Annotated in this window: 53 protein-coding genes (2 of these 53 running past the window's edge); 30 read left to right on the top strand and 23 right to left on the bottom strand. The window is 65.1% G+C overall.

All coding sequences use genetic code 11. The features are described from left to right. On the top strand, window positions 1-414 hold the final stretch of the coding sequence (locus tag EJ069_RS31495; RefSeq protein ID WP_126064438.1) for an NADH-quinone oxidoreductase subunit D. The gene continues 777 nt to the left of window position 1, outside the view; only the last 414 of its 1,191 coding nucleotides appear in the window; its start codon lies beyond the left edge, outside the window; its stop codon occupies window positions 412-414. Window positions 415-496: 82 nt separating this feature from the next. Here EJ069_RS31495 and EJ069_RS31490 read toward each other — a convergent pair whose 3' ends face one another. Then, the gene (locus EJ069_RS31490; RefSeq protein WP_042639475.1) at window positions 497-931 is read right to left on the bottom strand and encodes a hypothetical protein; all 435 of its coding nucleotides are present in this window, start codon (window positions 929-931) and stop codon (window positions 497-499) included. A gap of 301 nt (window positions 932-1,232) precedes the next feature. Here EJ069_RS31490 and EJ069_RS31485 point away from each other — a divergent pair, with 301 nt between their 5' ends. Next, window positions 1,233-1,415 carry a hypothetical protein gene (locus EJ069_RS31485; RefSeq protein ID WP_126064437.1) on the top strand — a complete coding sequence of 61 codons (183 nt, stop codon included), beginning with the start codon at window positions 1,233-1,235 and terminating at the stop codon, window positions 1,413-1,415. 42 nt (window positions 1,416-1,457) lie between these two features. Here EJ069_RS31485 and EJ069_RS31480 read toward each other — a convergent pair whose 3' ends face one another. The 8 genes from EJ069_RS31480 to EJ069_RS31450 are packed head-to-tail and all read right to left on the bottom strand — an operon-like array spanning window position 1,458 to window position 7,748. After that, window positions 1,458-2,249, bottom strand: a complete 792-nt coding sequence (locus EJ069_RS31480) for an SIS domain-containing protein (RefSeq protein ID WP_126064436.1) — start codon at window positions 2,247-2,249, stop codon at window positions 1,458-1,460. A gap of 22 nt (window positions 2,250-2,271) precedes the next feature. Then, window positions 2,272-3,039 (bottom strand): GntR family transcriptional regulator, encoded by a 768-nt coding sequence (locus tag EJ069_RS31475; protein ID WP_126064435.1) that lies wholly within the window; start codon window positions 3,037-3,039, stop codon window positions 2,272-2,274. After that, entirely contained in the window at window positions 3,036-3,908 is an 873-nt protein-coding gene (locus EJ069_RS31470; protein WP_126064434.1) for an ROK family protein, read from the bottom strand. Before EJ069_RS31470 ends, EJ069_RS31475 begins: the two co-directional genes overlap by 4 nt. Next, window positions 3,905-4,645, bottom strand: coding sequence for a PIG-L family deacetylase (locus EJ069_RS31465; RefSeq protein ID WP_126064433.1), 741 nt, complete (start codon window positions 4,643-4,645; stop codon window positions 3,905-3,907). Before EJ069_RS31465 ends, EJ069_RS31470 begins: the two co-directional genes overlap by 4 nt. Continuing rightward, a complete protein-coding gene (locus tag EJ069_RS31460; protein WP_126064432.1) occupies window positions 4,642-5,496 on the bottom strand; it encodes a carbohydrate ABC transporter permease in 855 nt (284 codons plus the stop codon). Before EJ069_RS31460 ends, EJ069_RS31465 begins: the two co-directional genes overlap by 4 nt. Further along, the gene (locus EJ069_RS33595) at window positions 5,493-5,696 is read right to left on the bottom strand and encodes a hypothetical protein (RefSeq protein WP_245456375.1); all 204 of its coding nucleotides are present in this window, start codon (window positions 5,694-5,696) and stop codon (window positions 5,493-5,495) included. Before EJ069_RS33595 ends, EJ069_RS31460 begins: the two co-directional genes overlap by 4 nt. Before the next feature lie 2 nt (window positions 5,697-5,698). After that, a complete protein-coding gene (locus EJ069_RS31455; protein WP_245456374.1) occupies window positions 5,699-6,424 on the bottom strand; it encodes a sugar ABC transporter permease in 726 nt (241 codons plus the stop codon). 52 nt (window positions 6,425-6,476) lie between these two features. Then, window positions 6,477-7,748, bottom strand: a complete 1,272-nt coding sequence (locus tag EJ069_RS31450; protein ID WP_126064431.1) for an extracellular solute-binding protein — start codon at window positions 7,746-7,748, stop codon at window positions 6,477-6,479. Between the two features lie 324 nt (window positions 7,749-8,072). Between EJ069_RS31450 and EJ069_RS31445 the strand changes: the two genes are divergently transcribed. The 3 genes from EJ069_RS31445 to EJ069_RS31435 are packed head-to-tail and all read left to right on the top strand — an operon-like array spanning window position 8,073 to window position 11,141. Next, the gene (locus tag EJ069_RS31445) at window positions 8,073-9,365 is read left to right on the top strand and encodes an extracellular solute-binding protein (RefSeq protein WP_126064430.1); all 1,293 of its coding nucleotides are present in this window, start codon (window positions 8,073-8,075) and stop codon (window positions 9,363-9,365) included. A 28-nt stretch (window positions 9,366-9,393) separates the two neighbouring features. After that, on the top strand, window positions 9,394-10,284 hold the full coding sequence (locus EJ069_RS31440) for a sugar ABC transporter permease (RefSeq protein ID WP_126064429.1): 891 nt from the start codon (window positions 9,394-9,396) through the stop codon (window positions 10,282-10,284). Beyond that, the gene (locus EJ069_RS31435) at window positions 10,281-11,141 is read left to right on the top strand and encodes a carbohydrate ABC transporter permease (protein WP_126064428.1); all 861 of its coding nucleotides are present in this window, start codon (window positions 10,281-10,283) and stop codon (window positions 11,139-11,141) included. Before EJ069_RS31440 ends, EJ069_RS31435 begins: the two co-directional genes overlap by 4 nt. Before the next feature lie 14 nt (window positions 11,142-11,155). Here the strand turns inward: EJ069_RS31435 and EJ069_RS31430 are convergent, their stop codons facing one another. Both EJ069_RS31430 and EJ069_RS31425 read right to left on the bottom strand, forming a co-directional pair. Continuing rightward, the gene (locus EJ069_RS31430; RefSeq protein ID WP_126064427.1) at window positions 11,156-11,746 is read right to left on the bottom strand and encodes a hypothetical protein; all 591 of its coding nucleotides are present in this window, start codon (window positions 11,744-11,746) and stop codon (window positions 11,156-11,158) included. Window positions 11,747-11,829: 83 nt separating this feature from the next. Beyond that, on the bottom strand, window positions 11,830-13,014 hold the full coding sequence (locus EJ069_RS31425; RefSeq protein WP_126064426.1) for a Gfo/Idh/MocA family oxidoreductase: 1,185 nt from the start codon (window positions 13,012-13,014) through the stop codon (window positions 11,830-11,832). 212 nt (window positions 13,015-13,226) lie between these two features. On the opposite strand from EJ069_RS31425, the gene EJ069_RS31420 reads away from it, so the two are divergent. The 8 genes from EJ069_RS31420 to EJ069_RS31385 all read left to right on the top strand — a co-directional run bounded on the left by EJ069_RS31420 (window position 13,227) and on the right by EJ069_RS31385 (window position 22,508). Next, a complete protein-coding gene (locus tag EJ069_RS31420) occupies window positions 13,227-14,120 on the top strand; it encodes a MurR/RpiR family transcriptional regulator (protein ID WP_126064425.1) in 894 nt (297 codons plus the stop codon). Between the two features lie 194 nt (window positions 14,121-14,314). Then, on the top strand, window positions 14,315-15,097 hold the full coding sequence (locus EJ069_RS31415; protein ID WP_126064424.1) for an SDR family oxidoreductase: 783 nt from the start codon (window positions 14,315-14,317) through the stop codon (window positions 15,095-15,097). After that, window positions 15,073-16,620 (top strand): mannitol dehydrogenase family protein, encoded by a 1,548-nt coding sequence (locus EJ069_RS31410; RefSeq protein WP_126064423.1) that lies wholly within the window; start codon window positions 15,073-15,075, stop codon window positions 16,618-16,620. Before EJ069_RS31415 ends, EJ069_RS31410 begins: the two co-directional genes overlap by 25 nt. A gap of 19 nt (window positions 16,621-16,639) precedes the next feature. Next, on the top strand, window positions 16,640-17,551 hold the full coding sequence (locus tag EJ069_RS31405; RefSeq protein WP_126064422.1) for a sugar phosphate isomerase/epimerase: 912 nt from the start codon (window positions 16,640-16,642) through the stop codon (window positions 17,549-17,551). A gap of 84 nt (window positions 17,552-17,635) precedes the next feature. Beyond that, window positions 17,636-18,670 carry an ABC transporter substrate-binding protein gene (locus EJ069_RS31400; protein WP_126064421.1) on the top strand — a complete coding sequence of 345 codons (1,035 nt, stop codon included), beginning with the start codon at window positions 17,636-17,638 and terminating at the stop codon, window positions 18,668-18,670. A gap of 327 nt (window positions 18,671-18,997) precedes the next feature. Continuing rightward, entirely contained in the window at window positions 18,998-20,542 is a 1,545-nt protein-coding gene (locus EJ069_RS31395; RefSeq protein WP_126064933.1) for a sugar ABC transporter ATP-binding protein, read from the top strand. After that, the gene (locus tag EJ069_RS31390; RefSeq protein WP_126064420.1) at window positions 20,539-21,525 is read left to right on the top strand and encodes an ABC transporter permease; all 987 of its coding nucleotides are present in this window, start codon (window positions 20,539-20,541) and stop codon (window positions 21,523-21,525) included. The genes EJ069_RS31395 and EJ069_RS31390 overlap by 4 nt, the downstream gene beginning before the upstream one ends. Next, window positions 21,522-22,508, top strand: coding sequence for an ABC transporter permease (locus tag EJ069_RS31385; protein WP_126064419.1), 987 nt, complete (start codon window positions 21,522-21,524; stop codon window positions 22,506-22,508). Before EJ069_RS31390 ends, EJ069_RS31385 begins: the two co-directional genes overlap by 4 nt. Window positions 22,509-22,621: 113 nt before the next feature. Here EJ069_RS31385 and EJ069_RS31380 read toward each other — a convergent pair whose 3' ends face one another. The 7 genes from EJ069_RS31380 to EJ069_RS31355 all read right to left on the bottom strand — a co-directional run bounded on the left by EJ069_RS31380 (window position 22,622) and on the right by EJ069_RS31355 (window position 31,831). Further along, window positions 22,622-25,291 (bottom strand): nitrate reductase, encoded by a 2,670-nt coding sequence (locus EJ069_RS31380; RefSeq protein WP_126064418.1) that lies wholly within the window; start codon window positions 25,289-25,291, stop codon window positions 22,622-22,624. Between the two features lie 3 nt (window positions 25,292-25,294). Beyond that, window positions 25,295-25,624 (bottom strand): nitrite reductase small subunit NirD, encoded by a 330-nt coding sequence (nirD, locus tag EJ069_RS31375; protein ID WP_126064417.1) that lies wholly within the window; start codon window positions 25,622-25,624, stop codon window positions 25,295-25,297. Window positions 25,625-25,685: 61 nt separating this feature from the next. Continuing rightward, window positions 25,686-28,136: a nitrite reductase large subunit NirB gene (gene nirB / locus EJ069_RS31370; RefSeq protein WP_126064416.1), complete on the bottom strand. Its 2,451-nt coding sequence runs from the start codon at window positions 28,134-28,136 to the stop codon at window positions 25,686-25,688. A 17-nt stretch (window positions 28,137-28,153) separates the two neighbouring features. Then, a complete protein-coding gene (locus tag EJ069_RS31365; RefSeq protein ID WP_126064415.1) occupies window positions 28,154-29,455 on the bottom strand; it encodes a nitrate/nitrite transporter in 1,302 nt (433 codons plus the stop codon). Window positions 29,456-29,517: 62 nt separating this feature from the next. Beyond that, on the bottom strand, window positions 29,518-29,685 hold the full coding sequence (locus EJ069_RS32960) for a hypothetical protein (protein WP_189341465.1): 168 nt from the start codon (window positions 29,683-29,685) through the stop codon (window positions 29,518-29,520). 320 nt (window positions 29,686-30,005) lie between these two features. Further along, window positions 30,006-31,232: a CmpA/NrtA family ABC transporter substrate-binding protein gene (locus EJ069_RS31360; RefSeq protein ID WP_126064414.1), complete on the bottom strand. Its 1,227-nt coding sequence runs from the start codon at window positions 31,230-31,232 to the stop codon at window positions 30,006-30,008. Next, window positions 31,229-31,831, bottom strand: coding sequence for an ANTAR domain-containing response regulator (locus EJ069_RS31355; protein ID WP_042638220.1), 603 nt, complete (start codon window positions 31,829-31,831; stop codon window positions 31,229-31,231). Before EJ069_RS31355 ends, EJ069_RS31360 begins: the two co-directional genes overlap by 4 nt. 143 nt (window positions 31,832-31,974) lie before the next feature. Here EJ069_RS31355 and EJ069_RS31350 point away from each other — a divergent pair, with 143 nt between their 5' ends. Then, window positions 31,975-32,697: a Crp/Fnr family transcriptional regulator gene (locus EJ069_RS31350; RefSeq protein ID WP_348639351.1), complete on the top strand. Its 723-nt coding sequence runs from the start codon at window positions 31,975-31,977 to the stop codon at window positions 32,695-32,697. Window positions 32,698-32,775: 78 nt separating this feature from the next. Here EJ069_RS31350 and EJ069_RS31345 read toward each other — a convergent pair whose 3' ends face one another. Next, a complete protein-coding gene (locus EJ069_RS31345; protein ID WP_245456373.1) occupies window positions 32,776-33,219 on the bottom strand; it encodes a hemerythrin domain-containing protein in 444 nt (147 codons plus the stop codon). A 220-nt stretch (window positions 33,220-33,439) separates the two neighbouring features. On the opposite strand from EJ069_RS31345, the gene EJ069_RS31340 reads away from it, so the two are divergent. Next, entirely contained in the window at window positions 33,440-35,056 is a 1,617-nt protein-coding gene (locus EJ069_RS31340; protein ID WP_126064413.1) for an ATP-binding cassette domain-containing protein, read from the top strand. Next, the gene (locus tag EJ069_RS31335; RefSeq protein ID WP_126064412.1) at window positions 35,053-36,651 is read left to right on the top strand and encodes an ATP-binding cassette domain-containing protein; all 1,599 of its coding nucleotides are present in this window, start codon (window positions 35,053-35,055) and stop codon (window positions 36,649-36,651) included. The genes EJ069_RS31340 and EJ069_RS31335 overlap by 4 nt, the downstream gene beginning before the upstream one ends. Here EJ069_RS31335 and EJ069_RS31330 read toward each other — a convergent pair whose 3' ends face one another. Next, window positions 36,652-38,145 carry an ATP-binding protein gene (locus EJ069_RS31330; protein WP_126064411.1) on the bottom strand — a complete coding sequence of 498 codons (1,494 nt, stop codon included), beginning with the start codon at window positions 38,143-38,145 and terminating at the stop codon, window positions 36,652-36,654. It lies immediately after the preceding gene. A 263-nt stretch (window positions 38,146-38,408) separates the two neighbouring features. On the opposite strand from EJ069_RS31330, the gene EJ069_RS31325 reads away from it, so the two are divergent. After that, entirely contained in the window at window positions 38,409-38,663 is a 255-nt protein-coding gene (locus EJ069_RS31325; protein WP_126064410.1) for a hypothetical protein, read from the top strand. A 121-nt stretch (window positions 38,664-38,784) separates the two neighbouring features. On the opposite strand, the gene EJ069_RS31320 is transcribed toward EJ069_RS31325, so the two are convergent. Continuing rightward, window positions 38,785-39,270: a hypothetical protein gene (locus EJ069_RS31320; RefSeq protein WP_126064409.1), complete on the bottom strand. Its 486-nt coding sequence runs from the start codon at window positions 39,268-39,270 to the stop codon at window positions 38,785-38,787. A 188-nt stretch (window positions 39,271-39,458) separates the two neighbouring features. Here EJ069_RS31320 and EJ069_RS31315 point away from each other — a divergent pair, with 188 nt between their 5' ends. After that, window positions 39,459-39,824, top strand: coding sequence for a RidA family protein (locus EJ069_RS31315; RefSeq protein WP_126064408.1), 366 nt, complete (start codon window positions 39,459-39,461; stop codon window positions 39,822-39,824). 78 nt (window positions 39,825-39,902) lie between these two features. Further along, window positions 39,903-41,129 (top strand): amidohydrolase/deacetylase family metallohydrolase, encoded by a 1,227-nt coding sequence (locus EJ069_RS31310; RefSeq protein ID WP_126064407.1) that lies wholly within the window; start codon window positions 39,903-39,905, stop codon window positions 41,127-41,129. Between the two features lie 154 nt (window positions 41,130-41,283). Here EJ069_RS31310 and EJ069_RS31305 read toward each other — a convergent pair whose 3' ends face one another. Both EJ069_RS31305 and EJ069_RS31300 read right to left on the bottom strand, forming a co-directional pair. Next, window positions 41,284-43,074, bottom strand: a complete 1,791-nt coding sequence (locus EJ069_RS31305; protein WP_126064406.1) for an NAD(P)/FAD-dependent oxidoreductase — start codon at window positions 43,072-43,074, stop codon at window positions 41,284-41,286. Window positions 43,075-43,277: 203 nt separating this feature from the next. After that, window positions 43,278-44,225: a MurR/RpiR family transcriptional regulator gene (locus EJ069_RS31300; RefSeq protein WP_126064405.1), complete on the bottom strand. Its 948-nt coding sequence runs from the start codon at window positions 44,223-44,225 to the stop codon at window positions 43,278-43,280. Window positions 44,226-44,499: 274 nt separating this feature from the next. Between EJ069_RS31300 and EJ069_RS31295 the strand changes: the two genes are divergently transcribed. The 11 genes from EJ069_RS31295 to kdpC all read left to right on the top strand — a co-directional run. Beyond that, the gene (locus EJ069_RS31295) at window positions 44,500-45,333 is read left to right on the top strand and encodes an ABC transporter ATP-binding protein (protein ID WP_126064404.1); all 834 of its coding nucleotides are present in this window, start codon (window positions 44,500-44,502) and stop codon (window positions 45,331-45,333) included. Further along, window positions 45,330-46,181 (top strand): ABC transporter permease, encoded by an 852-nt coding sequence (locus EJ069_RS31290; protein ID WP_126064403.1) that lies wholly within the window; start codon window positions 45,330-45,332, stop codon window positions 46,179-46,181. The genes EJ069_RS31295 and EJ069_RS31290 overlap by 4 nt, the downstream gene beginning before the upstream one ends. Before the next feature lie 82 nt (window positions 46,182-46,263). After that, window positions 46,264-47,436, top strand: coding sequence for an ABC transporter substrate-binding protein (locus EJ069_RS31285; protein WP_126064402.1), 1,173 nt, complete (start codon window positions 46,264-46,266; stop codon window positions 47,434-47,436). Window positions 47,437-47,510: 74 nt separating this feature from the next. Then, on the top strand, window positions 47,511-48,602 hold the full coding sequence (locus tag EJ069_RS31280; protein ID WP_126064401.1) for a Gfo/Idh/MocA family oxidoreductase: 1,092 nt from the start codon (window positions 47,511-47,513) through the stop codon (window positions 48,600-48,602). A 187-nt stretch (window positions 48,603-48,789) separates the two neighbouring features. Then, complete coding sequence (locus tag EJ069_RS31275; RefSeq protein ID WP_126064400.1) at window positions 48,790-50,226, top strand: amidase; 1,437 nt, start codon at window positions 48,790-48,792, stop codon at window positions 50,224-50,226. Between the two features lie 31 nt (window positions 50,227-50,257). Then, window positions 50,258-50,686 carry a hypothetical protein gene (locus EJ069_RS31270; RefSeq protein WP_126064399.1) on the top strand — a complete coding sequence of 143 codons (429 nt, stop codon included), beginning with the start codon at window positions 50,258-50,260 and terminating at the stop codon, window positions 50,684-50,686. A gap of 501 nt (window positions 50,687-51,187) precedes the next feature. Beyond that, window positions 51,188-51,277, top strand: coding sequence for a K(+)-transporting ATPase subunit F (locus tag EJ069_RS31265; protein WP_040990279.1), 90 nt, complete (start codon window positions 51,188-51,190; stop codon window positions 51,275-51,277). 33 nt (window positions 51,278-51,310) lie between these two features. After that, window positions 51,311-53,014 carry a potassium-transporting ATPase subunit KdpA gene (kdpA, locus tag EJ069_RS31260; protein ID WP_126064398.1) on the top strand — a complete coding sequence of 568 codons (1,704 nt, stop codon included), beginning with the start codon at window positions 51,311-51,313 and terminating at the stop codon, window positions 53,012-53,014. Beyond that, a complete protein-coding gene (locus tag EJ069_RS31255; RefSeq protein ID WP_245456372.1) occupies window positions 52,998-53,252 on the top strand; it encodes a hypothetical protein in 255 nt (84 codons plus the stop codon). Before kdpA ends, EJ069_RS31255 begins: the two co-directional genes overlap by 17 nt. Further along, entirely contained in the window at window positions 53,249-55,342 is a 2,094-nt protein-coding gene (gene kdpB / locus EJ069_RS31250) for a potassium-transporting ATPase subunit KdpB (protein WP_126064397.1), read from the top strand. The genes EJ069_RS31255 and kdpB overlap by 4 nt, the downstream gene beginning before the upstream one ends. A 12-nt stretch (window positions 55,343-55,354) precedes the next feature. Next, window positions 55,355-55,519 carry the start of a potassium-transporting ATPase subunit KdpC gene (gene kdpC / locus EJ069_RS31245; RefSeq protein ID WP_126064396.1) on the top strand. 399 nt of this gene lie beyond the right edge of the window, so only the first 165 of its 564 coding nucleotides appear in the window; the start codon lies at window positions 55,355-55,357; its stop codon lies off the right edge, out of view.

The raw sequence follows: 55,519 nt of genomic DNA, 5'->3' as shown, positions 1-55,519 counted from the left end.
CTGGTACGCATGGAAGAGATGCGCCAGTCGGTGCGCATCATGCGGCAGTGCCTGGAGAAGCTGCGCTCAGCCGATGGCCACGGCCCGGTCGCGGTGGCCAATCAGAAGATCACGCCGCCGCCGCGCGCCACCATGAAGCGCTCCATGGAAGCGACCATCCATCATTTCAAGCTTTATACCGAAGGCCACCGCGTGCCGCGTGGCGAGGTCTACGCCGCGGTTGAGGCGCCGAAGGGCGAGTTCGGCGTCTATCTCGTCTCCGACGGCGGCAACATTCCCTACCGCTGCAAGATACGGGCGCCATCCTTCGCCCATCTGCAGGCGATGGATTTCCTGTCGCGCGGGCACATGGTGGCGGATGTCGCGGCGATCATCGGTTCGCTCGACATCGTCTTCGGCGAGATCGACCGCTAACGCAAGGAAGGCGGAGAACTCGCCAGGTCTCCGTTACTCCTATCAAGATCTCGAACCAACGCCCCGGTGCGTAGGTGCACGCCTAGTGCATGAACACAGCTCTCAGCCACGCAAAGATGCCTGCACCCGGAGAGACCGCCGCGCGCACGCGCGACGCCGCCCAGCGCGCCGGCATGTTGGCGCCGACATGGCAATGGCAGACAACCTCATGCAGTTGCCAGTCGCTCATCTCGAAGAAGCGCTTGGCTTCGCCATACGTGTCATCCTGCAGGCCCTGCGCACGGAAGATCGGGTCTTCGAATGCGACGGTGATCGCCGATCCGTCGGTGCGCATTCTTTCACGCACGTCGGGTGGAGCGTATTCGGTGCCCGCCAACGCCGTCAGGCGGCGGCTGGGGCTTTGTTCGAGAAGTTGCGCCCAGCGCTCAAGGCGCTGGCCCCGGTTGGCGATGAGAGCCGGTGCTTCGGCGTGAACGTCGGCAACGGCGTTGATTTGGTCAAGGGTTTGGTGCTTCACGGCCGTCTCCTGTATCGACAGATGATCACCCGCCCACACTGGGAACTAAGGCGCCGCCCAACGCCGGCAAGGGCCGAAACGGACCCGCGAAATCATTTGATCGTCACCTGTCGCCATTTGCCGGCGCGATCGTGTGGGAACCATCCGCCGGCGCGGCCGTTCTGCCAGCTTGCGCCGCCGATCGCTCCTGACGAAACCGTCTGAATACGGCGATCGCCTCTTCATTTTCAGGTCGGGCAGGACATCCCGCTTGTCGGGATCGCGCAGAGCCTGCCAAGGCGCCGAGCGGAAGGAAAAAGCGATGGCCATTCTCCCCAATCCGGACCCGTCTCCAACGCCGGCGCCCACGCCTCCGCCCATCCCGGAACCCAAGCCGATGCGCGAGCCGGATCCGGATCGGCTTCCCGATGAGGCGCCGATCCCCAATCCCGATGAGAATGACGCGCCGCCCAAGCATTCCACGCCCAGCCGGCGCGAGTATTGACACCGTTGCGGGACGCGCGCCGAACGCACCTCCCGAGGATCGTCATTCGCCGCGCATCGTCGCCTGGAAGGTCGGCAGGTGCTTCTTCTGCGCTTCGATCATACGCTCGCGGTAGACGCCGTAGATGACGTCCGTGTCGTGCAGCGTCACGCCCGCGATGGTCGGCGAGGCGAAGACCGGCAGCTCGATGCCGCGCTTCGACAATTGCTCGGCCGTGCGCGCCAAGAGCTCATGCGCCATGATCATCGCCAGCACCGTCGACGATCCCGCCACCGGTCGGGTCCAACCTTCGATCGGCACCACCGCGTCCTCGATCGGCGAGCAGGTGTCGATGACGAGGTCGGCGGCATCCGCCAGCCTTTTGCCGGAGGAATGCGTGGCCGGCTTGTCGAGATTGTTCTTGCTGGTGACGGCAACGACGAAGATGCCGCGCTTCTTGGCATAAAGCGCGGTGTCGATGCCTGACGAATTGCGGCCGCTATGACCGAAGATGATGATGGAATCGCCCTTGTTCAGCGGCTGATGGTCCAAGAACTTCTCGGCATATTTTTCGGTCCGCTCCAGCCACAACAGCTCGCGCACGCCGCCGGCGCCGAGCACGTTGTGCCACATCACCCGAGGGTCGGTCAGCGGATTGAAGCCGACGAAGCTGCCGTAGCGCGGGAACATCTCCTGCGCCGGCAGCACCGAATGGCCCGAGCCGTAGAGATGCACCAGCCCGCCATTTTCCAGCGTGTCGGCGAAACGGCTCGCAGCCTGGCCGAAGGCTTCGGCATTCGCCTTTGAAGCCTGTTCGAGAAGAGCGGTGAGGCGTGGGATATAGAGGTCGGACACTTTGGTACTCCTGTTGATCGTGTCAGCTTCTGGTGTTCGGGAGGCGGCCGGCGCGCAGCGTCGAGCGGATCTCGTAGCGGTCGCCGCGCATGACCGAGACGGTGAATTCGAACGGACCGCGTTCGTCGATGGTGATGCGTTCGACCACGAAGGCTGGACTGCCCACGGGCAAATCGAGCAGCTCGGCATCGGCCGCGCTGACGGCGCCGACGCGGTAGTTCTCGCGCGCCTCGACCGGCACGATGCCGTATTGCCGCTCCAGCGCCTCGTAGAGTGAGCCCTTGAGCAGGCCGGCATCGAGGAAGCCCGGCACGCGCACGGCCGCCAGTTGCGCTGTCTGGATGCCGATCGGCTCGTTGTTGCCGAGCCGCAGCCGCCTGATCCGCACGATGGGATCGCCCTCCTCGATCTCCAGCGCGCCGGCCGCCGCCGCATTGGCCGTCGTCAGGCTGCAGTCGAGCAGGCGCGAGCCGGCGACCACGCCGATATTGCCCATCTCCTGCGTGAAGGAGGTGAGCTCGCGCGTGCCTGCGACCAGCGTGGCCGAGCGCACGAAAGTGCCCCGTCCGTGCTCGCGCCTGAGCAGCCCGCCTTCCTCCAGATTGCGCAGCGCGTGGCGCAGGGTGATGCGGCTGACTCCGAACAGCGCGCAGAGCCGGTCCTCGGCCGGGATCTGGTCGCCGGTCGCCCACTCGCCGCTCTTGACGATGGCGCGGATCGCCTCCTCGACCTGGTACCAGAGCGGCTCCGGCCGCCTGCGGTCCGGCTGCTGAAAGCTCGCTTCGCTCATCGGATCTGCCTCCACCCGTTTCCCGCCTGCCCGGCAAGCGCAGCACCCACCACGCCGGCGCGCGAGCCGAATTTTCCAGGCTTGAGTTCGATGCCGCGCAGATGCGGCGGCAATTGTCGCCGAAGCGCCGCAAGCAATGGCGGCGCAATCACATCCAGCGCATCCGCCAGGCCGCCGGACACCAGGATCACGCCCGGATCGAGCAGCCCCACAGCGCCGGCAAGCGTGACGCCCAGCCGTCGCGCGGTCTCCTCCACGGCGGCAAGCGCGGCGGATTGGCCGGTCCGTGCGGTCTCGATCAGTTGGGCGCCATTCGCGAGCCCAACCTGGCTGGCAAGCGCATCGAGCGCGCGTCCTGAGGCGACGCGCTCCAGCCAACCGCTGCGTTCATCGCCCTGATCCCCGGCATCGGCGCACGCCCAGCCGAAGGAGCAGGCGCCGCCACGCGCGCCGGCGACGATGCGGCCGTTGGCCAGCACCGCCGAACCGATGCCGGTGCCGATGGCCAGCAGGATCGCGTCGGAAACACCCTTGGCCGCACCCTCGGCCGCTTCCGCCAGAAGCGCGACCTGCGCGTCATTGCCGATCGCGACCCGCAAGTCAGGGAACAAGGCCTGAATGTCGACACCATCGAGCCAGGGCAGGTTCGGGATCCAACGGCAGACCGACCCTTCGGTCAGGCCAGGCACCGCAAGCCCGAGCGCTTCGACATCGCCCGCGACGGCAAGTGCGCGAACACGCGCAGCGAACACGTCGAGAGTGCCCGGCGCCGGCTCGCGGACTTGCGGCGCAAGAGCGCCGATATCACCGGTGTGGAGCGCGGCACGCAGATTGGTGCCGCCGAGATCGATGGCGAGGACCCGTGTCATGTCTCGCGGCTCCGATCGGCGGGCGGCGCGAACAAGCCGCTGCCGGCATTCCAGGAATGCGAGGCCGCCGCGAAGGCCTGCGCATGGCGCGTGCCGCGCAGGCAGCCGCGCAGCCTGTAGAGCGCGCTGTAGTAGTCGACATAGGGAAAGCTGCTTAAGCCGCGCGCCAGCTCATACTCCATCACCGCCTCATGCCAGGCGTCGAAGCCGGCGCTGACATCGACGAGATGCTCAGGCCGGAAGCCTTCGTCGTCCTCCCAGTTCTCGCCGAAGAGCAGGAGCTGCGGCGTATGCGCGGGTTGGGCGCGCTTCAGCGTCGGCAGCGCCGAGAAGAAAATGCCGGTCTGGGTGAGATGCGCCGCGGCACGATGGTCCTTATGCCAGCTGCCGTGCCAGTGGGTGATGACGACCTCCGGCTTCAGCTCGCGGATGACGTCGCAGACCTGCAGGGCGGTCGCGTTGTCGTTGGGCAGGAAGGCGTCGCGCAGCTTCATGTTGCGCATGGCGACGCCGAGCCGCGCGGCGGCCTTCGCCGCCTCGTCCTCCTTCTGTCCCGAATAATGCTCCGGGATCAGGCAGGGATGACCCTGCTCGCCCATCGACAGATGCAGGAAGGTGACCTGGGCGCCGCCCTTGGCGGCCGCGGCAGCCAGAGGCCCGGCAATGACCTCGGCGTCGAAGGCATGCGCCCCGACGACCAGGATCGAGCGCGCGGCATAGACCTTGTCCTCGATCATTTCATGCCTCCCCCGGCGCCGACGCCCTCGCGAATCTGGCGCGCCAGCAAACAATACATGATCAGGATCGGCGCCATGGAGATCGCCAGCGAAGCGAACACCAGACCCCAATCGGTGCGGAACTGCCCGACGAACACGCTGATGGCCAGCGGCACCGTCTTGTAGCGGTCGTCGAAGATGAAGATCAGCGGGAAGAAGAAATCGTTCCACACCGCGATCGCCGTGAAGATGGCGACGATCGAAACGGCTGGCTTCACCATCGGCAGCACGATCTGGAACAGGATACGCGTCTCGCCGGCCCCGTCCATGCGCGCCGCCTCGTCGAGCTCGGAGGGCAGCACGCGCATGAAATTGGCGAAGATGAAGACGGCGAACGGGATGCGGATCGCCGAATAGACGAGGATCAGCCCGGTGAGCGAATCGAGCAGGCCGAGGTTGCGCATCAGCCTGAACAGCTCCACCGAAGCGAGCCGGATCGGCAGCATGATGCCGGACAGGAAGAGGCCGAGCATGATGCCGTTCCAGCCGAGCTTGTAGCGGCTGAGCGGATAGGCGGCCATCGCCGAGACGATGATGGTGAGGATCACCGCGCCGCCAGTGACGATCAGGCTGTTGATGAAATTGTGGCCGAGATCGGCGCGCGTCCAGGCGCGGACGAAGTTGTCGAGGGCCCAGCTCTGAGGCAGGCCGAGCCGGTTGTCGTAGATCTCGGCAGTTGTCTTGAAGCAGGAGACGACGAGGATGTAGAGCGGCAAGAGCACGGCGGCCGTCCACACCAGCAGGATGATCCAGCCGGGCAGCCGCGCCAGCTTCTGTGGGATAGCCAATGCTTGAACGGACGTGGCGCTCATAGCTCGACCGTCCGCTTGTCGAAGAAGCGCAGCATCAACAGCGTGCCGATGCTGAGGATCAGGAACAGCATGGTGCCGAGCGCCAGGGCCAGCCCGATGTCGGTGATGCCGACCGCGCCCTCGGCGCCGAAGGCGAGGCGGTAGAAATAGGTCACCAGCGTGTCGGTCGCGTAGCTCGGATTGCCCTGCACGCCCTGCATCACTAGACGATGTCGAACTGGTTGAAGGTGTTGATGAAGGAGAGCGTCGTCAGCGTGCCGAGCGCCGGCATCAGCAAGGGCAGCGCTATCGCATAGAGCATGCGCGCATTGCCGGCGCCGTCGAGCTTCGCCGCTTCGAACACCTGCGGCGAAATCTGCCTGAGGCCCGCCGTGTAGATCAGCACCGGCAGGCCCATCCAGTTCCACGCGTCGACGGCGATCAGCATGCCGAGCGCGGTATGGCTGTTACCGAGCACGGTCAGGCTGCCCTGGTGCAGGCCGAGACCGTTCAGCGCCCATTCGACGATGCCGCCGGGCGCGAGCAGCAGCCGCCACAGCGCGCCGACGATGACGGGGCTGAGCACGGCGGGGAAGAAGAACACCGACTGGAAGAAGGCGGCGCCCCTGCCGCGCAGGAAAAGCAGCCAGGCGAACAACAGGCCGAGCCCGTTCTGCAGCAGCATGATGCCGAAGAACCACGCGACATTGTGCCAGAGCGCGCCGTATAGCCGCTCGCCGCTCGGGAACACGAACAGACGCGAGAAGTTCGCGAGGCCCGCGAACTCCTGCATGCGCAGCCCCTTCCAGGTGAAGAAGCTGCCCCACAGCGACATGAGCAGCGGATAGAGCACGAACAGCCCGTAGATGGCCAAGGCCGGCAGGATGAACAGCACCGCCATGCGCTGTTGCGTGCGCTGGAGGCTGGTCGTGCGGCGGAACTTGGTCATGCGCTGCTCGGTGGGAGTGGACTGCCGGCCATGTCGCGGCCGGCAGCCTGCCTTACTGCTTGGGTTTGAACCAGGTGGCGACCGCGGCCTGCATGTCGGCCGCCAGCTTCTCCGGCGCGACATTGCCTTCCACCATGTCGATGATCTCGGATTGCAGCACCGACGACGCCGTCGGCGTCTGCCAGCGGAAGCCGACCAGCGTCAGGTAAGGCGTCGAGTTCTTCGCCATCTCCATCATCTTGGACAAAACCGGATCCTTGACGGTGACGTCGGTGCGGGCCGGCGGCCAGCCGAGCTCGTCGGCAAAGGCCTGTGCGAATTCGGCCGAGGCCATGTAGTTCAGCACCTTGGTCGCCGCTTCCTTGTTCTGGCCTTCCGACACAAGGCCGTAGGAGCCGTCCGAGAAGGCCGAGGTGTAGAGCTTGGTCGATGCGTCGTCGGCCGGGAACGGGAAGATCGAGAATTTCAGCTTCGGGTTCTGCGACTTGAAGCTGCCGTTCTCGAACGAGCCGCCGAAGAACATCGCCGCCTTGCCGCCGATGAACTGCTGCGTCGCGGTGGTGTAGTCGATGCCGGCGAAGCCATCGGAATAGTACGGCTTCAGCTCGGCGAAGCGCTTCAGCGCCGCGACATAGCGCGGATCCTCGAATGTGGACTTGCCGCTCATCATCTCGTCGTAGAAGCCGGGACCGTAGAGCGTCGGCCCGATGACGCCGACGCCGATCTCCAGCTCCCAGGCCGAGCCGTTGGCGCCGCCATTGGCGATCGGCGTGATGCCCGCCGCCTTGAGCTTCTCGCAGGCGGCGACGAAGTCCTTGTAGGTCTTCGGGATCTCGAGGCCTTGCGCGGCGAAGATGTCCTCATTGTAGAAGACACCCATCATCGGCACCGAATAGGGCACGCCGTAGAGCTTGCCGTCGGCGCGGCCGCGCGCCCCGCCAAGGGCGGCGTCGGGCATGTTCTTCAGCTCCGCTACGCTGTCGTCGAGCGCGTCGAGATAACCACCTTCGATGAAGGGCTGCAATTCGCCATAGGCCTTGAGCTGCGCGATGTCGGGTCCGTGCCCGCCACGCAGCGCCGTGCTTAGGCGGTTCTGATAATCGGCATCGGGCGTGAACTGGATGTTGACCTTGATGTCCGGGTTCTTCTTCTCGAAGGCCTCAAAGATGCGGTGCATGGCGGCCTCGTCCTCGGTGCGCCAGCTCCACAGCGTCACCGTCGAGTCGGCGTGGGCCGGCAGCGTCGTAAGGATACCCGCGCCGGCAGCAGCGAGGCCGCCGATCAGGCCGAGCGCGGCGCGCCGGTGTATGGAAAGCATGCTCATTGCCAGTTCTCCCATTTGTTTCTGTTTTGAGGGTCGCATCGCAGCAGCCCGGAGGCGTTCGTCTGCCTTTTCGCGAAGTCATTATAACGACATGATGCCACGAGCAAGGGGGCGCAGACATGTTGAGGGCTTCGCTCGATCGGGGATGGGATAGGAAGAGACATTTCATCTACTTGATTTTATTTTACTATTTTGTGAAAATCGACGCCGCCGAGTTTTTTGGTCCACAGATCTGATCCGAACGTTCGCACGCGAGGGCTTGCGCGTTTGCTCAAACTTGTCATAACGTCACTGCTCTTGTTGCAGCTTGTGTGGAGGATGCCGATGTCGCTTGCCTGGATCTCGAAGCTGACGCTTGCCGCGGGGCTCATCGCGCTGCCCGCGACCGGCTGGGCGCAATCGGTCAACATCTCCTATCTGACGCATTGGTCGCCGGAGACGGTGGCGCTGCTCGAGGCGGCGGCCAAGGATTTTTCCAAGCAGCATCCCGATGTCGCCGTCACCGTGCGCGCGGTTCCTTTCGGTGATCTCTTGACCACGCTGCGCTCGCAGGGCGGCTCCTCCGATGGCCCGACGATCGGCGGCATCTACGATCTGTGGCTGCCGGAACTGGCCAGGGACAAGCTCGTCGCCCCTGCCCCTGACGCTGTGGCCAGTGAGGTGAAGAGCGCCTGGCCGGCCGGCGTCGTCAGCGCCGCTTCCGTCGGCGGCACGCTTTACGGCATCCCTAACGAGATCGACGTCTACGCGCTGAACTACAACAAGGAACTGTTCAAGGCGGCCGGCATTGCCGCCCCGCCCAAGACCTGGGCCGAATTCAAGGATGCCGCCGCCAAGCTGACCGACAAGGACAAGGGCCAGCAGGGCTTCGGCATGATCAACTCATGGGCGGCGGGCGTGGTCCATCCTTTCGCCTCGCTGCTCGTCTCCAATGGTGGCAACCTAGTCAAGGACGGCAAGCCGGCGCTGGACAGTCCCCAGGCCGGCGAGACCTTCGCGCTCTATGAAGACTTGATAAAGTCCGGCGCGAGCAATCCGGCGATGGCGACGGCGGACGCCAACACCACCGGTCCGTTCCTCGACAATTTCGTCTCAGGCAAGACCGGCATGATCATCATGGCCAATTGGTGGGAAAGCGCGCTGAAGACCGGCATGGGCGACAAGTTCTCAAACATCGCCACCGCTCCGATCCCCGTAGGTCCGAGCGGCGACAAGCCGCATTCGATCTCCTATTCCTGGATGACGGTCGTCAACGCCAAGGCCAGCGAGGCCGAACAGAAGGCGGCCTGGCAATTCCTCGCCTGGCTGAACAGCCCGAAGTCGGGCAAGAACGGCGCTTCGGCCATGTCGGACATTTTGATGTCGATGGGCATCCTGCCGTCGCGCACCTCCGACATCGAAGCGCATAAGGATAAGCTCGGCTCGGAATTCCTCTCCGGCTACGTCTCCGTGCTCGCCGATGCGCAGCCTTTCCCTGTCGTGCTCGGCGGTCAGGAGTTCTCGGAATCCCTGCAGCAGACGCTCGAGGCGTTGCAGTATGGCCAAGTCTCGGCCAAGGATGCGCAGGCGAACGCGCAGGCCGACGCCACGTCGATCCTGGAGCGCGCCGCCAAGTAAGTTCGGGTCCCTGACCGGAAGCAGGTGAATGGCCAAAGCTTTTCGTGCCTCGGCGGGCATCATGCTGGCGCCCGCCGTGACATTGATCGGCGTGTTCGTGCTGTTGCCGATGCTGCTGACCATCTGGCTGTCCTTCCAGGACTGGTCGACGCAGACGCCCTTTTCCGAGGCGAGCTTCATTGGCCTCGGCAATTTCCACGAGATCTTCGGCCCCACCTCGGTCGGCCGTGATTTCAAGACGGCGCTCCTCAACACGACGATCTACACCGCACTGTCGGTCGTCCTCATCCTGCCGCTGTCTGTGGTCTTCGGACTGCTGGTCTATCAGCGCGAGGTCGCCGGCGGCACGGCGCTGCGCACCGTGCTGTTTTCCACCTACATGGTGCCGATGATCGCGGTGGCGCTGGTCTGGTCAAAGCTCTATGCGCCGAGCGAGGGCCCGCTCAACCAGTTGCTCGGCCTGATCGGCATCGGTCCGCAACCCTGGCTTTCCTCGCCGCGCTCGGCGCTGGTCTCGATCGTGCTGCTCAATGTCTGGCAGCAGGTCGGCTATTTCGCCGTATTGGCCATCGCTGGGCTGACGCAGATCCCCGGCAGCCTCTACGAGGCGGCGACGCTCGACGGCGCCAACGGCAGGGAGCAGTTCCGCTTCATCACCTTGCCCCTGCTTCGCCGCACGCTTCTGTTCAGCGCCGTCATCGCCATCATCAACGCCGTGCAGGTGTTCGAGCCGGTGGCGCTGATCACGCAAGGCGGGCCGGTCGGCTCCACCAACGTGCTCACCTACCATATCCGGCGCGTCGGCATCGAGCGCGCGCAGGGCGGGCTGGGCTCGGCCATGGCGGTGATGCTGATGCTGTCGCTGATCGTCTGCGTCTCGGCGCTGTTCTCACTTGTCAATCGCAAGGACAGCGAATGAGCGCGGCAACCCGATCTCTCGCCCGCAAGCGTCCTTCGGGCCGCAAGGCGCTGCTTGCGACCGCAATGCTGCTGGTCGCCGTCGCTTCCGCCTTTCCGCTCGCCTGGATGGTGCTGTCCAGCCTGAAGACGCCGGGCGAGACCATGCAAGTGCCGCCGGTGTGGATCCCGCGCACGCCGACCCTCGAGCCCTACGAAAAGGTCGCCGGCGTCATCAATGTCGGGCGCTCGATGTGGAATTCGCTTGTCATCGCCTCGGTCACCACCGCCGGCATTCTGGTCACCAGCATGATGGCCGGCTACGCCTTCGCCAAATATTCCTTCCCCGGCCGCTCGCTGCTCTTCTCTGTGCTGATCGCCACCATGTTCCTGCCGCCGATCGTGACGCTGATCCCGCTCTACCGCATGGTCGGCTCGCTGGGCTTGAGCGCCAGCCTCGCCGGCATCATCGTGCCCAACCTCGCCAACGCCTTCGGCATCTTCCTGATGCGCCAGTTCATCGCCGGCGTGCCCGACGACCTCATCGACGCCGCGCGCATGGACGGCGCCTCCGAGCTGCTCATCCTTTACAAGATCGTGGCGCCGAGTGTCGCGCCGGCAATCGCGGCGCTCGCGCTGTTCGCCTTCGTCTATCACTGGAACAGCTATCTGTGGCCGCTCACCGTGCTGCAGGGCAATGCCGACGCCTACCCGATCGTCATCAGCCTGAGCCGGCTGCTCAGCTACAACCGCGGCGCGGTCAACACCGGCCTGGTGATGGCCGGCGCGACGCTCGCCGTGCTGCCGCCGCTGGTGCTCTTCGTGTTCCTGCAGCGCTTCTTCGTCGATTCGATCGTTGGTTCGGCGATCAAAGGTTAGTTTGCGAGAGTCGCTCAGCCAGCCTCATCGACATTCGGCAATTCAAGCGCGGAACGCAGCAAGCCACGGTCCCGCCGGTAGAGGGTAGAATATGTGACCGGCTCCAACAAATCGGCGTAAGGTTGGAAATCCGCGATGCGCTTGTTGAAGGGTATCGCCCCGCAGCCGGGAACCAGACAATCCCGATTTCCCTTCGGACAGCGGTTGAAGGAGCAAAGCCGGCCAAGGTAGTGGTCGCTGCCGGGCTCGAACAGGAAAACGTCGAGCTGATGGTCGGCGACACTGATGCCAAGCCCGGCTTCGAACGCCCGCCGCAGCGCCGCGGCGCCCTTACGGCGCAACTCGCCAAGCCGGTGTTGCGAGTCGACCCAGACAGCCAGGTCGAGGTCGCTGCATTCATGCCAAACTTCGATACCCGCGCGGCGGAAGTCGCTGAACCTCGGAATCTCCTTCCAAAGCGGTTTCGCCACCGAGCCGATGACGGCGATCGCCTCGATTTCGGGGAACGCCATCCAGGACTGCGTGACGACATCGGCGGCCTGGCGGAATTCGCGCTGGCGCCGCAGGAGGTAACGGTTCTGCTCTTCGATCTGCGCGCGCTTCATGATTCACCGAGGCAGCTTCATCAGACTGCGTTTGCGGCCATCGGAGGCTGAGTTTGGCAAGCCATCAAGAGCGCGACTGCCCCTCACTTAAATCTCGCCTGCGTCCAAGCACCTCCAGCCGCGTTCGACTCCACCGCCGCTGCGACGAACTTCACGCCGCGCGCGCCGTCGACCACGTCGGGCACCTGCGCTGCCCGCGCGGCATCGACCGCGCCACCCGCGCGATGCGCGCGAATAATGTCGGCGGCGTCGCGGTAGAAATTGGCGAAGGCCTCGATATAGCCTTCCGGATGCGCTGCCGGCATGCGTGAGACGCGCCGGGCTTCCGCCGTCGCGCCATGGCCGCCGCGCACCAGCGTTCGCGTTTCCTCGCCATAGGGCGAGAAGCGCAGTTCCTCGGGTCGCGAGCCCGACCATTGGAGCCCGGCCTTCTCGCCATAGATGCGCACAGAGAGGTCGTTGTAATGGCCGGGCGAGGTCTGGCTGGCGAGGATCGTGCCGCGCGCCCCGCCCGACCAGCGCATCAGCACATGCGCGTTGTCGTCGAGCCGCCGTCCGGGCACGGCGGTGAAGAGGTCGGCTGAAACCGCCTCCGCCTCGAAACCGGAGACGAAGCTTGCCAGGTTGAAGGCATGCACGCCGATATCGGCGAGCACGGCAGACTGGCCCGCGCGCGCCGGATCGGTGCGCCATTCGGCCTGCTTCTGGCCCTCGGCATCGATCGGCTTGGTCAGCCAGTCCTGGATATAGGCGCCATGCACCGACACGATGCGGCCGAGCTCGCCCGCCGCCACCATTTCGCGCGCCTGGCGCACCATGGCGTAGCCGGTGTTGTTGAGCGTGACGACAAAGCGGCGCTGCTTCGCTTTCGTCAGCGCCACCAGGGCTTCGGCCTCGCCAAGCGTCGTCGAAAGCGGCTTGTCGCAGATGACGTCGATGCCGGCCTCGAGGAAGGCCGTCGCGATCGGTGCATGCAGATGGTTGGGCGTGACGATGACCACCGCCTCGATGCCGTCCGGCCGTGCCGCTTCGGCCTTGGCCATGGCATGGTAGTCGGCATAGCTGCGCTCCGGCGCGATGCCGATCTCGGCGGCGGAGGCCGCGGCATTGTCCGGGTCGGAAGACAACGCGCCGGCGACCAGCGCGATCTGGTCGTCGAGCCGCATGGCGAGGCGATGCACGGCGCCGATGAAGGCGTTGCGGCCGCCTCCGACCATGCCGACCCGCAGGCGTTGACGCGACGTACCATCGGCGGTTGCGTAGACCATGATTGCGATTATCCTCCCCACGTTTCGATATGCCGGTCGGTGCGGATGTTGTGACCGGCGACGGCTGTTTTCGAATGATATTTCTATTTTTTGTTTTGTAAAACGATTGTGCCGCGTTAGCTTTTTACCCTCGGTCCAGGTGGCGGGCCGCATCCGCTGAGCAGGGATCGGATAATGCATCCGATGGTTGGGGTCACGATGAGGCATATCCTATGAGCGGTCGCGGCAAGGCCGCCGAGGAGCGGCATAGCCTGGAGACGGCAGCGAGGAAGAGGAGCCGATCACTGGCAGCACTTGGCTACACCAAGCCGCAAACCTACGAGGAACTGCGTGCAGTGCTTTCGTCAGGCACCGTGCATTTCCCGAAACGGCTTCGCCAGGTGGCGATCTTCCTCTGGCAGCATCCGAGCGAGGTTGCGTTGGGTACGATCGCGCAGGTGGCGGAGCAGGCCGGCGTGCAGCCCTCGACCCTGGTGCGCTTCGCGCAGATCTTCGGCTATTCCGGTTTTTCCGATTTCCAGCTCCTGTTCAAGGACCGCATGAAGGGCTCCTGGCCAGATGCGCAAGGCAGCCCGGACAGAGCCGAGGAGCCGAATGCCAACCTGCATTTCCTCAACGGCATGGTCGGCGCCTGCCAAGCCTCGCTCGGCCGCATCGGCAACAATTTCGATATCGCCGCTTTCGAGACGATGGTCGATCATCTGGCGGCGGCCGAGCTGATCTATGTCATCGGCAGCAAGCGCGCCTTTCCCGTCACCGCCTATCTCTCGTTGACGCTGTCGCAGCAGGGCGTGCGCAATGTGCTGGTCGACAATGTCGGCTCGACCGCGCTCGACCAGGTCGGTTGCATCACGCCGCGCGACGCGGTGCTTGCCGTCTCCTTCAGTCCTTACAATTCGATCACGCCCGACCTCGTTGCCGTCGCGCATGAGCGCAAGGCCCGCATCCTCGCCATCACCGACAGCACATTTTCGCCGCTGGTGAAGCTCTCCGACACCTGGCTGGAAGTGGTCGAGCAGGATTTTGGCGGCTTCCGCTCGCTCGCCGCCACGCTCGCGGTCGGCATGGCCTTGGTCCACGGCGTCGTCGCGCGGCGGACAGGTTGACAAGAGCAATTCCAGGAAAAGTGTCAGCGGTTAAGTTCGGCGTCTTCGCCGTAACCTTCCGTCCGGAATTGCGAAAGACAAGGAGATAGAGCGGTTCACCGGTCCATGGAACGGTGAACCGCTCTAGCACGATTGACTAACGGGAATTATCGTTCCATATTTGAAAAAATGGAAACTTTGTTCCGGGAGGAGGAATGGAGGTTCGTCTCGACGGCAAGGTGGTGCTGGTCACCGGCGCGACGCAAGGCATCGGCCGGGCGATCGCCGAGACGCTTGCACGCTCCGGGGCCGAAGGCCTCGTCATTACCGGCCGTGACAAGCTGCGCGGCGCAGAGGCCGCGGCGGCTATTTCGCGGATGGGCACCCCGACAGTCATTGTTCCGGCCGATCTCGCCGACCCCGCTGCACCGGCGCGGCTGGTGGAATTTTGTATTTCCCACTTCGGTCGCATCGACGGCCTCGTCAACGCCGCCGGCCTCACCGATCGCGCGTCCTTCACCGATGCCACGCTCGACGATTGGTCGTCGCTGTTTGCCGTCAACGCCCGCGCGCCCTTCTTCCTGATGCAGGCGGCGATCGCCGACATGAAGAAACGCGGACAGGGCGGTGCGATCGTCAACATCCTGTCGATCAACGCGCATTGCGGCACGCCGGAGCTTGCCGTTTATTCCGCCACCAAGGGCGCGCTGGCGACGTTGACCAAGAACGCCGCCAACGCCCACCGCTTCGACCGCATCCGCGTCAACGGCATCAATGTCGGCTGGACCGACACTCCGGCCGAACGGATCATGCAGGCTGAGACGCTCGGCCAGGGTCCCGGCTGGCTCGACGCGGCCAACGCATCGCAGCCCTTCGGCCGGCTGTTCTCCGTGACCGACATCGCCAATCTTGCCGTGTTCCTGCTCTCCGACGCGGCCGGTCCGATGACCGGCACGCTGGTCGACCAGGAGCAATGGGTGATCGGAGCCAATCGGTGAGCGCCGAGACCCTCAGCCCTGCCCTGCTCGGCCGCTTGCCGTCCGAAGTCCGCAAGCCGGCTTACGATCGCGCAGCACTCAAGCCAGGCATCGCCCATATCGGCGTCGGCGCGTTCCACCGCTGCCACCAGGCCGAATACACCGACGATCTCCTGGCGAAGGATTTCGACCGCTGGGGACTGGTCGGCATCAACATCCGCCCGCCCCTTCTTGCCGACACGCTGGGGCAGCAGGACGGCCTCTACACGCGGCTGATCCGTCAGAACGACGAGGTCGAAGCGCGCGTCATCGGCAGCATCATTAGCGTCGTCGATAGCCAGGAGAGTGCCGCGCCGGCGCTGGACGTGCTCGCCTCGCCCGAGATCGAGATGGTCACCATGACGGTGACCGAGAAAGGCTATTGCCATATCCCCTCGAGCGGCGCGCTCGACCTTGACCATCCCGATATCGTCCACGATCTCGCCAATCCGGAAACGCCGCGCAGCGTGCCCGGCATCCTTGCACGGGCGCTGGAACTGCGCATGGCCACGCATGGCCGGCCGGTGACGCTGCTGTCCTGCGACAACATCCCCACCAACGGTACCATCCTCGGCAATGTCGTGCGTGCGTTCGCAGAGCGGCGCGGCGGCAGGCTGGCGGATTGGATCGAAGCCAATGTCGCCTTCCCTTCGGCCATGGTCGACCGCATCGCGCCGGCGACGACCGAGGCCGACATCGGCACGGTCGAGCAGCGCTTTGGCTACCATGACAGCGCCGTGGTGGTCGGCGAGCGCTTCCGCCAATGGGTGATCGAGAACCGCTTCGCCGGATGCGTGCCGCGCTGGGACCTTGTCGGCGCGGCCTTCGTCGACGATGTCATGCCGTTCGAGCACCTCAAGATGCGGGTGCTGAACGGCGCCCAGACGACGCTTAGCTATCTAGGGGTTTTGGGCGGCTTCGAGCACACGTTCGAGGCGATAGCCAACCCGCTTCTGGCAGGCTTCGTTCGCCGCATGCTGACCGAGGAAACACTGCCGACGCTGATGCCCGTGCCTGGAGTATCGCCCACGGCCTATGTCGAGCAGAGCCTGTCGCGCCTCACCAACACGGCGATTCGCCACCGCAATCACCAGATCGCCACCGACGGCTCGCAGAAGATCGTGCAGCGCCTGCTCAACCCGATCCGCGACCGCCTGGTGAAGGGCGGGAGCATCGCGCTTCTTTCGGTTCCAGTGGCCGGCTGGATGGCCTATCTGATCAAGGCATCGGCGCGCTTCGGCCGCGCCTGGCAGGTGTCCGACCCCTTCGCCGAGAGAATTGCGACAATCGCCGACCGCGTTGGTTTGGACAGCAAGGCGCTGGCCGATGCGATCCTTGCCATCGACGCCATCTTCGACCCGTCCTTGGCCGCCAACGCGACTTTCCGCGCGCATGTCGTCGCCGGCCTCGACGGCCTGCTCTCGAACGATCCGATGGGCTTTGTCAAACAAGTCTGTTCTGGGCCAACAGATGCGCGGTTGAAGCAGCCGGCTCGATCTGCATAGTTTGGTATTGGGAGGCATCATGAAACTTGGACTGCTCACGGCACCATTTCCGGATACTGCTCTCGGCGAGGTCGCCGACTGGGCGAGATCGGCCGGTTTCGAGGCGCTGGAGATCGCCTGCTGGCCGAAGACTTCCGGGGCCAGCCGCCGCTATGCCGGCACCAGCCATATCGACGTGGACATCTCGGCCGCCGAAGCCGAGGACATTGCCGCCGGGCTTGCCGGCAAGGGCCTGGCCATCTCGGGCCTCGGCTTCTATCCCAACCCGCTCCATCCCGACCGGGCGCATCGCGAGGCGGTGATCGATCACCTGAAGAAGGTGATCGTGCTGGCGAGCCGCATGGGGGTCTCGCTGGTCAACACCTTCTGCGGCGGTGACGCCTCGAAGACTGTCGACGCCAACTGGGAGGACGCGCAAAAGGTCTGGCCGGCGATCATCGCCCACGCCCGCGCGCACGGTGTGAAACTCGCCTTCGAGAACTGCCCGATGATCTTCAGCTATGACGAATGGCCGGGCGGGCACAACATCGCCTACTCGCCTTACGTCTGGCGCCGCATCCTCGAAGCCTGGGGCGGCGATGTCGGCATGAATTTCGACCCGTCGCATCTCGTCTGGCAGATGATCGACAAGGAGCGCTTCATCCGCGAGTTCGGCAAGAACATGCTGCATGTGCATGCCAAGGACCTGATGATTGATCATGATGGTTTGTACGAGCGCGGAATCCTTTCGGCTGGCATAGGCTGGCAGGTGCCGCGCATGCCGGGGCTTGGGGACATCGATTGGAGCAGGATTTTTTCGGGCCTCTACCGGGCCGGTTATGACGGGCCGGTCATCATCGAGCATGAGGACCGGCGCTTCGAGGGGACGGATGAGAAGGTCAAGCGCGGCTTCCTGCTTGCCCGCGACGTGCTGCGCCCCTTCATCAAATGACGAAAGCTCGGCGCCGGTCGCATCGACGCCCAGGAACTGAAAAATCGAACTGAACTGAAAAGATCAATGTGGAGGAGTACTGACATGAAAAGACATCTGACCGTGGCCTCGCTACTTGCCGGCGTCGCCTTGCTCGCCTCTGTGGGCGTCTCGGCCGCCGCCGGCAAATACACGATCGGCATTTCCAACACCGTGCAGGGCAATGGCTGGCGCGAGGAAATGATCTGCGCCATGAAGGCGCAGGCGCTCGCTTCCGGCGAGGTGGCGAAGCTCAACATCGCCCACCGCAACACCGACGCCGCCGGCCAGCTCGAGGACATCCGCAACCTGATCAGCGCCAAGGTCGACGCCATCGTCGTCAACCCGGCCGATCCGGCCGGCATCAAGGCGGGCCTCGAGGAAGCCACCAAGGCCGGCATCGTCGTCGTCGCCGTCGACCAGGCGGTGACCGAACCGTCCGCCTACATCATCTCCAACAACCAGGAACAGTATGCCTACTTGGGCGCCAAGTGGCTGTTCCAGCAGATGGGCGGCAAGGGCGAGGTGTTCTACATGCGCGGCGCCGCCGGCGCTTCGGCCGACTCTGATCGCGACAAAGGCTTCAAGAAGGCGCTCGCCGAATTCCCCGATGTGAAGGTCGCGCAGGAAGTCTTCACCGGCTGGCAGCAGGATCAGGCCAAGCAGCAGATCCTGTCCTTCCTCGCCACCGGCACGCCGATCAACGGCATCTGGACCTCCGGCATCGACAACGTCATCGTCGACGCGCTGGTCGAGCAGCAGGCGCCGATGGTGCCTGTGGTCGGCGCCGACAATGCCGGCTTCGTCGGCCAGTTGAGCTCGGTCAAGGGCTTGGTCGGCGCGGCCGTCACCAATCCCGGCTCGATCGGCGGCGCCGGCGTGACGCTGGCGCTGCAGATCCTCGACGGCAAGAAGCCTGCGCAGCAGACCGTGCTGGTCGAGCCGCAGCTTTGGGAAAACGCCACCGAGGAAGGCAAGGCCAAGCTGAAGAGCGTCGTCGACCCCTCGCTCAGCCCCGAATGGCCGGTCTCGATCTCGATCCCGGACTGGACGACCTACACCAAGGACCAGATCGTCGCCTGCAAGGGCCCGGGCGAATAAGGGCCTGATCCGCTTCTGCCTTCTCCCCTTGTGGGAGAAGGTGGATCGGCGCGATAGAGCATGATCCCAAAACGTGGGAACCGGTTTTTGGAAAAGATCATGCTCCGACAAAGAGCTGGATCAGGATGGTGTTTCAACGAAACATCATCCTGATCTAGCGCAGACGGATGAGGGGTGTTCCAGGGAATGCCAACGTCTCACTCCGCTGGAGCACCCCGCGCCTTCGGCGACACCTTCGCCCACAAGGGGAGAAGGGGGAGATCATCTGGCTTCGGCCGGCGCCTGCATTAGTTTCTGGAACGAGAACCAGACGATTTGACAAACTCATTGCCGCAAAACCCTCTCCTCGACGCCACCGACGTGGCTAAGAATTACGGCGCGGTTGCCGCGCTGCGCAACGCTTCGCTGTCCGTCCTGCCGGGTGAAGTGCACGCGCTGATGGGCGCCAACGGCGCCGGCAAGTCGACGCTGGTGAAGATCCTGACCGGGGCGATCAAGGCGGATGCCGGACGCATCCTGATCCGTGGCCAGCAGCTCGACGTCCGCTCCCCCGCCGCCGCCCGCCGCGCCGGTCTGCTGCCGGTCTACCAGGAGCCGTCACTGATTCCGGATCTCGACGTCCTCTCCAATCTCAGGCTCACCGGCACGCCGGTCGAGCCCTTCCGCGCATGGGTGCGCGAGCTCGGCATTCCCGACCTCGACATCCGCGAGACGGCCCGCCATATCCCTCTGGCCATCCTGCGCGTGCTCGACCTTGCGCGCGCTCTCGCCGTCGAGCCCGACGTGCTGCTGCTCGACGAGATGACCGCGGCGCTGCCCGCGAACCTCGCCGAGAAAGTGCTGGAAGTCGTGCGCCGCCAGGGTGACGCCGGCCGCTCGGTCATCTTCATCTCGCACCGTTTCGTCGAGATCTCCGCGCTCTGCGACCGCGCCACCGTGCTGCGCGACGGCTCCACTGTCGGCGTCATCGACATCGAGCCGGGCGTCGAGGAAAGAATAGTCGAGATGATGCTCGGAACCCGCATCGAGAAGACGCGCGTCGCCGCGCGAGCGGCGAATGATGTGGCGGTTGCGGCCGGCGGCCGGCCGCGCTTGTCGGTGCGCAACCTGCAGCTCGGCACCAAGCTCAACGACGTCTCCTTCGATCTCGCCAATGGCGAGGTCGTCGGCGTCTTCGCGCTCGAGGGCCAGGGTCAGGACGAGCTCTTCGCAGCGCTTGCCGGCTCGATCCGCCCGACCGGCGGCACGATCGACGTCGACGGCGCGCCGGTGAAATTCTCGCATCCCAGCGACGCCATCCAGGCCGGCATCGCCTATGTGCCGGGCGACCGCACCGAGGCCTTGGCCATGCAGCGTTCGGTGCGCGAGAACATCGCGCTGCCCTTCAGCGCCGGGCTGCGCAAATGGGGGCCGATCCGCATGCGGCGCGAGGAGTTTGTGGTTTCCGGCGCCATCGGCAGGCTGCAGATCGACACCCGCGCCCAGGGCGAGGTGCAGCGCCTTTCCGGCGGCAACCAGCAGAAGGTGACCATCGCCCGCTGGATCGCGGCCAACGCCCGCACCATCCTTTGCTTCGACCCGACGCGCGGCATCGATGTCGGCACCAAGCAGGAAATATACAAGCTGCTGCGCGAGCTCGCCGGCCAAGGCAAGTCGGTATTGTTCTACACCTCCGAGATGGAGGAGGTGCAGCGCGTCTGCGACCGCGTCATCGTCATCTTCGGCGGCCGCGTCGTCGACACTTTCCCGGTGGAAGAAGCCGACGAGCCGGCGCTGATGCGTGCCGCCTACGGCCTGCCGCGCGGCGCCAGGGCCGATGTCGGTATCCTTGCCGAGGTCAAACCCGCTTCCGATGCGGAGGTCGCGCCATGAGCCGCTTCTTCCGCAACCAGGGCTGGGTGGCCGGTCTCTTCGCCCTGCTGATCTTCCTCTTCGTCGTCACCAAGCTGATCCAGCCCGGCTATGGCAGCGGCGACTTCGGCTCGCTGGCGCGAGCCGTCCTGCCTTACGCCTTCGCGGTTGCAGCCCAGACCGTCGTCGTCATCGCCGGCGGCATCGACCTTTCGGTCGCCGCCATGATGGCGCTGACCAGCGTGACCGCAGCCTCGATGATGAACGGCGCCAGCGAGGAATATGCGCTCTTCGTCGTGCCCTTCGTGCTGGCCATGGGGCTGGTCCTCGGCGCGCTGAACGGTATCCTCATTGTCGTCACCCGGGTGCCCGACATCGTCGTCACCCTTGCCATGCTGTTCGTGCTGCAGGGCGCGGCGCTCCTCGTGCTCGGCGCTCCCGGAGGCGCGGCCGCCGAATGGCTGAAGGCCAGCGTCATCGGCACGGTGCCGGTACCCGGTCTGCCCGATTGGGCCGATGCTTGGGTGCCGAAGGCGCTGGTGCTGCTCGTCGTCTGTCTCTGCATCGTGTGGATTCCGCTCAGGCGCTCGCGCCTCGGCCTCTCCATCTACGCCATCGGCAGCAACGAGCTCGCCGCCTTCCGCAGTGGCGTACCGGTGGGGCGCACCAGGATCATCGCCTATGCGCTCTCCGGCCTGTTCGCGGCGCTCGGCGGCCTGTCGCTCACCATCAGCACCGGCATCGGCGCGCCGATCCCCGGGCCTTATCTGCTCGCCAGCGTCGCCGCCGTGGTGCTGGGCGGCGTCGCCCTCGGCGGCGGCAAGGGCGGCCTGCTCGGACCGATCATCGCCGTCTTCGTGCTGAGGCTGGTGCGCACCGACCTGACGCTTCTGGCCATCGATCCGAATGTCACCGCCATCATCGAAGGCTTGATCATGGTCGCGGTCGTGATGTTCGGCGCCTTCATCACCATGCGGAGCCGCCCGGCAGGAGCAACGCCATGACCGACATCGCGACCATGCCCCGGCCCGTTTCGTTCGGTCGCCGCCTGAAGCGCTTCATGGCGGACCGGCCGCTGATCCCGTTGATCGTCCTCTTGATCATCCTCGTGGTGATCCTGCAGATCCTGCGCCCCGGCATCGTCAACGAGCGCTGGCTCGCCAACACGGCGAAGTTCGCCATTCCGCTGGCGATCCTCGCCGGCTGCCAGACAATGACCATGCTGACCGGCGGCATCGACCTTTCCGTCGGCACGGTGGCGACGATGAGCGCCTTCATCATGGCGACTCAGATCGTCAATCAGGATCCGACGGTGGCATTCCTGCTGGCCATGCTGCCCGCCGTGCTGATCGGCCTCGTCAACGGCATCGGCGTCGGCGTGTTCCGCGTGCATCCGCTGATCATGACGCTCGGCACCAGCCTGATCGGCACCGGCTTCCTGCAGGTCTACCAGCGAACCGTGATCGCGTCCGGCGCGAAGATCCCGGATTTCCTCAACTGGCTGGGCACCGGCGTCACCTACGGTTTTCCCAACGCGCTTCTGCTGTTCGTGCCCGTGGCCGTGCTGATCGTCTTCATGCTGAACCGCACCGGCTTCGGCCGCCTGCTCTATGCCGTCGGCGACAATGAGCGAGCCGCGCGCCTGTCCGGCGTCCGCTACTGGCAGGTGATCACGGCGCTCTACGTCCTCTCCAGCCTGCTCGCCGGCATCACCGGGCTGCTCTATATCGGCCTGATCAAGGCGCCTTCGCTGTCGCTCGCCGAGCCGCTGGTGCTGCCTTCGGTGGCCGCCGCCGTCATCGGCGGCACCTCTATCTTCGGCGGTCGCGGCGGCTACACCGGCACCATCATCGGCGCGCTGATCCTGACCGTGCTGACGACGCTGCTCACCATCCTGCAGATGCCCGAAGGCGGTCGCCGCATCCTGTTCGGCTTCATCGTGCTGTTCGTGACGGCGGCCTATCTGCGCATCGTCGAGGACCGCTAGAGCAATCCCAGGAAAAGTGTGAGCGGTTTTCCGTCCGGAGTTGCGTAAAAACAAGAAGATAAACCATTTCACCGTTTCGGTGAGACGGTGAAATGGTTTAGCCGGCGCACGGCTCACTCCGCCGCCTGCACCTGGCGGGCGCCGATGATCGCACGTATCTCGGAGCGGCACGAGCCGCAATTGGTGCCGGCGCGCAGGGTCGAGCCGATCGCCTCGAGGCTGTCGCATCCCGAAGCGACCGCTGACGCGAGCTGGTTGGCGCCGACATGGAAGCACGCGCACACGACGCGTCCAATAGCCGGCATGGGCACGGGCGAGCGGCCGGATAGAAGCGCATGGCGATCTGTTGTCGACAGCTTCTGGCGCGTGGCGAGCAGGGACACCAGCCAGTCGCGCGCCGGCAACTGGTCCGGCCCGGCAACCAGCAGGGCTTCCGCCATGGCGCCCCCATAGTCGACGGCTGCTGCGCGATAAGAGAGCCCGCGGCGATCAGTGTATTCCAGAAGCTGATCCTGCCGCTGGACAGCGAGCAGCTTGCGCGCCAGGAGAATACCCTGATCCGGCGGCTCGGTTCCGGTCAGTTCGTAGACCCAGCCCCCCTCGACCGGATGCCGACTCCAGTGAACGAAACCTGTCGGCCGCAGATTACGGCGTGTGATGAGCACGCCGGCCCAGCCGGAATTCTCCCGCACGATCCTGACCGGAACATGCTTGAGCTCCGGTTGGCCGGAATGCGGATCGGTGACCGGCGAGGACAGCAGACCGGCGGCGGCCCTGGCCGCAAACTGTCCGCTCCAATGCATGGGCAGGAAAGCATGGCCACGCCGTTGGGAGTCGGCCACGCGTACTCTCGCCCGAACGAAGCCGAAACGGGTTGAAAGCTGCGCCAGATCGCCATCTTTGAGACGATGCGCGGCCGCATCCGACGGATGAAGATCGACCGCCGGCTCCGGGGCGTTGGCCATCAATCGCGGCACGTTGCCGGTGCGCGTCATCGTGTGCCACTGATCGCGCAGCCGACCGGTGTTCAGGGCAAGCGGATAGTCGGCATCGACAGTGAAGGCCGTTGCCTCCTGCCGGACGGGCACGAAGCGTGCGCGGCCGTCCGACGTCGGGAAGCGGCCGTCTCCGAACAATCTCGTCTGGCGCTCGCCTCGTTCCGACGCGGGCCAATGACGCGGCGCGAAGGTGGAATAGTCTTCATCGGTAAGATCAGCAAAACCGCCGAGATCGAACAGGCGCTCGCCCCTGTTCTCGAAGGCGGAAAGCGCCGCATGCTCGCGGAAGATTTCGGCCGGCGACTGGTATGGGAAGGCGTCGCCAAACCCCATGCGGGTGGCGACGTCGCAGACGATCAGCCAGTCGGCTCTCGCCTCGCCTGGCGGCGGCAGGAAGGGCCGCTGGCGCGAGATACGCCGTTCCGAATTGGTGACCGTGCCGTCCTTCTCGCCCCAGGCGGCGGCCGGCAGCAGCACGTCGGCATAGCGCGTGGTGTCGGTGCGGGTCACATCCGAGACCACGACGAAATCGCATTTGGCGAGCGCGGCGCGCACGCGCGAGGCGTCCGGCATGGAGACGGCGGGATTGGTGCCCATCACCCACAGCGCCTTGATGCGGCCGTCGGTGACCGCCTGGAACATATCCACGGCTTTCAGGCCGCCGCGCCGCGCGATGTCGGCCGCCTTCCAGAAGCGGGACACGCGGTCGATGTTTGCCTCATCGGCGAAGTCCATATGCGCGGCGAGCTGGTTGGCCAGGCCACCCACCTCGCGGCCGCCCATGGCGTTGGGCTGCCCGGTGACCGAGAACGGCCCCATGCCGGGCTTGCCGATGCGGCCGGTGGCGAGGTGGCAGTTGATGATGGCGTTGACCTTGTCGGTTCCATGCGCCGACTGGTTGACGCCCTGACTGTAGACCGTGACGGTCCGCTCTGCGGCGGCGAAGAGATCGTAGAAGGCCTGGACGTCGGCGGCCGCAAATCCGCAGCCTTTCGCGACACGCGCGATCGACGGCGCATCGGCGCAGGCAAGCGCGGCCGTGGCGTCGAAGCCCGACGTATGGTCACGAATGAAATCGGTATCGATCTTTCCGGTCAGGACGAGATGCGCGAGCAGCCCATTGAACAACAGCACGTCCGTGCCAGGGTCCAGCGCCAGATGCAGGTCGCACTCGTCGGCGGTCGCGGTGCGGCGAGGATCGATGACGACGATTTTCGTTCCACGCTCCCGGCGCGCTGCGAGCATGCGCTGGTAGAGCACCGGATGGCACCAGGCGGTGTTGGAGCCGGTGAGCACGACGAGATCGGCGCACTCGAAGTCCTCATAGACGCCCGGGACAATGTCCTCGCCGAAGGCGCGGCGGTGGCCGGCGACGGACGAGGCCATGCAGAGCCGCGAATTGGTGTCGATATTGGCCGAGCCGATGAAGCCTTTCATCAGCTTGTTGGCGACGTAATAGTCCTCGGTGAGCAACTGGCCGGACACATAGAAGGCGACCGACTCCGGCCCATGCTCGGCGATCGTCCGCGAGAATTTTTCGGCCACGAGGTCGAGCGCTTCGTCCCAATCGGCCTGCCTGCCGCCGATTTCCGGCTGGAGCAGACGGCCTTCCAGACGGAGCGTCTCGCCGAGCGCCGTCCCCTTCGAACAGAGCTTACCGAAATTGGCCGGGTGATCGGGATCGCCGCGGACGGACGTCGTGCCGTCCGCGGCGATCTTGGCCAGCACGCCGCAACCCACCCCGCAATAGGGGCAGGTGGTCCTCACCTCGCGCGCTTCGTCCATGCCTCAGGCCGCTTTCGAGGCCAGCGCTTCGAGCGCGATGAACAGCCGCTCGTCCTCGACCTTGACCGGGATCGTTCGCACCGTGCCCTCGTCGGCGCCGAGCGCCTTTCCCGTCTCCAGCGAGATCACCCAATTGTGCAGCGGGCAGGTCACCGCGGCGCCGTGGACAATGCCTTGGCTCAGCGGCCCGCCTTTGTGCGGGCAATGGTCGTCGATGGCAAAGACCTGGTCGTCCGCCGTGCGGAAGACAGCGATCTTGCCTTGCGGCGTGGCCACGCAGCGCGCGCCGCGCGGCGGAATGTCGGCGATGGAGCCGATCGGTGTCCAGGTCATGCGGCCGTCCTCGTCTTTGGCTGATAGGAAGGCACCCAGGTGCCTCGCGCAAACCTTTCCATCATTCCGCAGCCTCCGCGAACCCGACCGACGCCATCGGCCGGAACTCGTGCTTGTCCTTGCCGGAGACGCGCTCCGACCATGGATCGACCTGGGCGAATTTCTGGCTGAAGACGAAGCGCTCGTAATAGGCTCTGCGCTTTTCGCCATCATCCAGGATCTGTTTTTTGATCTCGGCGGTGCCGATCCGCTTGCCCCATTTGTAGATGCGCTCGAGATAGCGCGCCTGCTCGCGATACATCTGGACGAGCGCCACGATGACCTCCAGCGCCTCGTCCTCGGTCTTCACCAGTCCCAGCACTTCGGTGCCCTTGATGTCGAGGCCGGCAGCGCCCGCGAAATGGATTTCGTAGCCGGAGTCGACGCAGACCACGCCGACATCCTTGCAGGTCGCCTCCGCGCAGTTGCGCGGGCATCCCGATACCGCCATCTTCACCTTGGCCGGCGTCCACGAGCCCCACATGAATTTCTCGATGCGGATGCCGAGCCCGGTCGAATCCTGGGTGCCGAAGCGGCACCAGTCGGAACCGACGCAGGTCTTCACCGTGCGCAGACCCTTGGCATAGGCATGGCCGGAGACGAAGCCGGCCTTGCCGAGATCGGCCCATACGGCCGGCAGGTCTTCCTTGCGGATGCCCAGCATGTCGATGCGCTGGCCGCCGGTCACCTTGACGGTTGGAATACGGAACTTGTCGACGACATCGGCAATGGCGCGCAATTCGTTTGCGCTGGTCACGCCGCCCCACATGCGCGGCACCACCGAATAGGTGCCATCCTTCTGGATGTTGGCGTGCACGCGCTCGTTGATGAAGCGCGACTGATAGTCGTCGGCATATTGGTCCGGCCAGTCGCAGACGAGATAATAGTTAAGCGCCGGCCGGCATTTTGCGCAGCCGCAGGAGGTCTTCCATTCGAGTTCCTGCATGACGGCCGGAATTGTCTTCAGGCCCTTCGCCTTGATCAGGCGCCGCACATCATCATGGCCGAGGCTCGTGCAGCCGCACATCGGCTGCACGGCCGCAGGGTTGTAGGCTTCGCCCAGCGTCAGCTTCAGCAGCTGTTCGACCAAACCTGTGCACGAGCCGCAGGAGGCCGAAGCCTTGGTGTGGGCCCGCACATCGTCGAGGCCGGTAATCCCCTTGGCCGTGATCGCGCCGGTGATCTTGCCCTTGCAGACGCCGTTGCAGCCGCAGATTTCCGCATCATCCGCCAGTGCTGCAACGGCCGCCAAAGGGTCCGAGGAAACGCCTCCCTGAAACGCCTGGCCGAAGATCAGCGTGTCGCGCATCTCGGAGATATCGGTCGCCTTCTTCTTGAGGTCGTTGAACCAGGCGCCGTCACCCGTCTCGCCGAACAGCACCGTGCCGATGATGCGGTTGTCCTGCAGCACGAGGCGCTTGTAGATGCCGGCGGATGCGTCGCGCAGGATGATCTCCTCACGGTCCTCGCCATCGGCGAAGTCGCCCAGCGAATAGAGGTCGATGCCGGTGACCTTGAGCTTGGTCGGCGTGTCGGAATGGACGAACCGCCTGTCCTCGCTGTCCGCCAGCGCGGCCGCAGCGACCCGCGCCATCTCGTAGAGCGGGGCGACCAGTCCATAGACATGGCCGCCGACCTCGGCGCATTCGCCAAGCGCCATGATGGCAGGATCGGAGGTCCGCATGCGGTCATCGACGACGATGCCGCGATTGACCTCGAGCCCGGCCTCCTTGGCCAAAGCGGTGCTCGGGCGGATGCCGACCGCCATAACCACCAGAGTTGCCGGGATGATCGTGCCGTCCATCAGTTCGACACCCTCGACCTTGCCGTTGCCGACAATCGCCTTGGTGTTGGCCTTGGTCATGACCTTGATGCCGCGCGCCTCGACGGCCTTCTGCAGCAGGTAGCCGGCGGCCGGATCGAGCTGGCGCTCCATCAGCGTCGGCATGACGTGCAGCACGGTCACATCCATGCCGCGTTCCTTCAGCCCCGCAGCGGCTTCGAGGCCGAGCAGGCCGCCGCCTATGACGACCGCCTTGGCGCGCGACTGCGCCGCAAGCAGCATGGCGTTGACGTCGTCGAGGTCGCGGTAGCTGAGCACGCCCGGCAGGTCTTTCCCCGGCACCGGGATGATGAACGGGACCGAGCCGGTGGCGATGACCAGCCGGTCATAGCTTTCGGTCACGCCGTGGTCCGAGGTGACGGTCTTGGCCTCACGGTCGATGGCGACGATGCGGTGGCCCTTGTAGAGGGTGATGCCGTGCTTGATGTACCAGCCGTCGCCATGGATGACGATTTCCTCGAACGCCTTCTCGCCCGACAGCACCGGCGACAGCATGATGCGGTCGTAGTTCACGCGCGGCTCGGCGTTGAAGATGGTGACGCTGTAGCGGTCGGGCGCTTCCTCCAGCAGGTGCTCCAGCATTCTGCCCGGCGCCATGCCATTGCCGATGATGACGAGTTTCTCGCTCATGTCCGGTCTGCTCCGATCTATTCGGCGGCGTAGGAAAGGGACGATGTCTTGACGTCCGCCCGTCGCTCCATGCGGCGGATGCTGAAGTGCATCCAGACCAGACAGGACAAGACGATCACGAAGAGCAGCATGAAGCAGCTCGACCAGACGCCGGTGAGGTCATTCAGCGCGCCGAAGGCGATCGGCAGGATGAAGCCGCCGAGGCCGCCGATCATGCCGACCACGCCGCCGACCGCGCCGACGCTGTGCGGATAATAAGCTGGGATGTGCTTGTAGACGGCGGCCTTGCCGAGGCTCATGAAGAAGCCGAGCACGGAGGCGACGGCGATGAAGGCGAGCGGGCCGATCTCGAAGTGGAACGGGATCGGCCCGCTGATGCCGCGCACCACGTAATCTACCGAGGGGAGAGACAGAACGAGGGTCGCGACGGCAGAGACGCTGAAGGTCCTATAGAGCACGGTGCGGGCACCGATGCGGTCGGACAGCACGCCGCCATAGGCGCGGAAGATGCTTGCGGGGATCGAATAGGCGGCGCCGATCATGCCGGCGGTGGCGATGCCGAAGCCGTAGACGCCGATCAGGTAGCGCGGTAGCCACAGCGACAGCGCCACGAACGCGCCGAAGGCGAAGAAATAGTAGAAGGCGAAGCGCCAGACCTGCCGGTTCTTCAGCGGCGCGAATTCCTGCCAGAAGCTCCTCGCCGGCGCCGCCTTGCCGGCACGGCGTTCGCGGATGACAGGATCGTCGTTGGTGGTGAACCAGAAGACGATCGCCATGACGACCAGCGCCGCGGCCCAGATCAGCGCCACCGACTGCCAGCCCCAGGCAAGCAGCACGAGCGGCGCCAGGAACTTGGTGACCGCCGCACCGACATTGCCGACGCCGAAAATGCCGAGCGCCGTGCCTTGTTTGCCGGCAGGGAAGAAGCGCGAGACATAGGCGACGCCGACGGCAAAAGAGCCGCCTGCAAGGCCGACGCCGAGCGCTGCGACCAACATCTGCTGATAGGTGTGGGCAAATGCGAGCAGGAAAGTCGCGACCGCCGCCGCGAGCATGGTGAGCGTGTAGACCAGGCGGCCGCCGTAGCGGTCGGTCCAGACGCCGAGCACCATGCGTACGAGCGAGCCGGTGAGGATCGGCGTGCCGACAAGCAGGCCGAACTCGGTCTCGTTCAGCCCGAGCTCCTGCTTGATGCGCACGCCGATGATGGAAAAGATCGTCCACACCGCGAAGCACACGGTGAAGGCGATGGTGGACATGACGAGCGCTTGCCGGGGAGCACTGTCCTGGCTTTGCGCGGCTGGGAGGTTTACGGTCATGGTTGGCTCCGGTTTGCGGCGGCAGGCGCCGCGTGTGGTGTTGATCAGGCGTGCGGCATCGGTCAGCGCGACGGGGCTTGCGCGGTCACTTGCGGACCCTTGCCCTCGGCTTCGTGACTGGCGGGAAAAAAGAACAGCGCGGCAATGAACAGCACCGCCGTCAGCGCGCTGCTCGCCAGGACATCGCGGCGGGTGAAATCCTTGAGCGAGGGTCCGATCCGTCTGGTCATCGTCATCTCCGGTCCAAAACGAAAAAAGCTGCCGTCCAGGCCCTCTCGCGTCCGTACATCCGGGATCGCGTGGTGACCTGAGCGGCAGCTTTGCCTGTGGCGCCCGCCATTGGACGCCTGTTCTGTTGCCCACGAGGGGCTCGGTTATTTCAAAGCACGAAGCGTGCCAGTTTTACGAGAGACCAGAATTTCATTTAAAATCAGTCTTCTAGCCCAATCCGACTGCGGCGGAGCCAAGCTGCAACGCGGTCAAACATTGATCAATGGCATGGACATGCCGCACAAATTTTGTGCATCGCACAAGACTGGCGCGCGAATGATCAGGCGCGTTTCTGGCCGGCAATGTAGGCGTCGATCCGGTCCGGATCGAAGATCTGGCCGTCGAAAAATCCGTCGGGACCAAGCACCAGGCTCGCCCCCGCCGAGCCGACTGGCGTCGCAACCTTCAGCGCGCCTTCGACCTTGGCATTGGCGCCGGGCAGCGCCACGCCGAGCGGCTTCAAGGCCGAGCGGTAGAGGTCGGGCCGATAGCAGTCGCGGGCGATGGCGAGGTTCTGCGGAGTGTGCGGCAATTGTCCCCAGCGCACCATTTGCGTGTAGAACCACAGCGCATGGCTCTTCCAGGGAAAGTTCGCCGCCTTGTCGAAGGGAAGGAAGAAATCCTCGACGCGCCGCTCCACGCCGCCGCCAAGCTGAAGGCGTCCGGTAAGTGCCGGCATCTGGATTGCCTCCGGCTGCCCAAGGAAGGCCGGCCTTGACATCAGGGCGGCCAGTTCGCCGCGGTTCGCCGGTTCCTGGCACCAGCGGGCGGCGTGATGCAACGCCCTGAGAAGTGCTGCAAGCGCCTCCGGGTTCTCCTCGGCCCACACTTTGCGCGCGCCGATCACCTTTTCCGGACTGTTGCGCCAGAGCAGCGCCTTGACGGTGACGATGCGGCCGGTTCCGGCCGCGACAGCGGCGCTGTTCCAGGGCTCGCCGACGCAATAGCCGTCGATGCGGCCGGCGGCCAGCGCGTCGGCCATGAAGGGCGGCGGCACGATGACGATCTCGATGTCTCGGTCGGGTTCGATGCCGCAGGCGGCAAGCCAGTAGCGCAGTTCGTAATTGTGCCCGGAATGCGGATGCACGACGGCGAAGCGCAGTGGCTCGCGGCCGGCACCCGCCCGCTCGCGGATCAGCGCGCCGAGCGCTGCCCCGGCGCGCCCCGGATCGAGGTCGGGCGCGGCACCTTGCGCCGCCATGCCGTCCCAAACCTCGTTGGACACGGTGACGCAGTTGCCGCCGAGCCCGAGGGAGAAGGGCACGATGGTCTCCGAGGCAAGCGGAGTCAGCCCGAGGCTGCAGGCGAGCGGCATCGGCCCCAGCATGTGCGCGACATCGAAATGGCCGATGGCGATGCGGTCACGGATGTTGGCCCAGGAGGTCTCACGCTGCAGCTTGAGCTCGATGCCCTCGCGTGCGGCAAAGCCCATCTCGCCGGCCGCGACCAGGACCGCGCTGTCGAAGAGCGGCATGAAGCCGGCGGTGATTTCGTGCGCCATGCTCATTCGCCCTCCAGCGGTCCCAGCAAGCCCGCTGCGGTCACCAGGCTCTGGGCGATCTCGGCGATCTTGCGGTTCTGGTTCATCGCGGTCTTGCGCAGAAGCGTGTAGGCAGCCTCCTCGCTCAAGCCCCGCGACTTCATCAATATGCCCTTGGCCCGGTCGATGACCTTGCGGTTCTCCAGCTCGCTGCGCGCCTCCTCCAATTCACGCGCCATGCGCGAGAAGGCGTTGAAGCGGCTGATCGCCATGTCGAGGATGGGCTTGATGCGCTCCTTCTTCAGCCCGTCGACGACATAGGCGGACACGCCCGCATCGACCGCGGCCTCGATCGAGGCCTGGTCAGAGCGGTCGACGAACATGGCGATCGGCCGCTTCACCGCGCGCGACAGCTGGAACATGTTCTCCAGCATGTCGCGATTGGGGTTTTCCAGATCGATGACGATGACGTCCGGCTCGATCTCGGCGATGCGCCGGGCAATGCCGGCCACGTCATGGATCACCGTGACATGGCGATGGCCGGCATCCCGCAATCCGGCCTCGATGATCGAGGCGCGGATGCGGTTCTCGTCGATAACAAGGATGGTCAACGAACCGGTGGACATGCGCCTATTGTGCAGCCAGACCGCAATTGTGCAATGCGGCAGTCGACGGATTGGTTTCCACCCGATCGTCGGGAGGGCTGCGACGCTTTCGCGTCCCGGCCTGCGTTGCCGGTGAAGGGCGGGAACACTATAGATGTTCCATCGTGCGCGAAGATATTCACACGACAGGCGTCCCGGTACTCTGCGTTTCATGCGAGGCGCGGCATCGTGGCATATGCGGCGCGCTCAACGCCGGGCAGCTCGTCGATCTTGCCAGATCGACGAAACGGCACAGGGCCGAGGCCGGCAAGGAACTGGTGGGCGATTCCAGGAGCGTCGAGCGTTTCTCGAACGTCCTTTCAGGCGTCGTGAAGCTGACCAAGACGCTTTCTGACGGCCGCCAGCAGATTGTCGGCCTGCAATTCGCTCCCGATTTCCTCGGCAGGCCGTTCCAGAGCGAGAGCACGCTCAGCGCCGAGGCGGCGACCGACGTCGAACTGTGCTCGTTCCCGCGCCAGGCGCTGGAGCGCATGATAAAGGAACAGCCAGACCTTGAGCATCGCCTGCTCGAACAGAAGCTACGCGAGCTCGACCAGGCGCGCGACTGGATGGTGGCGCTCGGCCGCAAGACAGCCTCCGAGAAGATCGCGAGCTTCCTTCTGATGATCGCGCGCAACATCGACCCCGCCGCCGGGCCGGAGCGGCGCGGCGCCGCTTTCGATCTGCCTCTGTCGCGTGCGGAGATCTCGGATTTCCTGGGTCTCACCGTCGAGACGGTAAGCCGGCAGATCACCCGGCTGCGGGGCGAGGGCGTCATCCGCGTCGAAAACAACCGCCACGTCATCGTCGACGACATCGGGCGCCTGGCCGCGCGGGCCGGGGACTGATCCCCGCCACTTTCCTTTAGAGAGCAATTCCAGGAAAAGTGCGTAGCGGTTTTCCGTCCGGAATTGCGTAACAGATGCCTACTGATTGCCGAGAACCTTCGGCAGCACGTGGTCGCGCTCAAAGGCAATGTGGCGGCGCAACGATTCGAAGAAGGCGCGCAGCATGTAGCCGAACGCCTCGGGATTTTCGATCTGCCGACCGTGGCCGTAGGCCAGCAGCGCCTCGCTGAGATCCGCCGCCGCGCTTTCATCCTCCAGGTGCTCGAGCTTCAGTCGCGCGACGGTGTCGTCCTCGCCCGTCTGCCGCACGAAGGCAGGGAAGACGACCTCTTCCTCGAAGCGGTGGCACTCGCGCAGCAGCGGCAGGAGATCGGCCGCCACAGCCAGGCACTGGAGCCGGTCGACGCGCGACGGCAGGTCGTCGGCGATGCCTTCGAGCATGTGGCAGAGCGCGAGCTTCTGCATATGCGCCCGCCGCATATCTGCCGGGCTATGCAGCGGCTCCTGCTCGGCGCTCGTCATGATAGCTCCTCCGTCACGCCCGGGCTTAAGGAGGGTTGCTGCTCGACGGCAACAGGATCGGGAACATCGCCAGCCCACGGTGGCGATCACCGTCGCGACGCCGAGGAAGAAAGTCGGACATGGAGCATCCTTTCTGGACATCGCCTCATAGCGCGACACGAATGCTGGAGACTTGACCTGAATCAACTCATGTCCTCCTCGCCTGTGCGAGAAGCGGGCCATGAAAACGCAGGTCGTTCCCGTACCGGTTCCTGATTCCGCCGCCGCGACGCCCGGTACCTTTCAGTCGCTTTCCGCCGCCGAGCGATTGGCAAGGCGTGGATTGCGCGGTCTTCTCGCCTTGCAGGCGGTCCGCACCGTGCTCAGGCTCGGCTTCGCCGCGACCGCGGCGATGGCCGCTGGCCGGCTCGTGATGGGTGAGACGGTCGATCCATGGCTCGTCGCCGGGATGATCGCGCTGCTCGCGGCCGCATGCCTCGCCGGATTCGCCGCCGAAAGGTTGCAGGCTTCCGCGGAAAACGCCGTGTCGACGCGACTGCGGGCGCTCGCGGGCGAACGACTGGGCAAGATGCCGGCGCGGCAGCTGCAGTCGCTTTCGACGGGCGCCTTGATCGTCTCGATGCAGCGCCATCCGGAATCGATCGCCGCGCTGGTGGTGGGGCATCGCGCCGCCACGGGCATGATGGCGGCCGGGCCGTTGCTCGCCGCCATCGCGCTTTGCTTCGTCTCCTGGCAGGCCGCTCTGCTGGTCATCTGCCTGACGCCGGTCATGATCCTGTTCTTCGCGCTGGTGGGCAATGCGATCCGCCGGCGCGCCGACGCCCAGGAGCGTGCCTTCGGCCGGCTGGCGGGCCAGTTCGCCGACCGCGTCCGCACGCTGCCCACAATTCTTGCCAACCACGCGACGGCAAGCGAGGAGGCAAAACTCGGCCAGCGCCTGGAGGGCTACGCCGGCGAGACGATCGGTCTGCTGCGCATAGCCTTTGCCAATGCCGGGATCATCGACTTCTTCGCCTCGCTCTCGATTGCGATCCTCGCCATCTTCCTCGGCCTGGGCCACCTGAAGCTTGCGACGATCCCGGGCTTTTCCCATCTCGAGCTCTGGCAAAGCCTGTTCATCCTGATGATCGCGCCGGAATATTTCGCGCCGTTCCGTCGCTTCTCGGAGCAGTACCATGCCAAGGCGGAAGGGTTGGCGGCTGCCGCCGCGCTGGACCGGCTGCTCGGCGCCGAACCGATCGCGTCGACGACCTTGCCGGTGCTCGATCGGTTGCGCCTGAGATTGCCGGCGCATGGCCTCGTCGCCATCGTCGGCCCGAGCGGATCGGGCAAATCGACGCTTCTGCGCCGTCTCTCCGGGCTCGAGCCGGGCGCCATGCCGATGCCGGGAACCCGTCCGCTGGCCGCCGGGGAGATCGCCTGGGTTTCGACGGACGCCTACGTGCCAGAAGGAACGCTGGCGGAGGCCATTTCGTGGAATGGCGGCGCGCTGGACCGGAGCCGGCTGGAAAATGCCGCGCGCGCGATCGGGCTGCTCGACGACGCCCTGCTGCCGGGCGGTCTCGATGCAAGGCTGGACAAGGGCGGCGCCAATCTTTCGGGCGGCCAGCGGCTTCGCATCGCCGTCGCCCGGGCGCAACTTTCTGGACGAACCGTGCTCGCCGACGAGCCGACGGCAAAGCTCGACCGCGCGACCGCCGAAGCCGTGCGGCGCATGCTGATCGGGATTTCAGGAACGCGGCTGGTCGTCGTAGCGACGCATGACCGGGACCTTGCCGCCGCCGCCGACCTGGTTGTGGACCTCACCCGTGACGATACCGTCGAGGTGGCGGCATGAGCACCGCGTTTCAGTCATCGAGCCGCAAGTCGTGGCGGCTGACGACCGGCTTCGCCTTCACCGCGCTGGCCTGCGCCATATTGCTGGGCGGCGTGTCCGCCTGGCTGCTCGGCTCGGTGGCGATCGCCGGCCTTTCCGCCGCCGCTTTCACTTTCAACTTTCACACCCCCGCGGCTTTCATCAGGCTGTTCGCGGTCGGCCGCACCGCCGCCCGCTACGGCGAGCGGCTGACCGGCCACAAGGCCGCGCTCGCCGATCAGATATCGCGTCGCGTCGAGCTGTTCGCCGCGATGGCGGCGGCGCCGGCGGTGCGCCGGGCCGGATGGCAGCTGGGCGACGATTCGCGCCTTGCCGACTATCTGGACGATGTCGAGGACCTCGACTTCGCCAGGCTGCGCGCCGGCCTGCCGGCTCTGACGCTTGCCTGCGGTCTTGCCGTCCTGATTGCCGGCTCGGCAGTGCTGGCGCCTTTGTCCCTCCTGCCCATCATAGTCTTGCTGCTTGCCATCCTGTTCGCGGGGAACCGGGTGGCCAGAGCTGGCGCCATGGCATGGCGTGAGACCAGGTCGCTGCGCCGCGGGGGCGCGAGCCGGCTTGGCGCGGCCATGGCGTCAGCCGTACCCCTGAAGGCGGAGGGCGCCTGGAACCGAGAATGCACTGAGGCCCTTGCCGCGCTCTCTCGCGCCGACGGCGCGCAGCTTGTCCTTCGCCGGCTGCAGGCCATGCTGGATATGGTCGCGGCGGCCCTCGGTCCGGTTGCCGGCGTCAGCGTGATGGCGGCTGCCTGGTATGCGGGCACACAAGGCACGGAGCTTCTCGCGCCGATGCTGCTCGCCTTCTCCTGGCTGGCGCTGGGCGAAACCATGAATGGCGCATCGCGCATGCTGGTTGCCGTGCTTCGCCGCAACGCGGCTCGCGCCGAGATCGGCCAATGGACACACGGCACCGCCACCGGCAGGCGCGAATTCGCCCTGGATGACATCAGGCCCGGCCTGCTGCTTCATGGCGGCCTACAACGCCGTGCGCCCGACGGCCGGTCGATCGGAACGCCCATCTCCCTGCTTCTCGCGCGGGGCCAGCCGACACTGCTCGTCGGCGCAAGCGGCTCGGGCAAGACGAGCCTGCTCAAGCAGATCGCCGGCTGGATCGGCGACGATGCCTTCGCCACCGACGACCGCATCCTGTCGGCGGGCGAGCGGCGGGCGCTCGTGTCCCTCGTCCTGCACGACGCGGTCGTGCTCGAGGATACCGTCCGCGCCAATCTCTTCGCCGGCGATGCTCCGGATGCCGTACTCTGGCGGGCGCTGGAAGCCGTCGAGATGGACGGCCGCATCCGCGACGCGGGCGGGTTGGACAGCTGGGTCAGGCAGGACAGGTTCTCGCTCGGCGAAGCCCAGCGCATCAACCTCGCACGCGCCTGGCTGTCATCCCGACCCGTTGTGCTGCTGGACGAACCGACCGAGCATCTCGACGAGGCGCAGGGCGAGCGTATCCTCGAGCGGCTGCTCGCCCGCTTCAGCGATAGGATCGTCGTCGTCTCCACCCATCGCGCACCGCCGCTTCGGGATGTCCGCACGATCGAGTTGCAGCCGTGATCACGCTGCCGAGCTGTCCTGCTCTGCGGCATTGGGATCGCCCGGCGCCGTCGCCCAGGCGAGCTCGACCAGCGTCACGGTGCGTCGCCCTGTGCCGTCGACCTGGCAGACAATGAGGCCCTGCTCCTCGATATAATCGAGCAGCCGCCGCGCCCGGCGCAGCGAGTGCGAGCCGTAGGCGCGCGCGATCGCCGCGTCGCTGGGACACGGCCAGCCCTCCTTCGCCGCGCGGGCGATCATCATGAACACGCCCTGCATGTCCTCGGGCAGAAGCGAGGCGCGGACGGAGACGTCCCGCCACGCATCGTCCTCTGCCATGTCGGAGCCGACGCCGGCTCGCGCCCTGGTCAGCATTCGGCGGAATTCCGGAAGATCGGGCACCACCGAGGCAAGCCCTTCGATGCGGCAGCGGACCACGAACTCCTGATAGAGCACGCCGATGACGCGGAAGCCGGCATCGGGCTCGGCCAGGATGGCGCGCAGGATGCGGTCCATCCGCTCGCGCCGTTCGGCCAGGTCCTCGGCGCTGGGCTGCGGCTCCGCCGGCTCAGGGCGCATCTCCAGCGGCGCGGCCTTGGCCGCCATCAGCTGGTCGAGGAGGTCCGGCGAAGGCCGGCGCTGCGGCCTGACCGTCTCCGGCGGCGGCGCTGCGAGGATGATCGAGCGTGCATCCTCAAGGGCCGCTTCGGGCAGCGGCATCAGCCGCGGCGTGCCGTTGCGCGGGCTGGTCTCGGTCTGGCCGATGCGCACGCCGAGCGGGCGGCGCGACAAAGCGGGCCCAAGCGCCATGAAATGCCCGCGCTCCAGGTCGCGAAAGGCTTCGGCCTGGCGCCGCTCCATGCCGAGCAGGTCGGCCGCGCGCGCCATGTCGATGTCGAGGAAGGTACGCCCCATCAGGAAGTTGGAGGCTTCCGCCGCTACGTTTTTAGCGAGCTTCGCCAGCCGCTGCGTGGCGATGATGCCGGCCAGCCCGCGCTTGCGGCCGCGGCACATCAGATTGGTCATCGCGCCGAGCGAGAGCTTGCGCGCCTCGTCCGAAACCTCGCCGGCGGCGGCGGGCGCGAAGAGCTGCGCCTCGTCGACGACCACCAGCATCGGGTACCAGTGGTCGCGCGCGACCTCGAACAGCCCGCCGAGGAAAGCCGCTGCGCGCCGCATCTGGTTCTCGGCGTCGAGCCCCTCGAGATTGAGCACCGTCGAGACGCGGTGGATGCGCGCCCGCTCGCCCGCCGCCTGCAGGCCGCGCTCGGTATGCTCCTCGGCGTCGATCACCAGATGCCCAAAACGTTCGCCAAGCGACACGAAGTCGCCTTCGGGGTCAATGATGGTCTGCTGCACCCAGGGCGCGCTCTGTTCGAGCAGCCGGCGCAGCAGATGCGACTTGCCGGAGCCCGAATTGCCCTGCACCAGCAGCCGGGTTGCCAGCAGTTCCTCAAGGTCGAGGGCGGCCGGCGCGCCTACGCTCGTCTGCCCCATCTCGATTGCAACCGTCATATTTCGACTCAGAACGCCTCCATGCGCGCCACGGGCTTATCAACCGAAGCCGGGCGCGTCGAGCATGGCCGCGCACCGCTTGGCGGTGTTCCACATCTAAGGGCGAGCGTCGGCTCGTCACATGCGCGAGCGTCAGCTCGTCCCTGCAGGGCGGATGGCGGCAGGCTGTCGCCATCGGCACTGGTCGGACCACCATTTCGCTGGCGCAATCCAGCCATTGGCGTATCATCTTTGCAGGGAGGGTTCATGGCAGGAGGAGGCCAATGAACGTCGCTGCGGAAGTGCCCGTCATGGACCCGACGGTGCAAGACCTTGTTTCGTCTGCCCTTTCGAAATTTCGCGCCGGCGACACCGTGTCCACACGCGCCATGCTCGAGGCCATACGCCATGCCGATCCATCCTGCGAGGACAGCGATGACCATCTGGTCGAGCTGATCGTGATGGCCGCCGTTGGTAAGACCATGGGGGTCGTATTCGACCACCGCTCGCCTGACGAGCGGTTGCCGCGGCTCGCGTAGCGAGCCCGGTGACTGCCCCTAACGTCGTCATCCACGGGCCTCGCCCTAGAACGACGAACCAACGGGCGCGGCCAGTTTCCACAATGAGCGATTTGCGAACGCAGGCGCCGTCCGCCAGGCCCTAACTGCCCAATGGATGCGGCATGTAGCCGACGAAGCCCGCGATCTTCCAGCGGCCACCAACCTTGCGGCAGAAATAGAGCGTCTGCCATTTCAGCCGGTCGACGCCGCCATCGGCCTTGGCGACGGAACCGTCGAACTTCTTGTGCAGCACCGCGCGATCGCCATCAACATCGATGTCGCGCATGTTGGTGACACGAAACAGCGCCTCGCGCAGCGGCTCGGCGAATTTCGTGCCCGCGGTTTCCTTGGCCTGGCGCAGCCATTCGTCGCGATAGACATCCAGCCTCGGGAACTGCAGCCGCCAGGCGTCGGCATTGGCGAGGAAATGCGCGTGCATGCCGAAGAAGCTCTCGGCGATGAAATCGTCCTCGACCATCGACCAGTCTTGGCCGAGGAAGGCATCGATATCGCGCCGCACCAGCATTTCCCACAGCGAGTGGCGGTCGGCATCGCCTTCCGGAAACGGGTTCTTGTCGAAGGTCATGCTGGATCTCCCCTCATGTCGCGCGGCCGACGAAAATGGCGTGAAGCGCAAGATGCTCAGGCTTCTGTAATAAAGCAACATGGATTTCGAAATAATGTTGCTTTCCGACATTGCCTCTATGAGGATCGTGCCGACAGGCGTAGACGGCTATGCGGCCGGTTCCACTCAATCGCCAAGAGGAGACTCACTTGCCCAAGCAGTGTTTTGGAAAATCGCATGTTCCGCTCTCGCCCGCCGTGCGCGCCGGCGATTTCGTCTATGTCTCCGGCCAGGTGCCGGTGGGCAGCGACGGGCTGGTGGTAAAGGGCGGCATCGCCGAGCAGACCGAGCAGGTGCTGCAGAACGTCAAGGCGGCGCTGGCGCTGGCCGGCTGCGGCATGGACGATGTGGTGAAGACCACTGTCTGGCTGGAGGACGCGCGCGATTTCGGCACCTTCAACACCGTCTATGCAAAACATTTCTCCAAGGATCCGCCGGCGCGCACCACGGTCGAGTCGCGCCTGATGATCGACATCAAGATCGAGGTCGAGGCCGTCGCCTACCGGCCGGTCTGATCGCTAAAAGCAATTCCAGCAAAAGTGCGTAGCGGTTTTCCGTTCGGGATTGCGTAAAACAACAAAGGGAGGGTACCGATGCAGTTCGATCTCCTGATCAAGGGCGGGCGCGTCATCGACCCCGCATCGGGCCTGGACGCGCAGCGCGACGTCGCCATCGCCGATGGCCGCGTCGCCGCGATCGAGGCCGCCCTCGATGCCGAACATGCCGCGCAGGTGGTCGATGCCAGGGACTGCATCGTCACGCCCGGCCTCGTCGACCTGCACAGCCATGTCTATTGGGGCGGCACCTCGCTCGGGGTCGATGCCGACCGGCTGGCCGCCAAGAGCGGCACCACCACCTTCGTCGACGCCGGCAGCGCCGGCGCCGGCAATTTCCTCGGCTTCCGCCGCCATGTCATCGAGCGCTCGAAAGTCCGCATCCTCGCTTACGTCAACATCTCCTTCGCCGGCATATTCGGCTTCGCCAAGACCGTGTCGGTCGGCGAGTGCAGCGATCTCAGGCTCTGCGAGCCGCGCGAGACGGTGGCTGCGGTGCGCGAGCACGCCGATGTCGTCGTCGGCGTGAAAGTCCGCTCCGGCAAGCATGCCGGCGGTACCAGCGGCATTGCGCCCGTCGATCTCGCGCTCGAGGCCGCCGACAAGGTCGGCCTGCCGCTGATGGCGCATATCGACGAGCCGCCGCCGGGCCGTTCGGAAGTGCTGCCCAGGCTGCGCCGCGGCGACATCCTCACCCACTGCTTCCGGCCCTTCCCCAACGCGCCGGTCTTCGCCTCGGGCGCGGTGCGGCCGGACATGCGCCTGGCGCGCGAGCGCGGCGTCATCTTCGACATCGGCCACGGCATGGGCTCCTTCGACTTCGAGGTGGCGAAGGCGATGCTCGCCGAGGGTCTCGCGCCCGACGTCATATCGAGCGACGTTCACCTCTACTGCGTCGACGGCCCGGCCTTCGACATGCTGGTCTGCATGTCGAAGCTCATGTCGCTCGGCATGCCGCTGGTTGAGGTGCTGCGCGCCGCGACCGTAAACCCCGCGCAGGCGATCGCCCGGTCCGAGCTCGGTGCGCTGAAGGTCGGCGGCATCGGCGATGTCGCGGTGCTGCGGCTCCAGCCCGGCCGCTTCACCTTCGTCGACGCGGTCGGAGCGTCATTGGTTTCGGATCAGCGGCTGGTGTCCAACGGCATTGCCATCGGCGGCAAATGGTGGCCGAACGAAGCGCCCGACCACGACGAGACCGAACGCTTCGAAGCGCATGCGCATCACACGCATGTGGATGTGGCGGCCAGGCATTTTGGCCGGGGCTGATCTCCCCCCTCGAGGGGGAGATGTCGCCGAAGGCGACAGAGGGGGTCGCCGCGCGTGAAGCGCCAACCCTCATCTGCCGCTAAAAGTCGAGCCCAGTCGGACAGACCCCCTCTGGCCTGCCGGCCATCTCCCCCTCGAGGGGGGAGATCGAACGTCACCGTTGTGCATTGCTCGGCTCGCCATAAACCGGCGTCGCAATCCCTTCCATCCGCGCCTTCAGCTGCAGCGCCACGAATTTCGAGTAGAAGCGCGACAGCGCCAGATTGCCGCCGTGGAACCACAGAGCCTCCTGCGCCGTCGGCTTCCACATGTTGCGCAACTCGCCCTGCCAGGGACCGGGATCGCCCTTCACGCCGGAGCCAAGGCCCCAGCACCGGCCGACCTTGTCGGCGACCTCGCGTGAGACGATTGCGGCAACCGTCTCGTTCATCGACTGGTAGCCGGTGCAGCAGACGATCGCGTCGACATCCAATTCGCTGCCGTCCTCGAACAAGATGCCGGCCGGCGTCAGCGACTTGACGCCTACGCCGCTCTTCACCTTGATCTCGCCGTTCAGGATCAGCTCGCAGGCGCCGACATCGATGTAATAGCCCGAGCCGGTGCGATAGGCCTTCATCAACAGCCCGGTCTCGTCCTCGCCGAAATCGATGGCGAAGCCGCTGTCGCTGAGACGCGTGTAGAAATCCGCGTCGCGCGCCCTGATCACGTCATAGAGCGCGCGCTGGCCCTTGGGCACCAAAGCGAAGGGCGTGGAAGCCACGATCATATCGGCCTTGTCGGTGGTGATGCCGCGCGCCAGCGCCTTCTCGGAAAAGATCTCGAAGCCGACATCCATAAGCGTATCGGATTTCACCACGGTCGTCGGCGAGCGCTGCACCATGGTGACCTTGGCGCCTGCTTCCCACAGATCGACGCTGACATCGTGGCCGGAGCTTGCAGCACCGATCACCGCGACGCGCTTGCCGCGGAATTTCTCGCCGGTGGAATACTGGCTGGAATGCAGAAGCTCGCCCTTGAAGCTGTCGGCGCCCGGCAACTCGATCTGCCGCGGCGGCCCGTAGGCGCCGGTGGCGAAGACGATGTGTTTCGGCTTCAGCGTGACGCGTTGGCCCACTCGGTCGACCACCACGGTCCAGACCTTTTCGGCCTCGTCATAGGCAGCGCTGATGCATTTGGTGGCCACCCAATAGTTCAGCTCCATGACGCGCGTGTACATTTCCAGCCAGTCGCCCATCTTGTCCTTGGGCGTGAAGACCGGCCAGTTTTCCGGGAACGGAATATAAGGCAGATGGTCGTACCAGACCGGGTCGTGCAGCACGAGCGAGCGGTAGCGGTTGCGCCAGGAATCGCCGGCGCGCGCGTTCTTCTCGATGATGAGCGTCGGAACGCCGAGCTGCCGCAGCCGGGCGCCCAGCATGATGCCGCCCTGCCCGCCGCCGATCACCAGGCAGTAGGGCTGCTCGTGCACGCCGAGATCGCGCGCCTCACGCGCTCTCGCTTCGGCCCAGGTCTCGCGCTTGGGGTCGGCCTTGTGGCGGATGCCGAGCGGCCGCGCAGGACCCTTTTGCTCCTCAAAACCCTTGAGCTCGCTCATCGCCGTGAACAGCGTACGGCAGCGGCCATCCTTGAGCCGCAGGATCCCCTCGCCCCGCGCCACCCCAGTCTCGAACGTGAACCAGGCCTCGACGATGCCGTCGTCGAGGCTCGCCTCGCCGGTCAGGTGCCAGTGCGACGGCTGCGCTTGCGACAGCGTTGCCTTCAGCATCTCGCGGATCGCGGCCTGCCCCTCCATGGTCTTGATGTTCCATGTGAAGGTCAAAAGATCACGCCAGTAGCAATCTTCCGCAAAGAGGTTCGTCGCCGCCTCGATATCGCCCGCCTCCAGCGCCCGGCCGAATGAGCCGAGCCAGGTCGCCGCCTGTTGCGATGGTGCGATGTCGAGCATTTTTCGTCGTTCCCTTTTCAGTTGGAGTTCCCTGGCCGCGCCGACCTTCCCTTCTCCCCTTGTGGGAGAAGGTGGATCGGCGCGCAGCGCGAGACGGATGAGGGGTGTTCCAGCGGAGTGAGACGCTGGCGTTCCCTGGAGCACCCCTCATCCGACCTCGCTTCGCGAGGCCACCTTCTCCCACAAGGGGAGAAGGGTAGTCGCTAATCCCCGAGCGGCTCCATCTCCTTGCCTGTCCGATGGATCTGCGCGTTGTATTTGATCCTGCGCACGGTCTCGCGCGCCGGGCCGTCAATCTTGTAGGCTGTCGCCACCGCCAGCAGATCGATGGCCGCCAGGAATGCATAGCGCGACGCGGTCGGCTTCAGCGTGTCGGGATATTCAGGAACGGCCATCGTCAGCCGCACATCGCAGACGCGGGTCAGCTCGGTGTCGGGCGCCGTCACGCAGATCGCATTGGCGCGGTAATGCTTGGCGAGCTCGACCGCCTCGATCACCTCGCGCGTGCGCCCTGTGGCCGAGATCGCGATCACCAGATCGCCCGGCTTCAGCGTCGAGGCGGTCATGCGCATCAAATAGGGATCGCTTTGCGCATTGATGGTGATCCCATAGCGGAAGAGGCGGTATTGCGTCTCCTGCGCCAGCGCCGACGAGCTGCCGCCGAGGCCGAACACCGTCACCTGCCGCGCCTTGGCGATCAGTTCCGCCGCCTTCTGCAGCTGTCCCGGATCGATCTGCCGCTCCGCCTCCTGCAGCGCGCGCCGCGCTTCGCCGAAGACGGCGTTCCAGAACGGCATGCCGCTGTCGCTGTTCGCGGGCTGGGGCTTGGTGGCGAGATAGAGCGCGCCGACGACAAGGCTCTGCGCCAGCTTCAGCTTGAAATCGCGCACGCCCTCGCAGCCGATGGCGCGGCAGAACCGTGTCACCGTCGGCTCGCTGACCCGGGCACGTTGGGCAAGCGCGGCATTGGACGCGTCGACCGCATATTTGACATCGTCGAGCACGACATCGGCGACGCGGCGCTCGGCCGGCCGCAGCTCCGCATAGCTGTCCTTCACCTGCGAGATGATATCGGGAAAGCGCCTGACATGGTCGTGCCGGTCGCCGTCTTCGTCCGCAATTCGCAATGCCTGGCTGTCAGCTTCGGTCATTCGCCAGTCCTCCCCAGCCCGCTTCTGGATCCGTCATCTTCGCGATTATCCGCCCGCTGGCCATAGGCAATCAACCGAGCTGAGTATGTAGGAAAGTAACACACACCGCAAGGGATGATAAAACCCATTTAGATCAGCATATTAACTGATATCTGATTGAACCTGATTGCTTCTGTCGTCTGTCGCCGCTTGACAGCAAAGTAGGATAGTTACAGACTGATTTCGCGGACGGATGGGCCTTGGGCAACGCATCGCGCAGTCTCCGAGGGGGAGCATGAGTACGGCAAGCGCAAGAACGCCGAAGCTCGGTGTGCAGGCAGCGACCAAAGTCTATCAGACAGGTTCCGGCGATCTTCTGGCGCTGGACCGCTGCAGCCTCGATGTCCAACCCAATGAGATCGTTTCGATCGTCGGCCCCTCCGGCTGCGGCAAGACCACGCTGTTGTGGTCGATGTCGGGCCTGCACCGGCTGACCGGCGGCACGATCCTGCTCGACGGCAAGGAGGTCACTGGACCGCGCCCCGAGATCGGCATTGTCTTCCAGGAAGCGAACCTCCTGCCCTGGCGCAATCTCGACGCCAACATCAACTTCCCCTTCGAGATCAAGGGCGAGAAGCCCGACCGCGCCTGGATCGCCCATCTCTTGCACCGCGTCGGGCTGGACGGCTTCGGCGGCAAGTTCCCGCGCGAGCTTTCCGGCGGCATGCAGCAGCGCGCCGCGATCGTGCGCGCGCTGGCATTGAAGCCCTCCGTGCTCCTGATGGACGAACCATTCGGCGCGCTCGACAGTTTTACCCGCGAGGAGATGAACCGCCTGGTCGAGGAGATCTGGCTCGACACCAAGACCACCATCGTCTTCATCACCCACAGCATCGAGGAGGCGATCTTCCTCTCCGATCGCGTCGTGGTGCTGACCACGCGGCCCGGCCGCGTCGCCAAGATCTACGACGTGCCGTTCGCGCGCCCGCGGTCTCTGGAGATCATGGCGACGAAGGAGGTCTTCGACCTCACCAACCGCATCAAGATGGACATCGTCGGCGAGCGTCGGCCGCAGGCCCAGCAACAGCCGGAGCACAAGAGCGCTGAAATCGTGAGGATCAGGCAGTGAGCGGAGGCGACGCCATTCCGGAATTCTCGAAGGCGAAGTCAGGCGGTGACGGGCAGGAGGTCAGCCTCACCAACCTTTCCGCCTTCGCCAGCGGTCCCGGCATCAAGTCCGGAGCCGAGGTGGCGGCGATCCTCGCCGTGGCGGTGGTCATCATCGGCGGCATCGAGCTCGCGCTTCGCATCTTTCACGTGCCGCAATACATCATGCCGCCGCCGAGCTCGATTGCCTACGCGCTGTTCGACGAGTTCCCGCTGATCGCCCCGCATCTCGGCTACACGCTGGTCGAGCTTGTCTCCGGCTTCGCCATCGGCGCCATCGTCGGCCTTGTGATGGCGGCGGTGATCACGCAGTTCCCCTTCGCCGAGAAGATCGTCGCGCCCTACATCCTGATCCTGGTCACCACGCCGATGCTGGCGCTGGTGCCTTTGCTCATCTTGCGCTTCGGCTTTGGCTACACGCCGCGCATCATCGCGGTCGCTCTGGCTGCCGGCCCGATGGTGATGATCAATGCAGCGACCGGCTTCCGCCGTGTCGACAGCGCCAAGATCGCCCTGGCCCGCTCCTATGGCGCAAGCACGCTGCAGATCTTCTGGAAGATCCGCGCGCCGATGGCGCTGCCGATGATCCTGGTCGGGCTGATGATCGGCGCGATCTTCGGCCTGCTCACCGCCGTCGGCGCCGAGATGGTCGGCGGCGGCTTTGGCCTCGGCAACCGGCTGACTTCCTATTCGTCGATGATCCAGATGCCGCAATTCTTCGCGGTGGTGCTGATCCTGTCGACGCTCGGCATCCTGATTTACGTGCTGTTCTTCCTGATCGGCAAGAAATGGGCGAGCTGGGAGACCTAAGCGCGAAAGGACGGGGTCGCCCGGGAGGCGGGCGAAGGCAAGGCAAGCGATCAATAAGGGCAATCAACAAAAGGGGAATGCCATGACCAACGACAATCCGATCCATTCCAGCGTCCCGACGGGCATCAGCCGCCGCTACTTCCTGCAGGTGACGGCGGCCGGCGTCGTGACCGCCACCGCGCTCGGCGCATCCGGCCTGAGGGCCAGGGCGGCGGCCTATGAGAAATTCACCTGGATCTCGCCGCGCGGCACGCTCGAAGTGCTGGACGACTATCCCTACTGGTCGGCGAAGAAAGCCGGCTATTTCGGCGACCTTAACACCGACATGCAGCCCGGCCCTTCGGATGGCACCGCGACGGTGAAGTTCGTCGATGTCGGCCAGGCCGACATGGGCTTCCCCTCGCCCGGCGTCTTCTCCTTCGCCATCCAGAACGGCATGAAGCTGAAGTCCGTCTTCCACATGGGCGCGCGCGATACTTTCAGCCTTGCCTTCCGCAAGGGGGAGGGATCGAACGACCTTAAGAAGCTTGAGGGCAAGACCGTCCTGCTCGGCTCCGCCGCATGGCAGGCGATCGTCGATCCGCTGCTCGCCGCGCAAGGCGTCGACATCAAGAAGGTGAAATATGTCGAGGCCGGCTGGCCGACCTGGGGCACCGCGCTGGCCGGCGGCCAGGGCGATGCGGCGCTGTCCTGGGAAGGCTTGCGCGCCGAATGGATCGCCAAGGGACTCGACTTCGAATACTGGCTCGGCGTCAAGAATTCCAAGCTGCCGGCCAACACCTTCGTCGTGCGCGCCGCCGACCTCGAGGATGCCGACAAGAAGGCCTTCCTGGAAAAATACCTGCGCGGCTGGGCGATGGGTCTCGAGTTCGGATACCAGAACCCGCGCGCGGCGGTCGAGGCCGTGTTCGAGCAGTTCCCGACCTTGGCCAAGAACCTCGGTCCCGAGCTCGGCACCACCTCGATCCTGCAGCAGATCAACGTCTTCCGCGGCGACATGGACAAGCGCGGCGGCTGGGGCTCGCATGACATTGCGAGCTGGCAGGGCTTCTTCGACGAGATTCTGAAAATCGGCCAGATCAGCGCGCCGGTGAAGGCCGAGGATGTCTGCACCAACGACCTGATTCCGGCCGCCAACGATTTCGACAAGGCCAAGGTCAAGGCCGATGCCGACGGCGTCAAACTGTCGGAAGGCTTTGCCGCGCTCGACGTCGAGAAGATCAAGGCGCACCTGTTCGATTCGGCGGTCAAGTAACACGACTGCCATGACCATCGGGCGGCGCGAGACGCCGCCCGCCATTCCGTTCAAAGAGCATTGGGGAGGCTTCGATGGCCGACAAGGTGAAAATACTGGTGGTTGGTCTGGGCAATATGGGCGCATCGCATGCCAGCGCCTATCACCGCTCCGACGGTTTCGAGATCGTCGGCCTCATGAGCCGCAACATCAAAAGCAACAAGAAGATCCCCAAGGAACTCGCCGGCTACCCGCTCTATGAGGATTTCGACCTGGCGCTGAAGGAGACGAAACCGGACGCGGTCTCGATCAACAGCTGGCCGAACACGCATGCCGAATACGCGTTGAAGGCGACAGCCGCCAATTGCCATGTCTTCATGGAAAAGCCCCTGGCCACCAACATCGAGGACGCAGAGAAGGTGGTGGCCGCGGCGCGGGCGAAGAACCGCAAGCTGGTGCTGGGCTATATCCTGCGCGTCCACCCGTCCTGGATCAAATTCATCGAGGTCGGCAAGACGCTCGGCAAGCCGCTGGTGATGCGCCTGAACCTCAACCAGCAAAGCAGCGGCACTGCCTGGCACTGGCACAAGAACCTGATCGATTCGCTGATCCCGATCGTCGACTGCGGCGTCCACTATGTCGACGTCATGTGCCAACTGACCGGCGCCAAGCCGGTGCGCGTGCACGGCATCGGCGCAAAACTCTGGGCCGAGGCCGACAAGCAGAATTACGGCCATTTGCACGTCACCTTCGATGACGGCTCGGTCGGCTGGTATGAGGCCGGCTGGGGCCCGATGATGAGCGAGACGGCCTATTTCGTGAAGGACGTGGTTGGCCCGAAGGGCGCCGTCTCGATCGTCGCCGGCCAGTCGGGCAGCAGCGCCAAGGATGCCGAGGAAGTGTCCGATTCCGCCGACATCGACCGCCATACCAAGACCGACGCGCTGAAGATCCACTATGCGCAGGTCGACGGCGACAAGAATTTTGCCAAGCCCGACGAGATCGTCAGCATGGAGGACGAGCCCGGGCACCAGGAACTCTGCGACCGCGAGCAGGCCTTCTTCCTGCGCGCCATCCGCGAGGACCTCGATCTGACCGAGCAGATGGACGCGGCCGTCAACAGCCTGCGCATCGTACTGGCGGCGGAGCAGAGCATCGCGGAGAAGCGGACCGTCGAGCTGGCCTGAGCCTTCTCTGTCACCAGTCGCGCCACTCCCCTCATCCGGCCGCTTCGCGGCCACCTTCTCCCCGGCGGGGAGAAGAGATTGGCGCCGGCGCTGACAATCTCCTCTCCCCGCCGGGGAGAGGTCAGCCGAGCGAAGCGGAGGCTGGGTGAGGGTGAGTCCAGCGATCGGCAATCATAGGGAGGAACACATGACCGCGATTTCGGAGAGCTTGATTGCGACCTACACCAACTCCGACGCGCTGGCGCTCGCCGGCCTGGTAAAGCGCGGCGAGGTTTCGCCGGCTGAGCTCGTCGAAGCGGCGATCACCATGATCGAACGCCTCAACCCATCGCTCAATGCTGTCATCCACCGCCTCTACGACATGGCGCGCGCCCAGGCGGCGACGGTCGACAAGGAGGCACCCTTCGCCGGCGTGCCCTATCTGCTCAAGGAGCTCGCTTCGTCCTGGAAAGGCGCGCCCCTTACCAACTCCTGCCGCTACCTGAAGGACTTCGTCGCCGATTCCGACAGCGAGGTGGCGCGCCGCATCAAGGCCGCCGGGCTCGTCCTCGTCGGCAAATCCAACGCGCCGGAGAACGGCTGGTCGATCACCACCGAGCCAAAACTCTACGGCGCGACGAAAAACCCGTGGAAGCAAGGCATCACGCCGGGCGGCTCCAGCGGCGGCGCTGCCGCCGCGATCGCTTCGCGCATGGTGCCGATCGCCGAGGCCAGCGACGGAGCCGGCTCGATCCGCGTGCCGGCTTCCTGCTGCGGCATTGTCGGCCTGAAACCGTCGCGCGGCCGCGTCAGCCTCGCGCCCTACGGCGACTATTGGTATGGCGGCGCCTATTTCCTCTGCTGCTCGCGCACCGTACGCGACACCGCTGCCTATCTCGACGCGGTGGCCGGCGCCCTGCCCGGCGACGCCTACACCCCACCGGTTCCGACGGACAGCTGGCTCAACCTCTCCGCACGGGCGCCGAAGAAGCTGCGCATCGGCTTTACCGTCACGCCGCCGAACGGCGCCGCGATAGATCCTGAAGTCAAGCAGACGGTGCTTTCCACGGTCGCCGCGCTCGAACGTCTCGGCCACGATGTCGAGGAGCACGACATGCCGCTCGACGCCGATGCTGCCTGGAAAACCTACACCGACATGACCAACGTGCAGACGGCCGCCACCTTCGGCTTCCTCGAAACGCTGGTCGGCCGCCCCGTCACGCCGAACGATGTCGAGCCGGTGACCTGGGCGGTCATCGAGCGCGGCCGCGCGACCAGCGGCATCAAACATGTTTCCGATGTCGAGCAACTGAGGCTGATCGGCCGCGATATCGTCGGCGACCTAAACCCCTATGACATCTTCATCACCCCGACGCTGACGCAGCTGCCGCGCCCGCTCGGCTACTACGACATGTCGGAGACCGAGCTCGACCGCTACAACGCCAAATGGGGCGACGCGGTCTTCAACTTCCCCTTCAACATCTCCGGCCTGCCGGCGATCTCGCTGCCGCTCGGGCAATCGGCCGCTGGCGTGCCGATCAGCGTCCAGCTCGTCGGCCGTTACGGCGACGAGGCGACGGTGCTGGCGCTGTCCACACAGTTGGAAGGCGAGATGCCGTGGAAGGACCGACGGCCGGCGCTGTAGGAGCGAGAAGCTCGATTGGGTCAGCGCGCCAATGGATGGCCTCGCGAAGTGCCCACGTGAAATGCCAATTGCGAAGGTCAGCACCGCCCTGTGGTGGCATTTGATCGTGACGCATCCTTCGCTAAGCTGCGGAACTCTCTTCGATCAAGCGGAGCTGCCTGGCGCACCGCATAAGTCTACCAACCTGTCCACGCCGGATCGAGTGGTGCCCATTCTCGTAAAGCTCAACGATCCAATCTTCGTCATCTTCACTCAGATCCAATCGCGCTTCATAGCAATGTCGCAGCAAGCGGCTGATGCTAAAACCACGGTGTTTAGTCACCAGGACCAAGCTGTCTCGCACCTCAAGCAGTTTCTCGACCTGTCGAGTGGTCAACTCATCGTCAACATAGCCAATTATGCTTTCGACGAATCCCGTCTCCCACTCGGTCAATGCCTCACGCTCGGATGCAAGCAATAATCTCGCAATAGATCGCGCTGCGGCGATGTCTTTGCGGATACGCTCAATCTCACTCCAAGATGCCATATGCCATCTCCGACTATCAGGTCGCAGGCAACAAGGACAAACTGTGGATAATTGCGGGGACAATATTTAAGTGCGTCGCCGCCTCAGGGAAAGAGCACCTGCGGACAGCTCACCTTGGCAACAGGTTCACGGCCGAATTAGCCAGGCCAAATTCCTATAAAATTCCTATATCTTTCCCATCCGCCCCGTCTCGAACCTTTATGGCGATCGGGTCCATATCTCCCTTCGAAGAAGCGCTTTGATCGCCGTCGCCGCCAAGGTGACGAGCGTCCGTGTGCAGTTTTGAGCCCGCTACCGCGAGCCCGCAAACACAAAGTGGAAACAAAGGAAGACCAGCCATGGATCTTATAGTTCTCGGGATCGGAATTTTGTTCTTCGCCCTGTCCTTAGCCTACGTCAAAGCCTGCGACAGAATCTGAGCGGAAGGGCCGGATCATGCTTCTCGATTACATTCTTGGCGGCGCGGTGACCTTGTTCCTGCTCGCCTACCTCACCTACGCCCTCATCCGCCCCGAGCGTTTCTGAACGTTCCGGCGCCAGGCACGGAAAGCCATCCCAATGACAATCTACGGCTGGATACAAATCCTTCTCTATTGCGGCATCCTCGTCGCGCTCGTTAAGCCGGTCGGCTCCTATATGCACCGCGTCTTCAACGGCGACCGGTCCTTCCTCTCGCCCGTGCTCGTCCCGATCGAGCGCGGCCTCTACCGTCTTTCGGGGACGAGCGAGAAGGAAGAACAGCATTGGGCCGTTTATGCGACGGCTATGCTGCTCTTCAACCTTGTGGGCCTTCTCGTTCTCTATGCGCTGCAGCGAGTGCAGGGCGTGCTGCCCTACAACCCCGCAGGCATGACCGCCGTCGACCCGCAGCTCGCCTTCAACACTGCCGCGAGCTTCGTCACCAACACCAACTGGCAGAATTACGGCGGCGAAAGCACGATGTCCTACCTCGTGCAGATGGCGGGCCTCACCGTCCAGAATTTCGTCTCGGCTGCCACCGGCATTGCGATTGCAATCGCGCTGATCCGCGGCTTCGCTCGTGCTTCGGGCAAGTCGATCGGCAATTTCTGGGTCGATCTGACCCGCTGCACGCTCTACGTGCTGCTGCCGATTTGTATCGTGCTGACGCTGGTCTATGTCTGGCTCGGCATTCCGCAGACGCTTGGGCCTTATGTCGACGCCACCACGCTGGAAGGCGCCAAGCAGACCATCGCGCTCGGACCGGTCGCCTCGCAGGTCGCCATCAAGATGCTCGGAACCAATGGCGGCGGCTTCTTCAACGCCAATGCCGCACATCCCTTCGAGAATCCGGACGCGATCTCGAACATGATCCAGATGCTGACCATCTTTTTGCTCGGCGCCGGCCTCACCAACGTCTTCGGCCGCATGGTCGGCAATCAGCGCCAGGGCTGGGCGATCCTCGCTTCGATGGGTGCGCTGTTCATCATCGGCGTCATCGTCTGCTATTGGGCCGAGGCCGCCGGCAACCCTCTGGTCCATGCGCTCGGCATCGACGGCGGCAACATGGAAGGCAAGGAGACCCGCTTCGGCATCGCCGCCTCGGCACTGTTCGCGGTCATCACCACGGCTGCCTCCTGCGGCGCCGTCAACGCCATGCATGATAGCTTCACCGCGCTTGGCGGCATGATCCCGCTCATCAACATGCAGCTCGGCGAAGTCATCGTCGGCGGCGTCGGCGCCGGTTTCTACGGCATCCTGATGTTCGTCGTCATCGCGGTTTTCGTTGCCGGCCTGATGGTCGGCCGCACGCCGGAATATCTCGGCAAGAAGATCGAGGCCAGGGAGGTCAAGATGGCAATGCTGGCCATCCTGTGCTTGCCGCTGGCCATGCTGATCTTCACGGCCATCGCCGTGGTCCTGCCCAGCGCGGTGGCCTCGATGGCCAATGGTGGGCCGCACGGCTTCTCCGAGGTGCTCTATGCCTATACCTCGGCGGCCGCCAACAACGGCTCGGCCTTCGGCGGCCTCACCGGCAACACGCCTTGGTACAACCTGACCATGGCCATCGGCATGCTGATGGGCCGTTTCCTGGTCATCATCCCGGCTCTGGCCGTTGCCGGCTCGCTGGCGGCGAAGAAGACCGTGCCCGCTTCGGCCGGCACCTTCCCGACGGACGGCACGCTGTTCGTTGGCCTGCTGGTCGGCGTCATCATCATCGTCGGCGGCCTCACCTTCTTCCCGTCGCTCGCCGTCGGTCCCATCGTCGAGCATCTGGCGATGATCCATGGACAGACCTTCTGAGATGACCATGCCCGGGTTCAACCACATACGTCGGCACGACGGTCACCAGACCGGTGACGGAGCGCCCGACAACGGAAGGGACGAGAAGCCTCGTCCTTTCCCGACCCTTTCAACCTTTCTCGGCATGGCGGCCGTGCTGTTCGTGCTGTGGCTGCTGGCCACCGGTCTTCCGCACCTCTTCCCGAAGACCGAACACCCGGCGCCATCCAACATAACCGATACTGGAGCCTCGAAATGAGCCAGTCCAAATCCGCGAGCATTGTCGATGCCCGCATCCTTGTGCCCGCCATCGGCGGCGCCTTCCGCAAGCTGAACCCGCGCACGCTGATCAAGAATCCGGTGATGTTCGTCGTCGCCATTGTCTCGTTGCTCACGACCATCCTTTTCATCCGCGATCTCATCGCCGGGGGCGGCGATCTCGGCTTCACCCTGCAGATCATCATCTGGCTGTGGTTCACCGTGCTGTTCGCGAATTTCGCCGAGGCAGTCGCCGAAGGCCGCGGCAAGGCGCAGGCCGACTCGCTGCGCAAGGCGCGCACCGAGACCCAGGCCAAGCTCCTCGCCAACGGCGACCGCACGAAATTCAAGCTGGTGCCGGGCACCAGCCTGAAGGTCGGCGATGTCGTGCTGGTCGAGGCCGGCGACATCATCCCGTCCGACGGCGAGGTGATCGAAGGCGTGGCCTCCGTCAACGAGGCGGCGATCACCGGCGAATCCGCGCCCGTCATCCGCGAATCCGGCGGCGACCGCTCGGCCGTCACCGGCGGCACCCAGGTGCTTTCCGACTGGATCCGCGTGCGCATCTCCGCCGCGTCCGGCCAGACCTTCCTCGACCGCATGATCTCGCTGGTCGAGGGCGCCGAGCGCCAGAAGACGCCGAACGAGATCGCGCTCAACATCCTGCTCGTCGGAATGACGCTGATCTTCGTGCTGGCGACCGCTACCATCCCGAGCTTCGCCTCCTATTCGGGCGGCTATATCCCGGTGACGATCCTGGTTGCTCTCTTCGTGACGCTGATCCCGACCACGATCGGCGCATTGATGTCGGCCATCGGCATCGCCGGCATGGACCGCCTGGTGCGCTTCAATGTGCTTGCCATGTCCGGCCGCGCCGTCGAGGCCGCCGGCGACGTCGACACGCTGCTGCTCGACAAGACCGGCACCATCACGCTCGGCAACCGCCAGGCGACCGAGTTCCGTCCGGTCAAGGGCGTCACCGAACAGGAGCTGGCCGATGCCGCCCAGCTCGCCTCGCTGGCCGACGAGACGCCGGAAGGCCGCTCGATCGTCGTGCTGGCCAAGGAGAAATACGGCATTCGCGCCCGCGACATGGCGACCCTGCATGCAGCCTTCGTGCCCTTCACCGCGCAGACCCGCATGAGCGGCGTCGACATCGACGGTTCGTCGGTGCGCAAGGGTGCCGTCGATGCTGTGCTCAATCACGTCAACCAGGCGACGGTCGCAGCCCACGGCACGCGCCCGACAAGCGACGCCATCCGCGATCTCCAGGCCGTTGCCGACGAGATCGCCAAGGCCGGCGGCACGCCGCTGGCGGTCGAGCGCGACGGCCGCCTGCTCGGCGTCGTCCACCTCAAGGACATCGTCAAGGGCGGCATAGCCGAGCGTTTCGCCGAGCTGCGCAAGATGGGCATCCGCACGGTGATGATCACCGGCGACAACCCGCTGACCGCGGCAGCCATCGCCGCTGAAGCCGGCGTCGACGACTTCCTTGCCCAGGCGACGCCTGAGAACAAGCTGTCGCTGATCCGCGAGGAGCAGGCCAAGGGCAAGCTGGTCGCGATGTGCGGCGACGGCACCAATGACGCGCCGGCGCTCGCCCAGGCCGATGTCGGCGTCGCCATGAACACCGGCACGGTCGCCGCGCGCGAAGCCGGCAACATGGTCGACCTCGACAGCGACCCGACCAAGCTGATCGAGATCGTCGAGATCGGCAAGGCGCTGTTGATGACGCGCGGCTCGCTGACGACCTTCTCGATCGCCAACGACGTGGCCAAGTACTTCGCCATCATCCCGGCGATGTTCGCGGTCTTCTATGTCGCGCCCGGCCAGTCCACCGGTCCGCTGCAGGCGCTCAACATCATGCATCTGGCGACGCCGCAGAGCGCCATCCTGTCGGCCATCATCTTCAACGCGCTGATCATCATCGCGCTGATCCCACTGTCGCTGAAAGGCGTGAAATATCGTGCCATCGGCGCCGGCTCGCTGCTCACCCGCAACCTGCTCGTCTACGGCCTCGGCGGCATCATCGTGCCCTTTGTCGGCATCAAGGCGATCGACCTGATCGTCACGGCCCTCGGCCTCGCATAAGGATTTATCTCGATGTTCAAGCAACTCAGACCCGCTTTTGTCATGATCGTCTTTTTCACGGTGCTGACCGGCCTGATCTATCCGATCGGCATGACCGGCATCGCCCAGGCGCTGTTCCCGAACCAGGCCAATGGCAGCCTGATCGAGAAGGACGGAAAGGTCATCGGCTCCAGCCTG

It is taken from the genome of Mesorhizobium sp. M2A.F.Ca.ET.043.05.1.1 (genome assembly GCF_003952445.1).
In the GTDB taxonomy this organism is placed as follows: Bacteria; Pseudomonadota; Alphaproteobacteria; order Rhizobiales; family Rhizobiaceae; genus Mesorhizobium.
Note: the sequence above shows the minus strand (reverse complement) of the source record. Positions and strands in the feature narration are given on the sequence as shown.

Excerpts from the sequence above, each read along its gene's own strand:
- EJ069_RS31485 (WP_126064437.1), top strand. The coding sequence starts at position 1,233 with ATGGCCATTCTCCCCAATCCGGACCCGTCTCCAACGCCGGCGCCCACG.
- EJ069_RS31475 (WP_126064435.1), bottom strand. The coding sequence starts at position 3,039 with ATGAGCGAAGCGAGCTTTCAGCAGCCGGACCGCAGGCGGCCGGAGCCG.
- EJ069_RS31470 (WP_126064434.1), bottom strand. The coding sequence starts at position 3,908 with ATGACACGGGTCCTCGCCATCGATCTCGGCGGCACCAATCTGCGTGCC.
- EJ069_RS31465 (WP_126064433.1), bottom strand. The coding sequence starts at position 4,645 with ATGATCGAGGACAAGGTCTATGCCGCGCGCTCGATCCTGGTCGTCGGG.
- EJ069_RS31460 (WP_126064432.1), bottom strand. The coding sequence starts at position 5,496 with ATGAGCGCCACGTCCGTTCAAGCATTGGCTATCCCACAGAAGCTGGCG.
- EJ069_RS33595 (WP_245456375.1), bottom strand. The coding sequence starts at position 5,696 with ATGCAGGGCGTGCAGGGCAATCCGAGCTACGCGACCGACACGCTGGTG.
- EJ069_RS31455 (WP_245456374.1), bottom strand. The coding sequence starts at position 6,424 with ATGACCAAGTTCCGCCGCACGACCAGCCTCCAGCGCACGCAACAGCGC.
- EJ069_RS31450 (WP_126064431.1), bottom strand. The coding sequence starts at position 7,748 with ATGAGCATGCTTTCCATACACCGGCGCGCCGCGCTCGGCCTGATCGGC.
- EJ069_RS31445 (WP_126064430.1), top strand. The coding sequence starts at position 8,073 with ATGTCGCTTGCCTGGATCTCGAAGCTGACGCTTGCCGCGGGGCTCATC.
- EJ069_RS31440 (WP_126064429.1), top strand. The coding sequence starts at position 9,394 with ATGGCCAAAGCTTTTCGTGCCTCGGCGGGCATCATGCTGGCGCCCGCC.
- EJ069_RS31435 (WP_126064428.1), top strand. The coding sequence starts at position 10,281 with ATGAGCGCGGCAACCCGATCTCTCGCCCGCAAGCGTCCTTCGGGCCGC.
- EJ069_RS31430 (WP_126064427.1), bottom strand. The coding sequence starts at position 11,746 with ATGAAGCGCGCGCAGATCGAAGAGCAGAACCGTTACCTCCTGCGGCGC.
- EJ069_RS31425 (WP_126064426.1), bottom strand. The coding sequence starts at position 13,014 with ATGGTCTACGCAACCGCCGATGGTACGTCGCGTCAACGCCTGCGGGTC.
- EJ069_RS31420 (WP_126064425.1), top strand. The coding sequence starts at position 13,227 with ATGAGCGGTCGCGGCAAGGCCGCCGAGGAGCGGCATAGCCTGGAGACG.
- EJ069_RS31415 (WP_126064424.1), top strand. The coding sequence starts at position 14,315 with ATGGAGGTTCGTCTCGACGGCAAGGTGGTGCTGGTCACCGGCGCGACG.
- EJ069_RS31410 (WP_126064423.1), top strand. The coding sequence starts at position 15,073 with ATGGGTGATCGGAGCCAATCGGTGAGCGCCGAGACCCTCAGCCCTGCC.
- EJ069_RS31405 (WP_126064422.1), top strand. The coding sequence starts at position 16,640 with ATGAAACTTGGACTGCTCACGGCACCATTTCCGGATACTGCTCTCGGC.
- EJ069_RS31400 (WP_126064421.1), top strand. The coding sequence starts at position 17,636 with ATGAAAAGACATCTGACCGTGGCCTCGCTACTTGCCGGCGTCGCCTTG.
- EJ069_RS31390 (WP_126064420.1), top strand. The coding sequence starts at position 20,539 with ATGAGCCGCTTCTTCCGCAACCAGGGCTGGGTGGCCGGTCTCTTCGCC.
- EJ069_RS31385 (WP_126064419.1), top strand. The coding sequence starts at position 21,522 with ATGACCGACATCGCGACCATGCCCCGGCCCGTTTCGTTCGGTCGCCGC.
- EJ069_RS31380 (WP_126064418.1), bottom strand. The coding sequence starts at position 25,291 with ATGGACGAAGCGCGCGAGGTGAGGACCACCTGCCCCTATTGCGGGGTG.
- nirD (WP_126064417.1), bottom strand. The coding sequence starts at position 25,624 with ATGACCTGGACACCGATCGGCTCCATCGCCGACATTCCGCCGCGCGGC.
- nirB (WP_126064416.1), bottom strand. The coding sequence starts at position 28,136 with ATGAGCGAGAAACTCGTCATCATCGGCAATGGCATGGCGCCGGGCAGA.
- EJ069_RS31365 (WP_126064415.1), bottom strand. The coding sequence starts at position 29,455 with ATGACCGTAAACCTCCCAGCCGCGCAAAGCCAGGACAGTGCTCCCCGG.
- EJ069_RS32960 (WP_189341465.1), bottom strand. The coding sequence starts at position 29,685 with ATGACCAGACGGATCGGACCCTCGCTCAAGGATTTCACCCGCCGCGAT.
- EJ069_RS31360 (WP_126064414.1), bottom strand. The coding sequence starts at position 31,232 with ATGAGCATGGCGCACGAAATCACCGCCGGCTTCATGCCGCTCTTCGAC.
- EJ069_RS31355 (WP_042638220.1), bottom strand. The coding sequence starts at position 31,831 with ATGTCCACCGGTTCGTTGACCATCCTTGTTATCGACGAGAACCGCATC.
- EJ069_RS31345 (WP_245456373.1), bottom strand. The coding sequence starts at position 33,219 with ATGACGAGCGCCGAGCAGGAGCCGCTGCATAGCCCGGCAGATATGCGG.
- EJ069_RS31340 (WP_126064413.1), top strand. The coding sequence starts at position 33,440 with ATGAAAACGCAGGTCGTTCCCGTACCGGTTCCTGATTCCGCCGCCGCG.
- EJ069_RS31335 (WP_126064412.1), top strand. The coding sequence starts at position 35,053 with ATGAGCACCGCGTTTCAGTCATCGAGCCGCAAGTCGTGGCGGCTGACG.
- EJ069_RS31330 (WP_126064411.1), bottom strand. The coding sequence starts at position 38,145 with ATGACGGTTGCAATCGAGATGGGGCAGACGAGCGTAGGCGCGCCGGCC.
- EJ069_RS31325 (WP_126064410.1), top strand. The coding sequence starts at position 38,409 with ATGAACGTCGCTGCGGAAGTGCCCGTCATGGACCCGACGGTGCAAGAC.
- EJ069_RS31320 (WP_126064409.1), bottom strand. The coding sequence starts at position 39,270 with ATGACCTTCGACAAGAACCCGTTTCCGGAAGGCGATGCCGACCGCCAC.
- EJ069_RS31310 (WP_126064407.1), top strand. The coding sequence starts at position 39,903 with ATGCAGTTCGATCTCCTGATCAAGGGCGGGCGCGTCATCGACCCCGCA.
- EJ069_RS31305 (WP_126064406.1), bottom strand. The coding sequence starts at position 43,074 with ATGCTCGACATCGCACCATCGCAACAGGCGGCGACCTGGCTCGGCTCA.
- EJ069_RS31300 (WP_126064405.1), bottom strand. The coding sequence starts at position 44,225 with ATGACCGAAGCTGACAGCCAGGCATTGCGAATTGCGGACGAAGACGGC.
- EJ069_RS31295 (WP_126064404.1), top strand. The coding sequence starts at position 44,500 with ATGAGTACGGCAAGCGCAAGAACGCCGAAGCTCGGTGTGCAGGCAGCG.
- EJ069_RS31285 (WP_126064402.1), top strand. The coding sequence starts at position 46,264 with ATGACCAACGACAATCCGATCCATTCCAGCGTCCCGACGGGCATCAGC.
- EJ069_RS31280 (WP_126064401.1), top strand. The coding sequence starts at position 47,511 with ATGGCCGACAAGGTGAAAATACTGGTGGTTGGTCTGGGCAATATGGGC.
- EJ069_RS31275 (WP_126064400.1), top strand. The coding sequence starts at position 48,790 with ATGACCGCGATTTCGGAGAGCTTGATTGCGACCTACACCAACTCCGAC.
- EJ069_RS31270 (WP_126064399.1), top strand. The coding sequence starts at position 50,258 with ATGGATGGCCTCGCGAAGTGCCCACGTGAAATGCCAATTGCGAAGGTC.
- EJ069_RS31265 (WP_040990279.1), top strand. The coding sequence starts at position 51,188 with ATGCTTCTCGATTACATTCTTGGCGGCGCGGTGACCTTGTTCCTGCTC.
- kdpA (WP_126064398.1), top strand. The coding sequence starts at position 51,311 with ATGACAATCTACGGCTGGATACAAATCCTTCTCTATTGCGGCATCCTC.
- EJ069_RS31255 (WP_245456372.1), top strand. The coding sequence starts at position 52,998 with ATGGACAGACCTTCTGAGATGACCATGCCCGGGTTCAACCACATACGT.
- kdpB (WP_126064397.1), top strand. The coding sequence starts at position 53,249 with ATGAGCCAGTCCAAATCCGCGAGCATTGTCGATGCCCGCATCCTTGTG.